A 56,808-nucleotide genomic window follows, 5' to 3' on the forward strand; every position below is an offset into this window, starting at 1 on the left:
GTAAGCTAGTAAGACCCCTTGAAGACTACAAGGTTGATAGGTCAGAGGTGTAAGTGTGGCAACATATTTAGCTGACTGATACTAATAGGTCGAGGGCTTGACCAATAAATAATTGTTATATACAATTTATGTGTAATTTTGAAAGAATAATCTTTCAGAATAATCTGGTGATGATGGCATGGAAGTAACACTCCTACCCATTCCGAACAGGAAAGTTAAGATCCATAGCGCCGAAGGTACTGCACGGGAGACTGTGTGGGAGATTAGGACGTTGCCAGGTATGAATGGCTCGATAGCTCAGTCGGTAGAGCAGAGGACTGAAAATCCTCGTGTCACTGGTTCGATTCCAGTTCGAGCCACCATGGCGCTATAGCCAAGTGGTAAGGCAGAGGTCTGCAAAACCTTTATCCCCAGTTCAAATCTGGGTGGCGCCTCCATTAAAACCTTGAATTATTTGATTCAAGGTTTTTTTTGCGCTTAAAAAATAAAAAACAAAAAAATTATCCACAAAAATAAAATTATAAACAAAGTTATCAACAATTTACTTACAAAATGTATATAAAATATATTTTTATGTGGATAATTTATAGAAAAATATTTAGATTATAAAAAAGAGACTATATAGAATGGGAATTAGTATATTGTGTTAACTATACTTTAAGAATAATATAGATAAAAAAGAACCTATACTAAATAGGCAATAAAAAATGTCTATAAATATAGGATTTATCTTAATTAAACATATCTTTTTTATATAAAATAAATGCTACTATGAAACATATTCCGAATGTTAACATCATAACTATTGAGAATGCATGAGGATTATCATCGGATAAAGGTAACATAACATTCATACCAAATATTCCACTTATAATAGTAGGAATTGCCATAAGTATAGTTACAGACGCTAATACCTTCATAACTATATTTAAGTTATTTGATATAACTGAAGCAAAGAAGTCCATTGTACTAGCCAAAATATTGCTATATATTTCTGTCATTTCTATAGCTTGCTTATTTTCAATGATAACATCTTCTAAAACATCTTTATCTTCCTCATATTTTTGCATCATTTCTAACTTTAACATTTTTTCTAATGTTATCTCATTAGCTTTTAATGAAGTTGAGAAATATACAAGAGATTTTTCTAATGAATGAAGTTGAATAAGTTCTCTATTTTTCATAGACTTATGTAATCTTTTTTCAATCATTAAACTTTTTTTATCTATTTGTCTTAAGTAAAGTAAGTAATAAGTAGATATTCTATTTAATATCTGTAATATAAATCTCGATTTTTTAAATGTAAAAAATGATTTTATTCTAGCATTAGCAAAGTCAGTTATAATTTTACTGTTTTTTAAACATATAGTAACTAACAGTTTGTTAGTATGTATTATAGCTAATGGATAAGTGTCATATGTTAAAGAATTTTCTTCCATTTCTGTGAATGGTATATCGACTATAACTAATATAGCATCATCCTCAATATCAATTCTGGATGTTTCTTCATCATCTAGTGCTGCTTTTAAGAAATCAATGGAAATTCCAGTTTTCTTTGATACAAGAATTAGTTCTTCTTCAGATGGAGCTACTATGTTTATCCAACAACCATTTTCAATATTATCAATAGGTTTTAAACTTGAATCGAATTCACTCTGACTTTTATAAATTTGAATCAATAAAATCACCTCCAAATATATTATTATACTATTATACTATTATAATAAAGATATTACGAATATACTATAATAATAAATTAAAAAGAGAAAGTAGCTATTAAAATTTGAAAATCGTATTAAAACATAGAAAACATGTAATTAAAAACCCACAATTAATAGTATTCTAATATTTATAGAGAATATAAAGGAATATAGCGTTATTTAAATATAGCTTTATATTGAAAAGCTTAGTATAATCATAATGTTATTTTAAATATTTAAAGTATGGGGGAAAATATTAATGCATAAAGAGGTAGTCATAAGAAAGAAGGCACCTGTTATAGCGATAGTATTACTTATAATTACAGCAATGTTGTATTTATATCAAGGAATAAGTGTTTTAGGTATAAAAAATATAATGCTCGTTAAGTTCTATAATATGACCATTGTATTTTTAACTTTAAGTATAATATTCTTTGAGATAATGAAATGCAGAATATCATATAAGTATTCGATCATAGCGAACAAGCTTATTATTAATAAAATTTTTCATAATAATGAAAAAAACTTAGAAAGTATAAATTTAGCTGATATCGTGTATATCGGGAAAAGTAATTACATAACTAAAGAATATATTGTAAAGAGTAAGGGCAATTATTCTTGTGGAATAATTAATACGAAGAAATATTGTTGTGTATACAAAAGAGAGAATGTTTATTATAAATTTAGCTTTAATCCAAGTGATAAACTTATAAGAAGATTAAATCTTAATATTTAATTTACAAGAAATAAATGTGTTTAATATATAAATAAAGGTACTCTGTTAGAGTACCTTTATTTATATATTTTTATTATTAAAGAAATCATTTTTTACTTCATTAAGAAGATTTTCATTTTGAATTAAATCCATTCCTGTAAATGCCAGTGCTAATGCTGCATTTTTACATTGCTTAAGTGCAAATTCTGACTGAGTAGCTTTAGCAAAATCTTTTGTTCCATATTTAATGTTAGGATCATCGGTTATGCAGATATAAGGATGTATGCAAGGAACTTTATGACTAACATCACCTAAACTTAATCCTGCATATATATCACGTGGCTTTCCAATATCTATTATTCCATTTTCTTTTAGATTGTGACTAAATAATCTATTAAGAGTTCTATTAGTTATTAATTCTTTATTTGATGGTTCATATAAAGAAGTGGTATATTCTAAATTTGTTAATTCAGAAATATATTTTGCTATAGTTCTAAGCTTATTATCAGCCCATTCAGCGGTTTTATAATCGTTACTTCTAATATAAAATTTAGATTCTGCTTCAGCAGGTAATAGTAAAGGAGTATATCCTCCTTTAGATAAAATTGAATTTATTTCTAAATCTTTAGGAAATCCTTTTTTAAGAGAATTTAATATGTTTAAATTTAATAATACTGCATCTAGTGCGGTATAAGTATTTTGATTTAAAAAAGTTAAGCCATCTTTTCCTTTATATTGTATGCTTAATGGAATTATTGCTGAAGATGTTCCACTTTCATTTGTCAATACATCAGGATGAGCAAGCATTACTACATCTATATCATCAAAAACACCTTGTCTAGTCATAACAGCTTTAGTTCCACCTAAGTATTCGCCTGGACAACCTATTACGATAACAGAGCCACCTATTTTATTTATGACACTACCTAATGCTAATGCAGCTCCTATTGATATTGTACTTAAAGCATTATGTCCTGTGAGATGTCCATAATCTTTAACAGCATCATATTCGCTTAAAAAACATATTTTAGGATAGCCATTACCTTTTCTACACATAAAAGAATTAGATATATCTAAAAAATCTTCATTAACCTTAAAATTATGCTTATTTAGTAAATTACAAATATATTTTGCAGATTTAATTTCAGTATAACTTTCTTCAGGATTATTATATAAATAAGAACTTAAATCATTAAGTTCTTTATCACAAGTTGACAGAAATGAAATTATTTCTTGCTTCATAATACAACCCTCCAAATTATTATTTGATATTATTTTTTCCAATTATAAAAAAAATATTTGTTTATTAAAATTAAAAGAAAAATATATAAGCATATTTAAGATTAAAAAAATTATATATGGAAATAATTAAGCTAAAAGATATATTAGGGGGTAAAGAATTTTGGAGAATAAAGTATGTTTTTTATGTGGCAAAAAAGAAGGTAGTGGTATAATATTAAAAGGAGAAAAAATATGTTCTAATTGTGAATGTGAACTTACAAATATTAGCGTTGTAAATCCTAAATATCATTACTTTAAAGAAAAAGTTAAAAATATTTTATTTAAAAAATAAAATTAGATTTTTACTTTATTAAGATTTATTAATAGCTATATTTAATTATATAGCTATTTTTATTTTGGAAAGATTTTAGAAAATTACATCAAAATATAATTTTCAATTTAGAGTTTATATAGAAATTAAGAAATTAATTATTATGGGGGAAATTCATTATGACAAAAGGTAAATTAATTATAATAGAGAGCGGATCAGATGCTTCAGGGAAGGCAACTCAAGCTAAGAAATTATATGAGAGATTATTAGGAGAAGGATATAATATAAGAAAAGTAACATATCCTAATTATGATAGTCCGGCTTGTATGCCAGTTAAAATGTATTTGAGTGGTGAATTTGGAAGCAAACCTGAGGATGTAAATGCATATGTAGCATCAACATTTTTTGCTATTGATAGATTTGCTTCATATAATATAGAATGGAAAGAATTTTATAATAATGGTGGAATAATTATCTCTGATAGATATACAACATCTAACATGGTACATCAAGCAGTGAAAATGGATGATAAGGAAAAGAACAAGTACTTGAATTGGTTATATGATTTAGAATTTAATTTATATAAACTTCCTATTCCAGACTGTGTAATGTTTTTAGATGTTCTACCTGAAATAAGTCAAAAATTAATGAAAGATAGAAATAATAAATTTACAGGTGAGAAAGAAAAAGACATACATGAAAATAATAAAGATTATTTAGCTAAATCTTATTATAATTCTTTAGAAATAGCAGATAGATATAATTGGAATAAAATAAAATGTAATGACGGAGATAAATTAAAGACAATAGAAGAAATTCATGAAGAAATTTATAAAAAGGTTAAAAAATATATATAGTAATTTAAATTAATATTTTATAAATTAAAAATAGAAATATTTATTTATATAATCTAAGTACATATTTATGGTAAAATGATATCAAGAATAATATGAATTAGAGGTGGATAGTAAATGAAATTAGTTATTGCTATAGTACAAGATGAAGATGCAATAGATGTGTTAGATTCATTAACAGACAATGATTTTAGAGTAACTAAACTAGCTACTACGGGTGGATTTTTAAAAGCAGGTAACACTACTTTAATGGTTGGAGTGGAAGAAGAGAAGATTGACCAAGCACTGGATGTAATTAAAGAAATATGTAAAAAAAGAAAAGAAACAGTAATAGCCCCAACACCTTTAAGTAGTAATGAGGGTGGATATGTTCAACAATGCCCTATGCAAATTACTGTAGGTGGTGCAACTATATTTGTTGTAGATGTTGATAAATTTATAAAAATATAAGGAGAATAGCATTGAGAGAAATTATTGGTCATGAAAGAATTATTAATGGATTTAATCTAAGGAAAAGAAGTAATACTTTTTCTCATGCTAATTTAATTATTGGTGATGATGGGATTGGAAAAAGTTTAGTTGCAAATTATCTTGCAAATGGTATATTAGGATTAAAGGGTGATAAGGAATTTGTAGATATTATAAATTATTACCCTTTATCTTCTTCATTTGGAGTAGATGATATAAGAAATATTATAGAGGAAGTATCTAAGAAACCTTTTGAAAGTGATAAAAAAGTTTTAATACTTCATAAGTGTGAAAAGATGACTATTCAAGCCCAAAATGCATTGTTAAAAACTATAGAAGAGCCTCCTGTGGGAGTGCATTTAATACTTCTTAGTGAATCACTGGAATTAATTTTAGATACTATAAAATCACGTTGTCAAACCTATAAGTTAACACCATTATCTAAAGAAGATATTAATAAGTATATAGAGTATAAATATTCCGAAATAAGCATAGAAAATAAAAAAGCAGCTTTAGCATATAGTCAAGGTATTCCAGGAAAAGTTGAAAAATTTATAGAAGATGATAAATTAAATGATTTAAGAAATATATTATTAGAATTATTATGTGATTTAGAAAATAATAAAGACAATTTTGTTTTAAAATATAAAGAGGTATTAGCTACTTATAAAGATAAACAAAGTGAAGTTTTAAATATATTAATTTCATATATAAGAGATATTATGTTTTTAAAGGAATTAGATTCTAATGATTTAGTTGTAAATTTTGATAAACTTAAAGAAATAAGAGACATATCAATGAGAATGTCTTATAAAAAGCTTAATTCTATGTTAGAATACATAAAAGAAGCAAGAATTAGTTTAAATAATAACACTAATTATTCAATGACCATAACAGTATTGCTTATGGGATTTGCGGAGGTATAATTGATGATAAAAGTTATTGGAGTAAGGTTTAAAAAAGCGGGAAAAATTTATTATTTTGATCCAGTAAACTTTGCTGTTAAAAAAGAAAATTATGTAATAGTTGAAACTGCTAGAGGAATAGAATTTGGCCAATGTGTCATAGGAATAAAAGAGATATCAGAAGATGAAATAGTATCACCTTTAAAAGAAGTTATAAGAATAGCTGATGAAAAAGATATTCAAAAACATAAGGATAATAAGAGCAGAGAAAATGAAGCTTTAGAAATATGTTTAAAAAAGATACAAGAACATGGACTGAAAATGAAATTAATAGATGTAGAATATACATTTGATAATCATAAAGTTATATTCTATTTTACAGCCGATGGAAGAGTGGATTTTAGAGAATTAGTTAAAGATTTAGCTACTATATTTAAAACTAGAATAGAATTAAGACAAATCGGTGTAAGAGATGAAGCTAAAATGATAGGCGGTCTAGGACCTTGTGGAAGACCAATGTGTTGTTCCACTTTTTTAGGAGACTTTGCATCCGTATCTATTAAAATGGCTAAAGAACAAAACCTTTCTTTAAATCCAACTAAAATATCAGGTATATGTGGAAGACTTATGTGTTGCTTAAATTATGAACAAAGCACTTATGAAGATATTAGAAGAAGACTTCCTAAAGTTGGATCGATAGTTGAAACTATTGATGGAAAAGGTGAAGTAATAGGTAATTTAACAGTAAAAGAAAGTGTAAAAGTGAAATTAAAACGTGGAGACGAAGAAGTAATTGATATATATAAAATAGAGGATGTTAGATTAATATCTGGAAGTTATGAAGGATCAATAGATAATTCAGATATAAAATTAGAAATTGAATCTGAAGAGGATAAAAAATTGATAAAAGAGTTGATTAAAGAAGAAAATTAGAGAAATATGGGGAAAAATTTCATAAATTGCCCATATAATAGATTATGAAATTGACACTTTTATCACAAAATACTTTTAAAACATTAAAATACATGATAAAATTGTAGATGGTTAATTATCATACAATTTTAGGAGGTGTTTTTTAATGGCATTTGTAATTAATGATTCATGTGTAAGCTGTGGAGCATGTGCTGGAGAATGTCCAGTTGATGCTATAAGCCAAGGAGATGCATACTACGTTATTGATGCAGATACTTGTATCGATTGCGGTAACTGTGCTAATGTTTGCCCAGTTGGTGCTCCAGTTCAAGAATAGTAGAAAAGATCGTCTATAGACGATCTTTTTTTTTATATAAAATCATACTCAAGGTGGTGATAATAATAAAACAGAGTTTTCTTTATAAAGTTTTAAATTATCACTAGTTAATGCATTAGAGTTTATTTTTTCAACATTATCCATAGATATTAAAAAATTTTTAGGATCATCTAAATAAAGCATAGATTTAAAAGTTTTATAATGAATGGGTATTATATATTTTGGAGAAATCAATTTACTTATTTTAGCCCCTTCACTACCATTTAAAGTGAAGTGTCCTCCTATTGGAACAAGCAAAATATCTATATTTTCTAATTTAGTAGAAATCAAATCTAAGGGGATATGTCCTAAGTCTCCTAAATGACAAATTTTCAACTTATCTAATGTAAAAGTATATATTATATTAGGTCCTCTTTTTAATCCATTATATTTATCATGAAATGAAGAAAATCCTTCTATATGAATGAAATCAAAATCAAAAACCCCAGTAGTATTAATAATTTTTACATTACTATCATTTTCTTTTAAAAATGAATGATCAAAATGATTATGACTTATTACTATAATATCAGAGTGAAGAAAATCGTTATTATATCCTATAGAATCATCAAATGGATCTATTAAGATTCTTTTACCATTATTACTTGTTATTAAAAAACAAGAGTGTCCATACCAAGTTAATTTCATAATATAAATTCCTTTTGAAAAAAATATAAATTTGTATATTAAATATGTTTAACATTTAGTAAAGTTTTATTCAGATTTTAATAAAATAAATTATAGTGTTTTAAATTATAATATAATTATAGTATAATAACTACAAAGTCAAAGTAAGTCAAAAACAAAAATATAAACTGATGTTTAGGTAGGTGAACTTATGGCAAAACTTTCAGATATAATTGAAGAATTTATAAAAGAAATGTTTAATGATAGTGGAGAGAATATGGTCCTAATACAGAGAAATGAATTAGCTGATCAATTTAGATGTGCACCATCACAAATAAACTATGTTTTAACAACTAGATTTACTTATAATAAAGGTTATTTAATTGAAAGCAAACGTGGTGGCGGTGGCCATATTATTATAAAGCAATTAGACAACGATAGTTCCAGCAGAAGAGAGGAGATAATAAATCAAAGCATAGGTAATACAATAACATATCATAATGCTGTAAATATAATAGATAACTTATTTGAATCGGATATTATTACAGAAAAAGAAAGTGAATTGATGAAAATAGCTATAAACGATAGAACTTTAATTTCAGTTGAAAATAGAAATAAAATAAGAGCAGATATTTTTAAAGCAATGATTATGGTTATTTTATCTTAAGAGGTGGGGATTATATGTTATGTGAAAAATGTCAAAAGAATGAAGCTAAAATTAATTTAGTTAAAATAGTAAATGGAGAAAAAAATGAAATTTGGTTATGTGAATCTTGTGCTAAAGATATATCAGATATACCATTTATAAATTCTTTAAATGAAATTGGTGGATTACAATTTGAAAATATATTAACTGGATTTTTAAATAATCTTGGTGATAAAAAAACAAAGCCAAAGGAACTTGTTTGTCCTAAATGTAAAATGAATTATTCTGAGTTTGAGAAGACAGGAAAATTAGGTTGTAGTGAGTGTTATAGTGTTTTTTCTGAATATATAAAACCTATTGTAAAAAGAATTCATGGGAATGTAAAACATGTTGGGAAAATTCCAAAATTTGATGGAGAGTCTTTAATTAAAAGAAAAAAGATAATAAGGTTAAAGCAAGATTTACAAAATGCTATTAAATTAGAAGAATATGAAAATGCAGCTGTATTAAGAGATGAAATTAAAGAATTAGAAGAATTTATATTTATTAATAGTAAAGATAATAAAGTGTTTTTAGTTAAGGAGGAAAAAGGTAATGAGAAACTGGATTAATGAAGAATGCAACAAAGAAGATATAGTTATAAATAGTAATATTTCTTTATCTAGAAATTTAAAAGAAAAACCTTTTTCCAATAAATTAAATGAAATAGAAGCAAGAGAAAATGCAGAATTTATTTATCAAATTGTGAAAAGTGAACTTGAAGATGAATCTTGTATTTATCATTTGTGGAATGAAGACAAAGAACTAATAAATAGTTATTTAGATAAGCAATTAATAAGTAAAGAATTAATAAAGAATAAAGATAAAACAGCATTTGTTTTAAATAGTAAAGAAACTTTAAGTATTATGATAAATGAGGATGATCACTTAAAGCTAGAATGCATAACGGCAGGATTTGATTTAGAGACTGCATTTGATAATATCACAAAACTTGATGATAAAATAGAAAAACGAGTTCATTATGCATTCGATGAAAATTTAGGGTATTTAACTACATCCCCTACTAATTTAGGAACAGGAATGAGAGCATCTGTTAATATTCATTTGCCAGCTTTAAATTTTAATGATGAAATAAGTAATTTTAGCAAAGGACTAACTCAAATAGGTATGAATATGAAAGGCATATATGAAGAAGGAAATAAATCCTATGGAAATATGTACAAAATATCTAATCAGGTTACATTAGGACTAACTGAAGAAGAGATAATTGATAACCTAAAAGGTGCAGTGTTAAATGTTATTTCAGAAGAAAAGAAATTTAGAGAAGTTTTATTAACAAAGTGTAAATATGATATAGAAGATAAAGTATTTAGAGCATATGGAATTTTAACTTCAGCTATTTTACTAAGTGAAAAAGAGTGTGCTGAATTATTATCTAGTGTGAGATTTGGAGTTGAATTATCTTTATTAGATATTCCCAAAAATAAGTTAAATAAATTATTAGTATATACTAGAGATTCATCACTTCAGAACTATTTAAAAAGAAAACTTTTAAATAAGGAGCTTAACTATGAAAGAGCTAAATTTGTAAGATCAATATTAGCTCAAACTTAAATAAGAATATAAGGGAGGGATTTTTTGAGTATGGATTTTAATAAATTTACAGAGAGAACTCAATCAATAATATTAGAAGCACAAATTGAATCACAAGAATTTAAGCATGGTTATGTAGGTACAGAACATTTATTATTGGGTTTAGTAAAAGAAAAAGGACATCAATCTAAGATATTAAATGAATTTGGTATTGATTCAGAAATAGTAAGAGATATGATAAGTAGATATTTAGGCTATGGTGAATTACAAATGCCTGAAGATGATATATTATTAACACCTAGGGCAAAAAGACTTCTTGATGAAAGCTTTATAGAGGCTAAAAAATTTAGTCATAAAAATGTTAGTCCAGAACATATGTTAATGGCATTGCTTAATCAAGAAGAAGGCATGGCCTATACCATATTAAAAAATTTAAAATTAGATTTTAAAGAAATAAAAGATAAATTATTTATATTTCTAAATGGTCAGTATGTAGATGAAAATCAAGAAATTAAATCTCCAAGATCAGAAAAAACAAAAACTCCTATGTTGGATAAATACGGAAGAGATTTAACACAGTTTGCAAGAGATGGTGTGTTAGATCCTGTTATTGGAAGAGATTTAGAAAATCAAAGAGTTTTAGAAATATTATGTAGGAGAATAAAAAATAATCCTTGCTTAATAGGCGAACCAGGAGTAGGAAAAACAGCAGTAATTGAAGGGTTAGCTCAAAGAATTGTAGAGGGTAATATTCCTGAAATATTAAGGGATAAGAGAATAGTTTCACTTGATTTAACTGCATTACTTGCAGGTGCTAAATATAGAGGTGAATTTGAAGATAGATTGAAAAAGGTAATGTCAGAAATAGAAAAAGATAAAAGCATCATAATATTTATAGATGAAATTCATACAATAATAGGTGCAGGAGCAGCTGAAGGAGCAATAGATGCTTCTAATATATTAAAGCCAGCACTTTCTAGAGGAGAGATTCAATGTATAGGTGCAACAACTATCAATGAATATAGAAAACATATAGAAAAAGATTCTGCTTTAGAAAGAAGATTTCAACCTGTTAATGTTGGTGAGCCATCAAAAGATGAAACACTAATAATATTAAGGGGATTAAGAGAAAAGTATGAAGAACATCACAATGTTAACATTACAGATAAAGCATTAGATGCCGCTGTTGAGTTATCTGATAGATATGTTACAGATAGATTTATGCCAGATAAAGCTATTGATTTGATTGATGAGGCATCAGCTAAAGTTAGAATAAAAAATTTAATTCCACCTACTAATTTAAAATCAATGGAAGATAAAATAAAAGAAACAACTAAGGAAAAAGAAGAATGTATTAGAGTTCAAGATTTTGAAAAAGCAGCAAATATGAGAGATATTGAAAATAGCTTAAAAGAAGAATTAGAAGCACTTAGAAAAGAGTGGAGTGATAAAAATTCTAATAAATCATTAAATGTAGATGAAGAAGATATAGCAGAAGTTGTATCAGCTTGGACTAAAATACCTGCTAAAAAACTTACAGAAAAAGAAAGCGAAAGATTACTAAAACTTGAAGATATATTACAAAAAAGAGTTATAGGTCAAACTGAAGCAGTTGAATCTATAGCTAAGGCGGTAAGAAGAGCTAGAGTTGGAATAAAAGATCCTAATAGACCAATTGGAACATTTATATTTTTAGGACCTACAGGTGTTGGTAAAACAGAACTTTCAAAAGCATTGGCTGAAGCTATGTTTGGAGATGAAAATAGTATAATAAGAATAGATATGTCTGAATATATGGAAAGTAATTCAGTTTCTAAATTAATAGGTTCACCTCCAGGATATGTAGGATATGATGATGGAGGTCAATTAACAGAAGCAGTCAGAAGAAAACCTTATTCAGTGGTGCTTTTAGATGAAATTGAAAAGGCTCATCAAGATGTATTTAATATATTACTTCAAATTATGGAAGATGGAAGACTTACAGATTCTCATGGAAAAGTAGTTAATTTTAAAAATACAATAGTTATAATGACTTCTAATGTGGGAGCACATCAAATAAAAAAACAAAAAGCAATTGGATTTAATACAAGTATTGATAAAAATTCAGAATATGAAAAGATGAAAGACAATGTTTTAGAAGAATTAAAGAGAAGCTTTAAACCAGAATTCTTAAATAGAATAGATGATACAATAGTATTCCATAAATTAAAAGAAGATGATCTTTTAGATATAGTTGATTTAATGTTAAAATCTATTACTAAAAGACTTGAAAATAAAAATATACACTTAAACTTTGAAAAAGATAGTAAAAAATTCTTGATTAATAAAAGAATTGATTTAAATTATGGAGCAAGACCGTTAAGAAGAATTATTACTAAAGAAGTAGAAGATAAATTAAGTGAAGAGATACTTTTAGGCAATATAAAAATTGGAGATAGAATTAAAGTAAATGAATCAAAAGATAATTTAGTTTTTACAAAGCTAGATTAATAGTTTAAAAAGTTATCTTAAAATAACTTTAATGTGTTTAGGTGCATTATTGGTATTTTTAAGATAATTTTTTATTTGCTTATATCTTAGGAAAAGTGTTGATATATGCATAAGTAAAGCTGGATTGAATAAAATAATATTTATTTGTTAATAGTATTTATTAATTGGAAATTATATGATAAAATTATAAATATAATAATTATTACAAGGGAATAATTAACTTATAGAGTTTTAAATAAGCTTATGCTAGATATAAGTTTATTTAAAGATAAGAGGTGAATTTATGACTAAACAAGAAAAAGAAATAGATTTAATAGTAATTGGTGCAGGTCCAGCAGGATTAGCTGCAGGCATTTATGGCGGTAGAGCAAAGTTAGATATGATAGTTTTAGAAGAAAGAATAATAGGTGGTCAAGTAAGAAACAGCTATACTATTGAAAATTATCCTGGATTTGAAAAAATATCAGGAGCAGATTTAGCAGATGTTTTTCAAAAACAAGTTGAATCATTAGGAGTAACTATAGACGAATTTGATTTAATAGAAAATATAGTATTATCTGATGATGAGAAGATAGTAGAAACTGAAAGTTACATATATAAACCTAAGGCTATAATAATTGCAACAGGAGCTTCACCTAAAAAACTACCAGTTTCAGAGGAAGCAAAGTATGAAGGCAAAGGTGTTCATTATTGTGCAGTTTGTGATGGTGCTATGTATGAGGGAAAAAGAGTTGGAGTGGTAGGTGGTGGAAATTCGGCTTTAGAAGAAGCGATATTTTTAACTAAATTTGCTGAAAAAGTTTTTGTGATTAGAAGACATGATTATTTTAATGGAGAAAAATCTTTAATAGAAGAAGTGTTAAATCATCCTAAAATAGAGGTTTTATTTAATGAGGATTTAGTTCATTTAAGTGGTAATAACTTTTTAGAAGAAGTAACTATTAAGAATAAAAATACAGGTGAATTAAGTAAGTTAAAACTTGATGCTATTTTTGGATATATTGGAACAGAGCCTAAAACAAATGGATTAGAGAAATATTTAAAATTAAATGATTATGGGTACATAATTACAAATGAGGATATGGAAACTAAGATAGCTGGTGTATACGCTGTCGGTGATGTACGTGAAAAGAAATATAGACAAATAACTACAGCGGTTTCAGATGGAACAATAGCTTTATTAAATGCTGAAAAATACATAGCACAAAAGGAGAAATAATAATATGATAAAAATTTATTCAACATCATGGTGCCCTGCTTGTATAAAAGCAAAGAGATATTTTGACTTAAAAGGATTAAAATATGAAGAAATAAATGTTGCAGATAAACATGAGGATAGAGAAGAAGTATTTAAAGCATCAGGTCAAAGAAGTGTACCAGTAATAGATATATCGGGAAATATAATAGTAGGATTTGATAAAAAACAAATAGATGATTATGTAAATCGTTAGAATGAGAAAAAGTTATAATTTAAAAGAATAAAGACTTGGAAAATACAATTATTTATGTATTACCAAGTCTTTTGCATATTTATTAATATAAATTTATTTATTTAGGGCTTTATCTATAGATGGTTTATCAAATCCAATGATAATAGTATCATTTATATCTAATACTGGTACGCCCATTTGTTTAGATTTTTTAACCATATCTTCTCTAGCAATCATATCTTCTTGAACATTTAGTTCTTCAAAATCAACGCTCTTTGATTTTAAATAATTTTTAACTTTAACACACCACGGACAAGAATCTGTAGTATAAACTTTTACCATAATAACACTCCTTAACTAATAATAAATATTATTTAAAATATTATAATACTTAAGAAATAATATAGCAATTACTTTATTATATTATTATTTTCTAAATTAGAGTTTAAAACTAAATTAGAAAATTCATTTTGAGAGTATGTATTGTTAAAATTGTGTTGAAAAACATGCTCTTCATTATCTCTTAATATATTTTTTGAAGGAACTATAACATTATTAAAAGAATCTTTAGTTATCATATTATCATCTCCTTAAATTATATAAATAGTTTTTGTAATGAATTCATTATTTATACAAAATAGGATTTTAAATTGATAAAAAATTTTAGTTTAAATATAATGATAAATTTAATTACCAAATTTGGATGATATAATTAATAATAGTAGTTTATTAAAATTGTTAATTATAATTTTATTTAAAAGTTATAATTAATATTAAAATTTATGTTATTATAAAATTATTAATGAATATAGTGATTGAATCTTAAAATAAGAAAGGAATTTGTATGGCTAAAATAAAATCTACATATATATGTCAACAATGTGGATATGAAGCTCCTAAATGGTTGGGAAAATGTCCATCATGTAATAACTGGAATACTTTTAATGAAGAGATAAAAGATGATAGTAAAGTAGTAACTTCATTAAAAGCTAATAACATAGTACAAAATAACCAGCCTAAAAATATAAGAGATATAAAATCTGGAGAAAAAGAAAGATATGATACAGGAATAAAAGAACTTAACAGAGTTTTAGGTGGCGGATTAGTTAAAGGTTCTTTAACTTTAATTTCAGGAGATCCTGGAATAGGAAAATCTACATTGCTGTTACAAACTGCAAATAACATAGCTATAAAATATGGCAAAGTTCTGTATGTCTCTGGAGAAGAATCAGAAGAACAAATAAAGATTAGAGGAGACAGACTAGGTGTAAATAGTGAAAATTTGTTTATAATATCTGAAACAAATTTAGATGCTATTTCAATATATATAGAACAAATTAACCCTAATTTTGTTATAATAGATTCAATTCAAACTGTATTTAAAGAAAGTGTTTCTTCAGCACCAGGTAGTGTATCTCAAGTAAAGGAATGTTCAAATACTATTATGAGAATGTGTAAAGGTAAAAATATACCATTCTTCCTAGTTGCACATGTAACTAAACAAGGTGAATTAGCAGGTCCAAGAGTTTTAGAGCATATGGTTGATACGGTTTTATATTTTGAAGGTGAAAGAACAGAAGAATATAGAATTTTAAGAACCATGAAGAATCGTTTTGGAACGACTAGTGAAATAGGCGTATTTGAAATGCAACAAGAAGGTTTGGTAGAAGTATTTGATCCATCAAAAATATTTTTAGAAGATACTAGCGCTAATCAAGAAGGTTCTGTGGTTGTTGGAGTTATGGAAGGTACTAGACCTATCTTAATAGAAATTCAGGCATTAGTAAGTGAAACTAAAGCTCCAATGCCGAGAAGAACAGCTGTTGGAATTGACAATCAAAGATTAAGTTTAATATTAGCAGTTTTAGAAAAAAAACTAAAGGTATTTTTCTATAATAAAGATGTGTATGTAAATGTAGTAGGTGGACTTAATATAGATGGAACATCTGCAGATTTAGGATTAGCATTAGCATTAATATCTAGTGCAAAATCTAAAGAGTTTAAATTGGATAAAACATTAATGGTAGGAGAAGTTGGATTAACTGGAGAAATAAGACCAATATCATCAGCTGAAAGATTAGTAAAAGAAGCTGAAAAACTCGGATTTAAGAATGTAATAATTCCTGAAAGAAATTTAGATAAAATAAAAACAGACGATATAAAAGTAATAGGCATTAGACATTTAATAGAAGCAATAAATAAGATATTTTGAGAAGAACAGGTGAGTGTATGAGATTAGAAAAGGGAATGAAAATAAAAGATACTTTAAAAATTATGTGCCCAGGCACTCAACTACGGGAAGGACTTGAAAATATCCTTAGAGCTAAAACAGGTGGACTAATTGTAATTGGAGATAATAAAGAAGTAATGGATACAGTAGATGGCGGATTTACTCTTAATTCTGATTATAGTCCATCATATGTTTATGAATTAGCTAAAATGGATGGGGCAATAGTAATTAGTGAAGATTTAAAAAAAATTGTGTGTGCTAATGCTCAGCTTATACCAGATCCTTCAATTGTAACACATGAAACTGGTACTAGGCATAGAACTGCACATAGAATAGCCAAGCAAACTAATAATATAGTTATTGCTATATCTCAAAGAAGAAATATAATAACTGTATATAAAGGTGACATAAAATATGTTTTAAGAGATAGCAGCGTAATTTTGGCTAGAGCTAATCAAGCTATTCAAACTTTAGAAAAGTATGTTTCAGTTCTAGAAAGAGTAATTAACAACTTAAATCTTTTAGAGTTTCAAGATTTAACAACTTTATTTGATGTTGTTACTGCAATTCAAAGAACTGAAATGGTTATGAGAATAGTAGAAGAAATAAACATGTATATTTTAGAGTTAGGTAATGAAGGTAGACTTATATCAATGCAGCTTAATGAACTTGTTAAGCATATTGAAAGAGATGGAATATTATTAATTAGAGATTATTGCAAAGATGAAGAAGAACATAACGAGGTATATGAGCAAATACAAAAATTAAGTGCAACTGAACTTTTAGATTTAGATTCAATTGCAAGAGTTCTAGGTCATATAGGTGATTCACTTGTAGATACACTTATATCAGCTAAAGGATATAGAATATTAAGCAAAGTTCCTAGAATACCATCAAATGTAATAGAAAATCTAATTAAAGAATTTAAAGAATTAAATAATGTTATAGAGGCTGATATCGATGAGCTTGATATTGTTGAGGGAATAGGTGAAGCAAGAGCAAAGGCAATTAAAGATGGATTAAAAAGAATAAAAGAACAAATTCTCTTAAATAAAAAGATATAAAAAATAGAAAATCGGTATTACCATATAAAAGGTAAACCGATTTTTTTATTATCTAAAAGTAAATTTTCCAAGTGTATTTATTTTATTGTATTCTTTAAGCAAAACGTCATATAAATTTATATCTAAATTATTGCATAAAGAAGTAAGATAGAAAAGATTATTACCAATCTCTTTTTCTATAATTTCACGACAATTTTCACAAAGCTCACCACTTAAGTGAGAAGCTAAGTAGGTAGATAAGTCGTCAATAGATTTATCTTCATTTAATGAATTTTGTTTAGAAGCATTAATATTTATGCAGCCGCAATTTGTGACAGATTTTGCAACTGCTCTATTAACTCTCGAACTAGATTCACTATATTTAGTAAGTATGTCTAAGATACTTTTATGTCTTAACAAAGAATCACTTACAGAGTTTTGAAAATCATCAAATATTATATCCTTCATACGCCTCAACTCCTTGATATAATTTAATTTTACTTTAAGTAATTATAAATAAAGTAATTATAAATATTTTTAGACTATTTTATCAATATGGGATTAAGATTTGGAATACATGTATATAATACAGAAGAATTATATTAATTGATAGGGGGAGTATTTAACTAAACTTAATAAATTATTCATTTTAGATATATATATAGTGTGATATAATTAATAACAGTTAATATATAGGAATGAATTAATGTGTATTGTTGTAAGAATTTAGGAAGGGGTGAGATATTTGTTAAAAAAGATTATAAAGGGAATTTTTTCAGCTATAGGTTTATTAGTTGGTTATATTGTAGGTAAATCTTTATTAGACATACCTAATATTAAGGAATTGAAATATTTATCTACATTAACAGGTTCTATAGTATTTATAACTATTATATCATTGTTATTTGGAATTATATTGTATGTTGTATCTCCAATTATTTATAAAGCTATTTTTAATTTGGTTGAATATATAGAAAAGAATATTCAAAAACTTACATTAATTGAAATTATTTGTGGAGCATTGGGAGCTATTATAGCTCTAATATTAATGAGCTTTATTGCAAAGCCAATAAATGGAATAGATGATAAGTTTGGACCTATGTTATTTATATTTTTAAATATAATATCAGCGATAATAGGTGCAGATATATTAGTTAAGAAAAAAGATGATATAATAGCATTAATTTCTAATATAAAGAAAAATACAGGTAAAGAAAAGAAAGCAAAAAGTAATCATGTAAAAGGTGTAGCAAAAGTGTTAGATACATCGGTTATAATTGATGGTAGAATATTTGATATTTGTGAAACAGGTTTTATAGAAGGTCCTTTAGTAATTCCTAATTTTGTCTTAGATGAATTAAGACATATATCAGATTCTTCAGATTCTTTAAAGAGAAATAGAGGAAGAAGAGGATTAGATATATTAAATAGGATACAAAAAGAACTTTCAATTGAAACACAAATTTGGGAAGGCGATTTTCCTAAAATAAGTGAAGTAGATAGTAAATTATTAAAACTTGCTCAAACATTAAACGGAAAAGTAATAACTAACGATTATAATTTAAATAAAGTTGCAGAATTTCAAGGAGTACCTGTGTTAAATATAAATGAATTATCAAATGCGATAAAGTCAGTAGTTTTACCAGGGGAAGAAATGCATGTAGATATGATTAAAGATGGTAAAGAATCAACCCAAGGCGTAGGATATTTAGACGATGGCACTATGATAGTTGTAGAGGGCGGTAAAAAATACATCGGTCAAACAATTACTGTTATAGTTACATCAGTTTTACAAACTGCTGCTGGAAGAATGATATTTGCCAAACCAAAAGATAACTAAGAAAAGGAGCTTTTCTATATGGTTAGTGCAATAGTAGTAGCTGGTGGAAAAGGTAAAAGAATGGGCACTGTTCAAAGTAAGCAATATCTTAATTTGAATGGTAAGCCCATTCTTTATTACACCATTAAAAGTTTTTTAGATTGTAAATTAGTAGATAATATTATATTGGTAGTGCCATCCCACGAAATGGATTATTGTGAGAAGGAGATATTAGAGAAACATTCTTTAAAAATTAATAAAATTGTTGCTGGAGGAAATGAACGTTACGATTCTGTATATAATGGATTAATTAAAGCAAAAGGGTCAGATATTGTGTTAATTCATGATGGAGTAAGACCTTTTGTATCAGAGAAACTAATAGAAAATGCTATAAAATATGCAGAAGAGTATGGTGCAGCAGCACCAGGAGTTATGCCAAAAGATACAATAAAAATTATAGATAGTAGTAGATTTTCACTTAAAACACCGAATAGAAGTGATTTAGTATCTGTGCAAACACCTCAAGCATTCAAATATGATTTAATATATGATTGTCATAAAAAAATAAAAAATGAAGATGTTAAAATTACAGATGATACTATGGTTGTAGAGTATTTTGGAAATAAGGTTTATATATATGAGGGTGAATATACAAATATAAAAATTACTACTCCTGAAGACCTTATTATTGGTGAATATTTAGCAAATAAGTAGCTTATATATAATATATTGACAGTCAAATTACAAAAAGTTATAATAAATTAAGTTGATTGTAAAAATATATATAAGCTTTGATGAAGAATAGTAAAAATCGTCTTTAAGAGAGAAAATCCTTGGCTGTAAGATTTTCAATAGATTTTGAACCAGCTTCGGAGTAATAGGTAAAAACTATCGGTTTAATACCGTTATCATTATTAGAGAACAAATTTAGGTGGTACCGCGATTATAAGTTCGCCCTAAGATATAGGGTGGACTTTTTTTATATATTTAAAGCCACTTTAAATATAAAAAAATAATATATTTGGAGGAAATTTAACTATGAAAATGTCTAACATGTTAATATCTACACTAAGAGAAGTTCCAGCAGAAGCAGAAATTGATAGCCATAAGCTTATGCTTAGATCAGGAATGATAAGAAAAATGGCATCAGGAATATATAATTATATGCCATTAGGTCTTAAAGCATTAAAAAAAGTTGAAGATATAATAAGAGAAGAAATGAATGAAGCAGGAGCTCAAGAATTTTTAGCTTCAGCTATGATTCCGGCGGAATTATGGCAATCATCAGGTAGATGGGACGCTTATGGTGCTGAAATGTTTAGAGTTAAAGATAGAAATGAAAGAGATTTTTGTTTAGGACCTACACATGAGGAAGTATTTACTGATATAGCTAAAAATGAAATTAAATCTTATAAGCAATTACCAGTTAATTTATATCAAATTCAAACAAAATATAGAGATGAACGTAGACCTAGATTTGGTGTTATGAGATCAAGAGAATTTGTCATGAAAGATGCTTATAGCTTTGATAAGGATCAACAAGGATTAGATCTTTCATATAATAAAATGTATGAAGCATATGTTAAAATTTTTAATAGATGTGGATTAGATGCAAAATGTGTTGAAGCAGATTCAGGAGCAATCGGAGGATCAAATTCAGCAGAATTTATGGTTAAGTCAGAAGTTGGAGAAGACGATATTGTTTTTTGTACTCAATGTGATTATGCAGCTAATATTGAAAAAGCAACTGCTAGATTAGAAGAAGTAGAAAAAGAAGACTTAATGGAAGTTGAAAAAGTGTCTACTCCAGATAGCAGAGGAATAGATGAAGTATCAGAATTCTTAAATATATCTCCTAAAAAAACAGTTAAAACTTTATTATATAATGTTGATGGAAAAATAGTTGCTGTATTTGTAAGAGGAGATAGAGAAGTTAATGAAGTTAAAGTAGCTAATGCTTCACATGCATCAGGAGATATAGAAATGGCTTCTCATGAAGAATATATGAATTCAACTGGTTGCGGTATTGGATTTGCTGGACCAATAGGAATGAAGGCCGATTTAATATTAGTAGATGAAGAAGTTAAAAATATGTATAACTTTGTAACGGGAGCAAATGAAACAGGATATCACATTAAAAATGTAAATTATGGACGTGACTTTGAAGGAACAGTTGGAGACTATAGAAATGTAGTAGAAGGAGAAACATGCCCAACATGTGGTGGAAAGCTTACAATTTCTAGAGGAACAGAAGTTGGTCACATCTTTAAATTAGGAACTAAGTACTCAGAAGCAATGGATGCTAAATTTATAGCTGAAAATGGAAAAGAAGCTCCATTTATAATGGGATGCTATGGAATAGGTGTTACAAGAACTATGGCATCTATAATTGAACAACATAACGATGAAAATGGAATAGTTTGGCCATTATCTGTTGCTCCATATCATATTTCAATAATTGCTGTAAATGTTAAAGATGAAGAACAAGTAAAAATAGCTAATAAACTTTATGAAGATTTAAAATCTATGGGTGTTGAAGCATTATTAGATGATAGAAATGAAAGAGCAGGAGTTAAGTTTAAAGATTCAGAAATAATGGGAATTCCTATGAGAGTGACAGTAGGAAAGAAAATTGTAGATGGAGAAGTTGAATTTAAACTTAGAACTGGTGATATGCAAGTAGTTAAAATAGAGGAGGTTTCTCGAATAGTAAGAGAAGAATTTGAGAAAAATAATCTAAAATTAAGATAACATAGGAGGCAAAAAGTTAATGAGGATATTTAATACTTTAACGAGAAAAAAAGAAGAATTTATCCCTATTACTCCAGGTGAGGTCAAAATGTATGTTTGTGGACCAACAGTATATAATTTCTTTCATATAGGAAATGGAAGAACATTTATAGTATTTGATACAATCAGAAGGTATTTAGAGTATAGAGGATATAACGTTAAATTTGTTCAAAATTTTACAGATATAGATGATAAGATGATAAAAAAAGCTAATGAAGAAGGTACAACTGTAAAAGAAATTGGAGATAAATATATAAAAGAGTATTATGAAGATGCCGACAAACTTCAAATAGAAAGAGCCACAGTTAATCCTAGAGCGACTGAATATATACAGGATATTATTGATTTTGTTGCAGAATTAATTAAAAAAGGCTATGCATATGAAGTTGAAGGAGATGTATATTTTAATACTAAAAAATTCAATGATTATGGTAAATTATCAGGTCAAAGTATAGAAGATTTACAAATGGGTGCAAGTAATAGAACTTCATCTGTGGCGGATGAAAGAAAGAAAGACCCTATGGATTTTGCTATATGGAAAGCTCAAAAACCAGGAGAACCAGCTTGGGAATGTTCTTGGGGAGTGGGAAGACCAGGATGGCATATAGAATGTTCATGTATGGCAAAAAAAATATTGGGTGATACAATAGATATTCATGCAGGTGGTATGGATTTAACATTTCCACATCATGAAAATGAAGTTGCTCAAAGTGAAGCGTTAACAGGAAAGACATTTGCGAATTATTGGATGCACTCAGCATATGTAAATGTCAATAACCAAAAGATGTCTAAGTCTTTGAATAATTTCTTTACTGCTAGAGATATATTAAAGGAATATGATTCAGATGTTGTAAGGTTTTTTATGATGTCAGCTCATTATAGATTACAAATAAACTTTAGTAAAGATTTGCTAGATTCAGCAAAAGCATCAGTAGAAAGACTTTATAATGCAATAAGTAATTTAGAAAACTTAATTGATGAAGTTTCAATAGAAAATATGAGAGAAGAAGAAGTTAAGTATCTAGATTCATTAAATAAATATAGAGAAAAGTACATTGAAAAAATGGATGATGATTTTAATACAGCAGATGCACTTACTGTTTTATTTGAATTAACCAAAGATACTAATACAAATATAAATGTAAATTCATCTAAGGAAATAGTTAATAAAGCATTAGAACTTATAAGAGAATTAGGATCACCATTAGGTTTACTTCAAAAAACAACTAAAGGTAGTTTAGAAGATGAAATAGAGTCTCTAATAGAGAAAAGACAGGATGCAAGAAAAAATAGAGATTTTGCTTTAGCTGATAAGATAAGAGACGATTTAAAAGATAGAGGAATTGTTTTAGAGGATACACCTCAAGGTGTTAGATGGAAAAAAATAAATTAAATTAGATAGGGCTGCAAATTGCAGCCCTTATTTAAAGGAGCATAAATTATGTTAGATGATTTAAAAATAAGAGAATTTAGTGAAGCAAATGTAAGAATGTTAAATCCTCTTCAATTGGCGATAATAGGAGATGGAGTGTATGAAGTATTTATAAGAACGTATATTTTATCTGAAAATGAAGGTTTAAGTGCTAATAAAATTCATAGAAAAGCAATTAGTTACGTAAAAGCTCAAGCACAATCAAGTATTATGCACAATTTAGAAGAATACTTAACAGAAGAAGAACTTAGAATATACAAGAGGGGAAGAAATGCAAAATCTGCAACAGTTCCTAAAAATGCTGATGTTAGGGATTATAGAATGGCAACTGGATTTGAAGCATTAATAGGATATTTATATCTAATAGGAAATAAGGAAAGATTAGAATTTATGTTACAGAAAAGTGTTGTAGTTTTAAATGAAAAAGAGGTGTAATTGAATGAGAGAAAACACAAAAGTAAGTAAGAAAAGAGAAAACAAGAAAGATAATAAAAGAGAAATCAATAAAAATAAAGTAGTTGATAATAATATATATGATAATGGTTTTGAGGAAAGAGAAGATATAATAATCGGAAGAAATGCTGTTTTAGAAGCTTTAAAAACTGAGAGAACTATAGAAACTCTTTACATATCTAATTCAAAATTAGAAGGATCAATAAACGCGATAATATCAAAAGCAAAGGACAAAAAGATACTAATAAAAGAAGTTGATAAAAGAAAATTAGACTCCATGTGTAATAATGCAGTTCATCAAGGTGTTATTGCAAGAGTAACTCCATATGAATATTCAGAGGTGTCAGATATTCTAGAATTAGCTGAACAAAAAGGTGAAAAACCATTTATAGTAATACTAGATGAGGTAGAAGACCCTCATAATTTAGGCTCTATTATAAGAACAGCAGAATTATTTGGAGTTCATGGAATAATAATACCTAAAAGAAGAAGTGCATCAGTAACAACAATGGTATATAAATCTTCAGTGGGAGCTATAGAACATGTAAAGGTAGCTAGAGTTACAAACTTAAATTCAGTAATAGATGAATTAAAAGAAAGAGGAATTTGGGTTTATGGAACGGATATAAGAGCTGAAGAATATAGCTATGAAACTGATTTTGGTGGTCCATGTGCCATTATAATTGGTAATGAGGGAAAAGGAATATCAAAATTGACATTAAAAAAATGTGATAAATTAATCAAAATACCTATGGTAGGCAAGATTAATTCTTTAAATGCTTCTGTAGCAGGTGGTATAATTATGTATGAAGTATTAAAAGGTCGTTTAAAGTAGAATGAATTAAGAGGTAACTATTGTGAAAATTATTTTTGTTGATGGATATAATGTTATAAATAGTTGGCCAGATTTAAAAATAAAAAAGAATTATAGTTTTGATGGTGCCAGAAGATCATTAGTGGACACAATGCATAATTATGGGGTTTATAATGACTGCAAAGTAATAATTGTTTTTGATGCTCATAAAGTATCAGGTAGTATTCAAAAAGTAGAAACAGTAAATAAGAATTTATCAATAGTTTTTACTAAGGATGGAGAAACAGCAGATAGCTATATAGAAAAAGAAGTGAATTTATTAGGACGAAAATATGAAGTTATTGTTGTTACATCTGATTGGTTAGAACAACAAACTATTTTCCAAAGAGGGGCTGTAAGAATGTCATCTTTAGAATTTTACAATGATGTTTTGGATATAGAGAATTCTATAAGAAAAAGAAAAAATAAAAGTAAAATTTCTGAAAAAAACATACTTAGTGATAACATTGATTTGGAAATATTGAAAAAATTAGAAAAAATAAGAAGAAGTGAGTAAATTTAATTGACTAAGATATTTTTACTGAGTTATAATTGTTTACATAGGATGTATAGTGATTATAATGAGAAAGTTGAGAGTGAATATTGGGTGAGTTTTTAGAGTTTAAAGATAAATTAGATGAAGAAGTTGTATTGGAAGCTAAAAATGGAAATATTAGAGCTCAAGAGTATTTAATTTCTAAATATGAAAATTTTGTTAAGGCAAAAGCAAAATCTTATTTCTTAATAGGGGCAGATAGAGAAGATATATATCAAGAAGGCATGATAGGATTATATAAAGCGATAAGAGACTTTAAAGCTGATAAATTAACTTCATTTAGGGCTTTTGCAGAGTTATGTGTAACAAGACAAATTATAACTGCAATTAAAACTGCAACTAGACAAAAACACATTCCTTTAAATACTTATGTTTCATTAAATAAACCTATTTACGAAGAAGAATCAGAAAGAACATTATTAGATGTTTTATCTGGAATAAAAATTTCAGATCCTGAGGAGCTTTTGATAAATAAGGAACATATGGATGATATAGAGACTGCAATTGCTAAAGTTTTGTCTGATTTAGAGTTAGAAGTGCTTATGTCATACTTAGATGGAAAGTCTTATCAAGAGATTGCTTGTGACTTAGATAGGCATTCAAAATCAATTGATAATGCATTACAAAGAGTAAAGAGAAAGCTTGAAAAATGCCTAGGTATAAAGTAAGTAAATTATATTGACAAACAAAACGAATAATAGTAAACTTTATAATTGGTATATCAAGAAAATGTCAAGATATGAGTGCTCACGTAGCTCAGTAGGTAGAGCGTCGCCTTGGTAAGGCGGAGGTCGTCGGTTCAATCCCGATCGTGAGCTCCAATTATAAAATAAAAAACACTAGGCAAAGTTTATTAAAGGATAAGAGGAGGAATTTAGAATGTCAAAAGAAAAATTTGAGAGAAGTAAACCACACGTAAATATTGGAACAATCGGTCACGTAGACCACGGTAAGACAACATTAACAGCTGCAATCACAACTGTATTAGCAAACAGAGGATTTGCAGAAGCTTTTAACTATGCAGAAATAGATAAAGCTCCAGAAGAAAAAGAAAGAGGAATCACAATCAATACTTCACACGTTGAGTATGAAACAGAAAACAGACATTATGCTCACGTTGACTGTCCAGGACATGCTGACTATGTTAAGAACATGATCACAGGAGCAGCACAAATGGATGGAGCTATCTTAGTTTGTTCAGCAGCAGATGGTCCAATGCCACAAACAAGAGAACATATCCTACTAGCATCGAGAGTTGGAGTTGACTACATTGTAGTATTCTTAAACAAAGCAGATATGGTAGATGACGAAGAATTATTAGAATTAGTTGAAATGGAAGTTAGAGAATTATTAAGCGAATACAACTTCCCAGGAGATGATATTCCAGTAATAAAAGGATCTGCATTAAAAGCATTAGAAAACCCAACAGATGAAGCAGCAATTGCTCCAATCTTAGAATTAATGGAAGCAGTAGATAGCTACATTCCAACACCAGAAAGAGCAACAGATAAACCATTCATCATGCCAGTAGAAGATGTATTCACAATCACTGGTAGAGGAACAGTTGCAACTGGTAGAGTTGAAACTGGAGTACTTCACGTAGGAGACGAAGTTGAAATCGTAGGATTAAGTGAAGAAAAGAAGAAAGTTGTTGTAACTGGAATCGAAATGTTCAGAAAGTTATTAGACGAAGCGCAAGCAGGAGATAATATCGGAGCATTATTAAGAGGTGTTCAAAGAACTGATATCGAAAGAGGTCAAGTTTTAGCATTACCTAATTCAGTACACCCACACACTAAGTTCGTAGGTCAAGTATACGTACTTAAAAAAGAAGAAGGTGGAAGACATACTCCATTCTTTGATGGATATAGACCACAATTCTACTTCAGAACAACAGACGTTACAGGATCAATAAAATTACCAGACGGAATGGAAATGGTAATGCCTGGAGATCATATTGACATGAACGTTGAATTAATCAATCCAGTAGCTATGGATGAAGGATTAAGATTTGCGATCAGAGAAGGCGGAAGAACTGTAGGTTCAGGAGTTGTTACTAAGATTAACGCTTAATTTTAATAATATATTAAAAAGGAATAAAATGGACTGGGTGCTGAACCTGGTCCTTTCAAAGGAAGTTGACATTTTACATATTGTATGATATTGTGTAAAAAGTAACGCTTAAATAAGAGATTGAATCTTTTGAACTATTATATATAAAAATTGGAGGTGCAGTTATGAGAACTAAAATAACTTTAGCATGCACAGAGTGTAAACAAAGAAATTACGATTCTATGAAAAACAAAAAGAACAACCCAGATAGATTAGAAATGAACAAATATTGCAGATTTTGCAAAAAGCACACACTTCATAGAGAAACAAAATAGAAGTAATAAAGTGTGACATATACTTAATTACGTTTAAGGAAGTGAAGTTATGTCAGTAAAAGATATTGCAAAAACTAAAGATGCTCCTAAAAATGGCGGCTTACTTAGTTTTTTTAGAGAGGTTAAGGCCGAACTTAAAATAATAACTTGGCCTTCAAAGGATGAGACAAAAAAAGCATTTGTTGCAGTAGGTGTATTCGCCATAATATATATAATATTAGTTGGTGGATTAGATTTTATTTTCAAGAACCTCTTTGAAATGATTTTTAATTTTAAGTAAAGGGAGGTTTGGGTGATCTTTTATTCACCTATACAAGTATGAGTGATATAGCAAGATGGTATGTAGTGCATACATACTCAGGATACGAAAATAAGGTTAAAGCAAACCTAGAAAAAGCAATTGAAAACAGAAGTCTTGAATCACTAATTTATGACATGCAAGTGCCTATGGAAGAAGTGATTGAAGAAAAAGATGGCAAACAAAAAGTCTCATTAAAAAAGAAATTTCCTGGTTATGTATTGATAAAAATGCTGATGACTGATGAATCTTGGTATGTTGTAAGAAACACAAGAGGAGTCACAGGATTTGTAGGACCAGGATCAAAGCCTGTTCCTCTTTCTGACGAAGAAGTGGAAACAATGGGAGTTTTAGAAATGCCTGTTGAGATTGACTTGGAAGTAGGGGAAAGTATAAGAATTATCTCAGGACCTTTAATGGATTCAGTAGCAAAAATACAAGAGATAGTTTTAGAAAAGAAAAAGATAAAGGCTTTAGTAGATATGTTTGGCAGGGAAACACTTGCTGAACTAGACTTTAATCAAGTTGAAAAATTAGTTTAATTTAAATATAAGCTAATTTTAAATAAGTGGGAGGACAAAAAAGTCCGTATATACCACAGTGTAGGAGGAATAACGAAAATGGCTAAAAAAGTAACTGGAATGATTAAACTTCAACTTCAAGCAGGTAAGGCAACACCAGCACCACCTGTTGGTCCAGCTTTAGGTCAACATGGTGTAAACATAATGGGATTCTGTAAGGAGTTTAACGCAAAAACAGCAAATCAAGCTGGGTTAATAATACCAGTAGTTATAACTGTTTACCAAGATAGATCTTTTAGTTTCATATTAAAGACTCCTCCAGCTGCTGTTCTAATCAAGAAAGAATTAGGATTAGAAAGTGGATCAGGAGTACCTAACAGAACAAAAGTAGGAAGTTTAACTAAAGAACAAGTTAAAAAGATTGCTGAAACTAAAATGCCAGACTTAAATGCTGCTAGCATCGAAACAGCTATGAAAATGATCGAAGGTACAGCAAGAAGTATGGGCGTAACAATTCAAGAGTAATTCGTAAAAATAAGTGGGAGGTAAAAACCGCTAATACCACAGAGGAGGCTTATAATGGGAAAGAAATATATTGAAAGTTCAAAGTTAATAGATAAAAGTGCTTTATACAACTCAACTGAAGCATTAGATTTAACTGTAAAAACTGCAAAAGCAAACTTTGATGAAACAATTGAACTACATGTAAGACTTGGAGTAGATCCAAGACATGCAGATCAACAAGTTAGAGGAGCAGTTGTATTACCTAATGGAACTGGTAAAACAGTTAGAGTTCTTGTTTTTGCTAAGGGAGATAAGGCTACTGAAGCTCAAGAAGCTGGAGCAGATTTCGTTGGAGCTGAAGATTTAGTTCAAAAGATCCAATCAGAAAACTGGTTTGATTATGATGTAGTTGTTGCAACTCCAGATATGATGGGTGTAGTTGGTAGAATTGGTAGAGTATTAGGACCTAAGGGATTAATGCCTAATCCAAAATCAGGTACAGTAACATTTGACGTTGCTAAAGCAATTGCTGAAATTAAAGCTGGTAAAGTAGAATATAGAGTTGATAAAACTTCTATAGTTCATTGCCCAATTGGAAAGAAATCTTTTGGAACTGAAAAGTTAAAAGAAAACTTTACAACATTAATGGAAGCTTTAGTTAAAGCTAAGCCAGCAGCTGCTAAGGGACAATACTTAAAATCAATTACTGTTTCTAGCACAATGGGACCAGGAGCAAAAATTAATCCAACAAAAGCTTTAGATTAATATTGACATAATGAATTAAATGTGATATATTTTAATTCGTTGTGAAAGTTAAAAATATATTTTCCATAGACAGTAGGTGCGAGAGCATAAAGTTTAAACTACCTACCGAGGTATATAATAAGTAAGTTTATTATAGATCTTCTCTGTCTATGGGAAGATCTTTTTTAATAGAATTAAGCAGTTTAAAACTGTGAGGAGGTGGATCATAGCATGAACAAGAACAGACAACTTAAAGAAGCAAAAGTTGCTGAAATTAAAGAAAAGTTAGAAAAAGCAAAAGCAGTTGTGTTCGCTAAGTATCAAGGCTTAACAGTTGAAGAAGATACAGCTCTTAGAAAAAATTTAAGAGAAGCTGGCGTAGAATACAAAGTATATAAAAATACTTTAGTAAGTATAGCAGCTAAAGAATTAGGTTTAGACGGTGCTGTTGAATACTTAGAAGGACCAGTAGCTATTGCATTTGGATATGAAGATGTTACTGTAGGAGCTAGAGTCCTAAATGATTTTGCAAAAGATCATAAGAAGTTAGAATTAAAAGCTGGTATTGTAGAAGGAGAAATCTACGATGCAGATAAAATCAAACAACTTGCTACAATTCCTTCAAAAGAAGTTCTTATTGCAAAACTTCTTGGAAGTATCAAGTCTCCACTATCAAACTTTGCATACTTATTAAGTGCAATTAAAGATAGTAAGGAATCAGAATCAGCTGAATAATGCTGAATAAAAAACAATTATAAATTTTATGAAAAAATTTCGGAGGTGCTATTTAAAATGACAAGAGAAGATATCATTCAAGCTATAAAAGAAATGAGCGTTTTAGAATTAAATGAATTAGTAAAAGCTTGCGAAGAAGAATTTGGAGTAAGCGCAGCTGCTCCAGTTGCTGTAGCAGGAGCTGTAGCAGGTGGTGCTGGAGAAGAAAAAACTGAATTTGATGTAATACTAGCTAGCGCTGGTGCAAACAAAATCAAAGTTATAAAAGCAGTTAGAGAAATCACTGGATTAGGATTAAAAGAAGCTAAAGAAATAGTTGATGGAGCTCCTAAGACATTAAAAGAAGCTGTATCTAAAGAAGAAGCAGAAGACATGAAAGCTAAATTAGCTGAAGTTGGAGCAGAAGTAGAAGTTAAATAATTTAATTTCTTATATATAAAAAAGGTGCTTATATAGCACCTTTTTTAAACTCATTTTATAAAGCTATATAAAATGTTGATTTATATAGTAAATATTTTATATAGCTTTATAGCTATTGAAGTGTTAATATATCTAAATTTTTCCTAAAAAAATTACGTCATTAATATATTGACAAGGAAATTTTTATATGATAGTATCATATAATGTACTTAACCATGATAGTGGGTAAGTGTATATATGTGGGAAAAATAAGTATAATCTGACCAAAAATGGTTATACTGAAAGAAGACGCTATCCGAAAGCATAAGTCCTTAGAGGAAGTATGTTTTTTGGTTATTTTACTTTATACAAGGGGTGAAAGTTGATGGTACATCCTGTCCAAGTTGGAAAAAGAACGAGAATGAGTTTTGGTAAAGTCAAAGACGTTACAGAAATGCCAAATCTAATTGAAGTGCAATTAGATTCATATCAGTGGTTTTTAAGAGAAGGACTGCACGAAGTTTTTGGTGATATCAATCCTATTACAAATTTTACAGGAAATTTAGTGCTAGAATTTGTAGATTATAAGCTTGATATGGATAATATTAAGTATTCTGTTGAAGAGTGTAAAGAAAGAGATGCAACTTATGCAGCACCGTTAAAAGTTTCAGTAAGATTACAAAACAATGAAACTGGTGAAATTAAAGAACAAGAAGTGTTTATGGGAGACTTCCCATTAATGACTGAACAAGGTACTTTTATAATTAATGGTGCAGAAAGAGTTATTGTAAGCCAATTAGTTAGATCACCAGGGGTATATTACAATTATTCAATTGATAAAACTGGTAAGAAATTATATTCAGCTACAGTAATTCCAAACAGAGGTGCTTGGTTAGAGTATGAAACAGACTCTAATGATATTATTTATGTAAGAATTGATAAAACAAGGAAACTTCCAATAACAATTTTAGCAAGAGCTATGGGATTTGGAAGCGATCAAGAATTATTAGACTTCTTTGGTGAAGATGAAAGATTCAGAGCAAGTATTGAAAAAGATAATACTAAGACTAGAGAAGAAGGATTACTTGAAATATATAAAAGATTAAGACCAGGTGAGCCACCAACGGTAGATAGTGCAATATCATTAATAGACTCATTATTTTTTGATGCTAAAAGATATGATTTATCTAGAGTTGGAAGATATAAGTTCAATAAAAAGCTTGCATTAAATTTAAGAATTGCTAATCAAATAGCAGCAATGGATGTAATTAATCCATCTACTGGAGAAATTATGGTTGAAAAAGGCCAAAAAATCAGTAGATTATTATCAGAAGACATTCAAAATGCAGGAATAAAATCAGTAGACATATTAGTTGATGATAAACTTGTTAGAGTTATTAGCAATAATTTTGTAGATATAACGAAACAAGTACCTTTTGACGTAAGTGATTTACAAATAAAGGAATTGGTACATTATCCAACTTTAAGAGAAATATTAGATAATTATTCTGATGAAGCAACTATAAAAGAAGAAATTAAGAAAAATTTAAGTAGACTTATTCCAAAACATATCATAAAAGATGATATATTTGCAACTATTAGTTATGAACTAGGATTGCCTTATGGAATAGGTTATGTTGACGATATAGATCATTTGGGAAATAGAAGATTAAGATCAGTAGGAGAATTATTACAAAATCAATTTAGAATTGGTTTATCTAGAATGGAAAGAGTAGTTAAAGAAAGAATGACTATTCAGGACCAAGAATCAATAACTCCTCAAATGTTAATTAATATAAGACCAGTAGCAGCGGCTATTAAAGAATTCTTTGGTAGTTCACAATTATCTCAATTCATGGATCAAACAAATCCATTATCAGAATTAACACATAAGAGAAGATTATCAGCTTTAGGACCAGGAGGTCTTTCAAGAGAAAGAGCTGGTTTCGAAGTTAGAGACGTTCATCATTCTCATTATGGTAGAATGTGTCCAATAGAAACACCAGAAGGTCCAAATATAGGGCTTATAAACTCATTAGCTACTTTTGCTAGAGTTAATGAATATGGATTTATAGAAACACCATATAGAATTATAGATAAAGAAAATGCTAGAGCAACTGATGAAATAAGATATTTTACAGCTGATGAAGAAGATCAATGCTTAATTGCTCAAGCAAAAGAGCCATTAGATGAAAATGGTTATTTTGTAGACAAAAAAGTAACTGTTAGATACTTAGAAGATGTATTAGTAGTTCCAGCAACAGATGTTGACTTAATGGATGTATCTGCAAGACAAATTGTATCAGTGGCAACAGCTATGATACCTTTCCTTGAAAATGATGATGCATCAAGAGCACTTATGGGATCTAACATGCAACGTCAAGCGGTTCCATTATTAAAACCTCAAGCACCAATTGTTGGTACTGGAATAGAATTTAAAGCAGCGGTAGATTCTGGAGTTCTTCCAAAGGCTAAAAATGCTGGTATTGTTACATTCGTATCTGCTAATGAAATTAGAGTGAAGAGAGATTCAGATGGAGGAACTGATAACTATAGATTACTTAAGTTTAAGAGAAGTAACCAAAGTAGTTGTATAAATCAAAGACCTATAGTAACTAAAGGTGAAATAGTATTTAAGAACCAAGTTCTTGCAGATGGTCCTTCAACTGATTTAGGAGAAATAGCATTAGGTAAGAACATAAGAATGGGATTTATAACTTGGGAAGGTTATAATTACGAAGATGCTATGCTTATTTCAGAAGAACTAGTAAGAGAAGATGTATTCACATCTATGCATATTGAAGAATATGAATGTGAAGCAAGAGACACTAAACTAGGACCAGAAGAAATAACTAGAGATATACCTAATGTAAGCGAAGATGCACTTAAAGATATAGATGATAGAGGTATCATCAGAATCGGTGCTGAAGTAAGATCAGGAGATATCTTAGTTGGTAAAGTTACACCTAAGGGAGAAACTGAACTTACAGCAGAAGAAAGATTATTAAGAGCAATATTTGGAGAAAAAGCAAGAGAAGTTAGAGATACTTCTTTAAGAGTTCCTCATGGAGAAGCTGGAATAATCGTTGATATCAAAGTATTTACAAGAGAAAATGGAGATGAATTAAATCCAGGAGTAAATGAACTTGTAAGATGCTATATAGTTCAAAAGAGAAAAATATCAGTAGGGGATAAGATGGCTGGACGTCATGGTAATAAAGGGGTTATTTCAAGAATATTACCTGAAGAAGATATGCCATTCTTACCAGACGGTAGACCATTACAAATATGCTTAAATCCACTAGGCGTACCTTCACGTATGAACATCGGTCAAGTACTTGAAGTGCATTTAGGTTGGGCTGCTAGCAAATTAGGTTGGCATATAGCAACACCTGTATTTGATGGAGCTACTGAAAGTGAAATTGAAGAATGTTTGGAAAAAGCAGGGTATAATGCAAATGGAAAAACTGTACTATATGATGGTAGAACAGGAGAACCATTTGATAACTTAGTAACAGTAGGTATAATGTATATCTTAAAACTTGCCCATCTAGTTGATGATAAGATTCATGCTAGATCAACAGGTCCATATTCTTTAGTTACACAACAACCACTAGGGGGTAAAGCTCAATTCGGTGGTCAAAGATTTGGAGAAATGGAAGTTTGGGCTCTTGAAGCCTATGGAGCAGCTCATACATTACAAGAAATATTAACTGTTAAATCAGATGATGTTGTAGGTAGAGTAAAAACATATGAAGCTATTGTTAAGGGTGAAAATATACCTGAACCAGGAGTGCCAGAATCATTTAAAGTACTTATAAAAGAACTTCAAGCATTATGCTTAGATGTTAAAGTTTTAAATGAAAATCATCAAGAAGTTAGTTTAAAAGAATATGCTGATGAAGAAATGGCGGATTTAGAAGTTAATATAGAAGGTTCAGAAGAAAGCACTCCAGTAGTAGAGAGCAACACTGAAGAAGTTGAAGACGGATATAGAGAAGATCTTGATGAAATTGAATATGATGAAAATTTTGAAATAGAAACACTTGAAACTGATCTAGAATTAGATGATTTTAATGATGAACATTAATTTTGAAGGGAGGATTTACCCTTGTTTGAGTTAAATAATTTTGATGCCATACAAATTGGTTTAGCATCTCCAGAACAAATAAGAGAGTGGTCAAGAGGAGAAGTAAAAAAACCTGAAACTATTAATTACAGAACATTAAAGCCAGAAAAAGATGGTCTTTTCTGTGAAAGAATATTTGGACCTATGAAAGACTGGGAATGTCATTGTGGAAAATATAAGAGAGTAAGATATAAAGGTATAGTTTGTGACAGATGTGGAGTTGAAGTTACAAAGGCTAAAGTAAGAAGAGAAAGAATGGGGCACATAGAACTGGCTGCTCCAGTTTCTCACATTTGGTACTTTAAGGGAATTCCATCAAGAATGGGATTATTAATGGATATGTCACCAAGAGCTTTAGAAAAAGTTTTATATTTTGCATCTTATATAGTAATAGATCCAAAAGAAACACCATTATTAAAGAAACAATTGCTTAATGAAAAAGAATATAGAGAAGCAATAGATAAATATGGTGATGATAGCTTTGTTGCCGGAATGGGTGCTGAAGCAATTCAAGAATTACTTGGAGAAATAGACTTAGTAGCTGGTGCTAAAGAACTTAAAGAAGACTTAAAGCAAAGCACAGGTCAAAAAAGAGTAAGAATTATAAGAAGATTAGAAGTTGTAGAATCTTTTGCTAAGTCAGGAAATGATCCTAAATGGATGATTATAAATGTAATTCCTGTAATTCCACCAGATTTAAGACCTATGGTTCAATTAGATGGAGGAAGATTTGCAACATCTGATTTAAATGATTTATATAGAAGAGTTATTAACAGAAACAATAGATTAAAGAAATTATTAGATTTAGGAGCACCAGATATCATTGTAAGAAATGAAAAAAGAATGCTTCAAGAAGCAGTAGATGCTCTTATTGATAATGGTAGAAGAGGTAGACCGGTAACGGGTCCAGGAAATAGACCTTTAAAATCTCTTTCAGATATGTTAAAGGGTAAACAAGGTAGATTTAGACAAAACTTACTTGGTAAGAGAGTTGACTATTCTGGTAGATCAGTTATCGTTGTTGGACCAGAATTAAAAATGTATCAATGTGGACTTCCAAAAGAAATGGCTTTAGAGTTATTTAAACCATTTGTTATGAAGAAATTAGTTCAAGATGGAATTGCACATAATATAAAGAGTGCTAAGAGGATGGTAGAAAGAGTTTTACCACAAGTATGGGATGTGTTAGAAGAAGTTATTACTGATCATCCAGTATTACTTAATCGTGCTCCTACACTACATAGATTAGGAATTCAAGCGTTCCAACCTGTATTAGTAGAAGGAAGAGCAATTAAATTACATCCATTAGCATGTACAGCGTATAATGCTGACTTTGATGGAGACCAAATGGCTGTCCATGTACCGCTATCAGTAGAAGCTCAAGCAGAAGCAAGATTCTTAATGTTAGCAGCAGGAAATATTTTAAAACCATCTGATGGTAAACCAGTTTGTGTACCAACACAAGATATGGTTCTTGGTTCTTACTACTTAACCATGGATAGAACTGGCGCTAAGGGAGAAGGCATGACTTTCTCTAATAAAGATGAGGCTGTTATGGCTTATGAATCTAAATATATAGATATTCATGCACAAATCAATGTTAGAGTATACAAAGAAATAGATGGAGTAGTAAAATCAGGAATAATAAAAACTACAGTAGGAAAACTTATATTTAATGAATCAATTCCTCAAGATTTAGGATTTGTTAATAGAGAAAATGAAAAAGAAAAATTTGATTTAGAAATAGATTTCCTAGTAACTAAGAAATCATTAGGAAAAGTAATAGATCAAAGTTATATGCTACATGGTCCTACGAAAACATCAATAATGCTTGATAATATTAAAGCATTAGGATATCATTATTCATCAATTGGTGCCGTAACAGTTGCAGCATCAGATATGATAGTACCTCAAGTTAAATACGATTTACTACATGAAGCAGATGAAACAATAGATAAAATCGAAAAGATGTATAAAAGAGGATTTATATCTGAAGATGAAAGATATGAAAGAGTTATAGAAAAATGGACTAAGACAACAGAAGAAGTTGCCGATGCATTAATGGATAGTTTGGATAAATTTAATCCAATCTACATGATGGCAGATTCAGGAGCCAGAGGATCTAAATCTCAAATCAAGCAATTAGCTGGTATGAGAGGACTTATGGCAAGTCCATCAGGAAAAATCCTTGAATTACCAATCAGAGCATCATTTAGAGAAGGTCTTGATGTATTAGAATACTTTATATCTACTCATGGAGCTAGAAAAGGTAATGCTGATACAGCGTTAAAAACAGCCGATTCAGGTTATTTAACAAGAAGACTTGTTGATGTTTGTCAAGATGTAATTGTAAGGGAAGAAGACTGTGGAACAGATGACGGAATATACGTATCTGAAATAAAAGAAGGTTCTGAAGTAATCGAAGAATTAAAAGAAAGATTAATTGGTAGATATACTGCAGAAGATATAGTTGATCCTAATAGTGGAGACGTAATAGTAGCTAAAAATGAATATATGAATCCAGTAATAGCTGATAAAGTTGTTTATGCTGGAATCAAAAAAGTTAAGATAAGATCTGCATTCACGTGTGATTGTAAAGTTGGTGTGTGTGCCAAGTGTTATGGAATGAATATGGCTACAGCTAAGAAGATTGATATAGGAGAAGCTGTTGGTATAATAGCAGCTCAATCAATTGGAGAACCAGGAACACAGCTTACAATGAGAACATTCCATACAGGTGGAGTTGCAGGATCAGATATTACTCAAGGTTTACCTAGAGTTGAAGAATTATTTGAAGCTAGAAAACCAAAGGGGCTTGCTATAGTAAGTGAAATAAATGGTAATGTAAGAATTGAAGAAACTAAGAAAAAGAGAGCTGTATTTGTTATGGATGCAGATGGAGAAGAACGTAGCTATGATATCCCATTTGGATCAAGATTAAAAGTATCTGATGGAGATTATATTGAAGCTGGAGATGAGATAACAGAAGGATCAGTAAATCCTCATGATATTATGAACATTAAAGGTGTAGATGGAGCTAGAAGATATTTACTTTCAGAAGTTCAAAAAGTATATAGACTACAAGGGGTTGATATTAATGATAAGCACCTTGAAGTAGTTGTAAAACAAATGACTAGAAAAGTAAAAGTTCTTGAATCTGGTGATACTGAGTTATTACCTGGAACAATGATAGATATTTTTGATTTCCAAGAAGCAAATGCTAAAGTTAGAGAATTTGGTGGAGAAGAGGCTAAAGGCGAACAATCTTTACTAGGTATTACTAAAGCAGCATTAGCTACAGATAGTTTCTTATCAGCAGCTTCATTCCAAGAAACTACTAGAGTTCTTACAGAAGCAGCTATAAAAGGAAAAGTTGATCCATTAATAGGATTAAAGGAAAATGTAATCATAGGTAAATTGATACCAGCTGGAACAGGTATGATGAGATACAGAGGGTTAAATTTAAACACAAAAAATGAAAAAATAGAAGAAAATGAGATAGAAATAGTTGAATAATTAATTTTATTGACATGCGTATATTAAAATGATAAAATACAGTTTGTGTGGCTGTTAAAAGCCACACAAACATATTTGTGAATAATACATCATGAAGGCAAATTTAGTTTGTCTTCATGAGTTTTTATCAAAATGTATATTTATGTAAAACTTGTATTTAAGTATAAGCTATAATGAATGTTATAGTGATATATTAATTATTAAGTAAATGATTAGCTTTAATTAAAGTTAATTACATTTATATAATTTAGTGTTTATCTTAATTTAATATAGATAAATAAATTTCGGGAGGTGAAAAAATGCCAACTATTAGCCAATTAGTAAGAAAAGGCAGAAAGTCAACAGCAGTAAAATCAACTGCACCAGCACTTAAAGAATGCCCTCAAAAAAGAGGAGTATGTACTGTAGTAAAAACTACAACTCCAAAGAAGCCTAACTCAGCGTTAAGAAAAATTGCAAGAGTAAGACTTACAAACGGATTTGAAGTAACTGCATACATTGGTGGTGTAGGCCATAACTTACAAGAACATAGTGTTGTTCTTATAAGAGGTGGTAGAGTTAAGGACCTTCCTGGTGTAAGATACCATATTGTAAGAGGTGCGTTAGACTGCGCAGGCGTAGCTAACAGAATGCAAGGAAGATCAAAATACGGTGCTAAGAAACCTAAGCAAAAATAAGGTTAACTTAGTTTAGTGCTAATCTTCGCATTTACATAGATTTGTAATTTTAGTTTATATAGATGTATGAGGAGAACACTTTACGGTATAAAAAAATACCGAGTACCGATGAACTTAAATTTAAATTGTTAAGGAGGGAAGAAAAGTGCCAAGAAAAGGACATATAGCAAAAAGAGATGTATTACCAGATCCAGTATACAATTCAAAAGTTGTTACAAAATTCATAAACAGCATAATGGAAGATGGTAAAAAAGGTGTAGCTCAAAAAATCTGTTACGAAGCATTTGAATTAATCGCTCAAAGAAGTGGTAAGGAAGCTTTAGAAGTTTTTGAAGAAGCTATGAACAATGTAATGCCATTACTAGAAGTTAAAGCCAGAAGAATAGGTGGTGCAACATACCAAGTTCCTATGGAAGTTAGAACAGAAAGAAGACAGACTTTAGGAATAAGATGGATGTTAATAGCCGCTAGAAAAAGAGGCGAAAAGTTAATGTGCGAAAGAGTTGCAGGAGAATTATTAGATGCATCTAATAATACTGGAGCAGCTGTTAAAAAGAGAGAAGATACTCATAAAATGGCAGAAGCTAATAAAGCATTTGCTCATTACAGATACTAATATATATATAAACTGTTTTGGCTTACGCCAAGACAGTTTTGTCAAATTTAAACTTACTATTTGAGAGGAGGACAATTAATGGCTAGAAAATATCCTTTAGATAAATTTCGTAATTTCGGTATAATGGCTCATATTGATGCGGGTAAAACAACAACAACTGAGCGTATATTATTTTATACAGGAATAAATCACAAAATAGGTGAAACTCATGATGGAGCTTCTACAATGGACTGGATGGTTCAAGAACAAGAAAGAGGTATAACAATTACTTCTGCAGCTACAACATGTGCGTGGAAAGAACATGAACTTAATATAATTGATACTCCTGGACACGTAGACTTCACAGTAGAAGTTGAAAGATCGTTAAGAGTACTTGATGGTGCTGTTACAGTTTTAGACGCAAAGAGTGGGGTTGAACCTCAAACTGAAACTGTTTGGAGACAGGCGGATAAATATGGTGTTCCAAGAATGATTTATGTTAATAAGATGGATGCAACAGGTGCAGATTTCTTTAGATGTATAAGCACTGTAAGAGATAGATTAAAAGGAAATGCAGTTCCAATACAAATTCCAATAGGGAACGAAGAAAACTTCCAAGGTATGATTGATCTTATAAGAAACGTTGCTATCATATTCCACGATGATCTTGGAAAAGATATGAGAGAAGAAGCTATACCAGCTGAATATGCTGAAAAAGCTGAAGAATATAGAGCAGCAATGATCGAAGCAATTGCTGAAGCTGATGAAGAATTAATGATGAAATACTTAGATGGAGAAGAAATCACTGAGGAAGAATTAAAAGCTGGCTTAAGAAAAGCTACTATAGCTAATGAAATTTACCCTTGTATATGTGGTTCTTCATATAAGAATAAAGGTGTTCAACAAATGATAGATGGTGTTGTTGATTACTTACCATCACCATTAGATATTCCAGCTGTAAAAGGTACTAACTTAGATGGAGAAGAGGCTGAAAGAAGTGCTTCTGATGGAGAACCATTATCAGCGCTAGCATTCAAAATCGCTACAGATCCATTCGTAGGAAAGTTAGCATATACAAGAATTTATTCTGGTATAATGGAAAGTGGTTCATACGTTCTTAACTCAACTAAGGGTAAGAAAGAAAGAATTGGTAGACTTGTTAAGATGCACTCTAACTCAAGACAAGAAGTTGAATCATTAGAAGCAGGGGAATTAGGAGCAGTAATCGGACTAAAGAACACAAGTACTGGTGACACTTTATGTTCAGAAAAAGAACCTATAATCCTTGAATCAATGGAATTCCCAGAACCAGTTATTTCTGTAGCTATCGAACCAAAAACTAAGGCAGCTCAAGAAAAAATGGGAATGGCTTTAGCTAAATTAGCTGAAGAAGATCCAACTTTCAAGACTTGGACTAATGAAGAAACAGGTCAAACAATTATCGCTGGTATGGGTGAATTACACTTAGATATCATCGTTGATAGACTTAAGAGAGAATTCAAAGTTGAATGTAACGTTGGAGCTCCACAAGTTGCTTATAAAGAAACAATTAGAAAAGCTGTTAAAGCAGAAGCTAAATATGCTAAACAATCAGGTGGTAAAGGTCAATACGGTCATGCTGTAATTGAAATGGAACCAACTGAGGGAGAATACGTATTTGAAAATGCAATTGTTGGAGGAGCTATTCCTAGAGAATATATCCCAGCTGTTGACAATGGTATTCAAGAAGCATCTTTAAATGGTATAATTGCTGGATACAATGTTATTAACTTTAAAGTTAGATTAGTACACGGTTCATACCATGAAGTTGACTCATCAGAAATGGCATTTAAGATTGCAGGATCTATGGCATTTAAAAATGCTATGTCTAAAGCAGATCCAGTACTTCTTGAACCAATGATGAAAGTTGAAATAACAGTTCCTGAAGAATACATGGGAGATGTTATTGGAGACGTTAATTCAAGAAGAGGTAGAATGGAAGGAATGGAAGCTGTTAATGGTGCTCAAGTTATTAGAGCGTTCGTACCATTATCAGAAATGTTCGGATATGCTACATCTTTAAGATCAAGAACTCAAGGTAGAGGGGTTTACTCAATGGTATTCGATCACTACGAAGAAGTTCCAAAGAGTATTCAAGAACAAGTTGCTGGAAACAAATCTAAATAATATAGATTATATTTTGGAATCTAATATAAGATTTTAAATCATTTCATAATAAGGGAGGAATTTTACAATGTCAAAAGAAAAATTTGAGAGAAGTAAACCACACGTAAATATTGGAACAATCGGTCACGTAGACCATGGTAAGACAACATTAACAGCTGCAATCACAACTGTATTAGCAAACAGAGGATTTGCAGAAGCTTTTAACTATGCAGAAATAGATAAAGCTCCAGAAGAAAAAGAAAGAGGAATCACAATCAATACTTCACACGTTGAGTATGAAACAGAAAACAGACATTATGCTCACGTTGACTGTCCAGGACATGCTGACTATGTTAAGAACATGATCACAGGAGCAGCACAAATGGATGGAGCTATCTTAGTTTGTTCAGCAGCAGATGGTCCAATGCCACAAACAAGAGAACATATCCTACTAGCATCGAGAGTTGGAGTTGACTACATTGTAGTATTCTTAAACAAAGCAGATATGGTAGATGACGAAGAATTATTAGAATTAGTTGAAATGGAAGTTAGAGAATTATTAAGCGAATACAACTTCCCAGGAGATGATATTCCAGTAATAAAAGGATCTGCATTAAAAGCATTAGAAAACCCAACAGATGAAGCAGCAATTGCTCCAATCTTAGAATTAATGGAAGCAGTAGATAGCTACATTCCAACACCAGAAAGAGCAACAGATAAACCATTCATCATGCCAGTAGAAGATGTATTCACAATCACTGGTAGAGGAACAGTTGCAACTGGTAGAGTTGAAACTGGAGTACTTCACGTAGGAGACGAAGTTGAAATCGTAGGATTAAGTGAAGAAAAGAAGAAAGTTGTTGTAACTGGAATCGAAATGTTCAGAAAGTTATTAGACGAAGCGCAAGCAGGAGATAATATCGGAGCATTATTAAGAGGTGTTCAAAGAACTGATATCGAAAGAGGTCAAGTTTTAGCATTACCTAATTCAGTACACCCACACACTAAGTTCGTAGGTCAAGTATACGTACTTAAAAAAGAAGAAGGTGGAAGACATACTCCATTCTTTGATGGATATAGACCACAATTCTACTTCAGAACAACAGACGTTACAGGATCAATAAAATTACCAGACGGAATGGAAATGGTAATGCCTGGAGACCACATTGACATGAACGTTGAATTAATCAATCCAGTAGCTATGGATGAAGGATTAAGATTTGCGATCAGAGAAGGCGGAAGAACTGTAGGTTCAGGAGTTGTTACTAAGATTAACGCTTAATTTTAATAATTATTATAAATTCTAATTAGAATAATGAATAAGGTAGAGAAAAGACGTTTTCTCTACCTTATTTTTATATTTAAAGATAAAAAATAAAAAAACTAATATAAGTAATATAATACAGTAAATAAATAAAATAAATATATTGAAATTTATAAGAAATACTATTAGAATAATAAAAGAAACGAAAACGAAAAAAGCAAAAATATTAAATGAGTAAAAACTTGAAGAAAAGTATAAAAAAAACTTGAAAAATATTTTTAATGATAGTATAATGAAGAAGTTGCATAGCATACAGCGATGAATCAAGAGGTTGCCGGACTTCCGGGTAATTCTTGATGAGTAGTTTGGATCTAGAATCCGACGACAGGGATTGTATAATTTTGTGGCGAGTGATGAAACACCCGGTGCAGTTTATAGAATAACCGCTGTTGTGCGTTAGAAGTAAAGCGTACATGAAAAGGAGGGAAACCATAATGTCAAAGCAAAAAATAAGAATCAGATTAAAAGCTTTTGATCATACAATATTAGATCAATCAGCTGAGAAAATTGTAGAAACTGCAAAAACATCAGGAGCTAAAGTAGTAGGACCAGTTCCACTACCAACTGAAAAAGATGTTGTTACAATATTAAGAGCGGTTCACAAATATAAAGATTCAAGAGAACAATTCGAAATAAGAACTCATAAGAGATTAATCGACATAGTTAATCCATCACCTAAGACTGTTGATGCATTAATGAGATTAAATCTTCCAGCAGGTGTGGATATAGAAATTAAATTATAAGCTGGAAAATAAAAAAATGAACTATTATGATTGGAAACAGTCCGCTAATTAGTTTGGGAGGTGTAAATACATGAAAAAAGCTATAATAGGTAAGAAAATAGGGATGACTCAAATCTTCAATGAAGCAGGAAAAGTTATTCCAGTTACAGTAGTAGAAGCTGGTCCATGTGTTGTTGTTCAAAAGAAAACTGTAGAAAAAGACGGTTATGAAGCAATACAAGTTGGTTTTGGTGATATAAGAGAAAAATTAGTTAACAAGCCAGCTAAAGGACATTTTGAAAAAGCAGGAGTTGTTTTAAAGAGAACTTTAAAAGAATTCAGACTTGAAGATGTAAGCCAATATGAAGTTGGTCAAGAAATCAAAGCTGATGTATTTGAAATTGGAGACAAAATTGACGTATCAGGAGTTTCTAAAGGTAAGGGATTCCAAGGTGTTATCAAAAGATGGAACCAACAAAGAGGTCCTATGACTCATGGTTCTAAGTTTAAAAGAGCACCAGGTTCAATGGGAGCTTCATCAGACCCATCTAGAACATTCAAAAATAAGAGAATGCCTGGACATATGGGTTCTGTTAATACAACAGTAATGAACTTAGAAATAGTTAAAGTAATAGCTGAAAAGAACTTATTATTAATAAAGGGTGGAATCCCAGGACCTAACAAAGGTACAGTAGTAATAAGAAACGCAGTTAAAGCTTAATTTCTGAAGGAAAGGAGGAGACATAATGCCTACAGTAGGGTTATTTAATCAAGAAGGAAAACAAGTTGGAGATATCCAATTAAATGCAAACGTATTTGAAGTGGAAGTAAATAAACACGCATTACATCAAGTAGTAGTTGCTTTATTAGCTAATAAGAGACAAGGAACTCAATCAGCTAAGACTAGAACTGAGGTAAGAGGAGGCGGAATCAAGCCTTGGAGACAAAAAGGTACTGGTAGAGCAAGACAAGGTTCTATTAGAGCACCTCAATGGATCAAAGGTGGTATTGTATTCGCACCAAAGCCAAGAGATTACAGAGTTTCAATTCCAAAGAGCATGAGAAGAGTTGCTATGAAGTCAGCATTAACTAGCAAAGTTAACGATGGACAAATGGTAGTTTTAGAATCATTATCTTTTGAAGCTCCAAAGACTAAGCAATTTATAGAAATGTTAAATGCATTCAATGCAAAGAAAACATTAATAATAACTGCTGAATCAAACGAAGCTGTATATAAATCAGCAAGAAATATTCAAGGGGTTAGTGTTATCCCAGTAAACAACATCAACGTATATGATTTATTAAAATTTGAAAAATTAATCATAACTAAAGATGCTGTATCAAAAATTGAGGAGGTGTACGCATAATGAAATTAACAAGCCATGATATAATAAGAAAGCCTGTTATCACTGAAAAGAGTATGGCTGCTATGGCAGAAAAAAAGTACACTTTCATGGTTCACGTAAATGCTAATAAGTCTCAAGTAAAGAGAGCTGTGGAAGAAGTTTTTGATGTTAAAGTTAAAGACGTTAACACTATAAACGGTTTAGGAAAAACTAAAAGAATGGGCGTACATGTAGGAAAGAGATCTGACTACAAGAAAGCTATTGTTACATTAACTGAAGAAAGCAAAGCTATAGAATTCTTCGACGGATTACAATAGTATATTAAGGCCATTATTGGTGAAATGCCAGAAAAGCTGAAAAAAGGAGGGAATTGTAATGGCAGTTAAAAAGTTTAACCCGATTACACCATCAAGAAGACAAATGACTATGCCTACATTTGAAGAAATAACTTCACAACAACCGGAAAAGTCACTTCTTGTATCATTAAAGAGTAAAGCAGGTAGAAATGCTCAAGGTAAGATTACTGTAAGACACCGTGGCGGCGGAGTTAAGAGAAAATACAGAATCATAGACTTTAAAAGAAATAAAGATTCAATTCCAGCAAAGGTTGCAACTATAGAATATGATCCAAATAGATCAGCTTATATTGCACTTGTTGTTTACACAGATGGAGAAAAAAGATACATACTTGCTCCAGCAGGATTAAATGTTGGTGATGTTATAGTATCAGGTCCAGATGCAGATATCAAAGCAGGTAATGCTCTTCCATTAAAGAACATACCAGTTGGTACAGTTATTCATAATATCGAATTACAAAAAGGTAAAGGTGGTCAATTAGTTAGAGCGGCTGGTAATTCAGCACAATTAATGGCTAAAGAAGGAAACTACGCAACTTTAAGATTACCTTCAGGTGAAATGAGATATGTAAGAATAGAATGTAGAGCAACAATCGGAACAGTGTCTAACCCAACAAACGATATAGTTAATATCGGTAAAGCTGGTAGAAAAAGACATATGGGATGGAGACCTACAGTTAGAGGTTCTGTTATGAATCCTAACGATCACCCTCACGGTGGTGGTGAAGGTAAAGCACCAGTTGGTAGACCAAGTCCAGTTACTCCATGGGGTAAACCAGCACTTGGATACAAAACAAGAAAGAATAAGAAATATTCTGATAGATTTATTATCAAGGGTAGAAACGCTAAGTAGTTTGAAGAGAAATTTTTATTCTCTTCTAGCTTATTGTTACTAAGGTTTATGAAGGGAGGCAATATTAGTGAGTAGATCAACAAAAAAAGCACCTTTTGTGCATGAAGGACTTTTAAAGAAGATAGAAGAAATGAATGCAAGTGGAGATAAGAAAGTTGTTAAGACTTGGTCAAGAAGTTCAACAATCTATCCACAAATGATAGGTCATACAATTGCAGTTCATGACGGAAGAAAACATGTTCCAGTTTATTTATCAGAAGATATGGTTGGACACAAGTTAGGCGAGTTCGTATTAACTAGAACTTATAGAGGTCATGTGGCAGATAAAACATCAAAAAGAAAGTAGCCTGGAAAGGAGGAACATAAATGGAAGCTAGAGCTATAGCTAAATATATTAGAATGTCTCCAATGAAAGTTAGAGTAATTCTTGATTTAATAAGAGGAAAACAAGTTAAAGAAGCTTTTGCTATTTTAGAATATACTCCAAGAGAAGCAGCAGTAGTAATTAAAAAAGTTTTAAAATCAGCTGTTGCAAATGCAGAAAATAATTTAGAATTAAATGCTGACAACTTATATGTTTCAGAAGCTTTTGTTGGTGAAGGTCCAATACTTAAGAGATTCAGACCAATGGATCACGGTAAGGCATTCAGAATCAACAAAAGAACTAGTCATGTAACAGTAGTTGTAAAAGAAAGAGCTTAAAGAAGGAGGGAAAGTTAAGTGGGTCAAAAAGTACATCCTCACGGTCTTAGAGTAGGCGTTATCAAGGGATGGGATGCAAAGTGGTATGCTAATAAAAAGGACTTTGCTGACAATCTTATAGAAGATAACCAAATTAGAAAATTTGTTAAAAAAGAACTTTTCTCAGCTGGGATTTCTAAAATAGAAATCGAAAGAGCTGCTAAAAGAGTTAAATTAAATATATATACTGCTAAACCTGGTGTCGTAATAGGAAAAGGTGGATCAGGAATTGAAAGTTTAAAAAAGAAATTAACTAATTATATTAGTGGAAAAAATATACTAATAAATATAGTTGAAGTTAAAAGTGTAGAAGCTGAAGCACAATTAATGGCTGAAAACATAGCTGCACAATTAGAAAAGAGAATTTCATTCAGAAGAGCTATGAAGCAAACAATGCAAAGAGCTATGAGACATGGAATAAAAGGTGTAAAAACTTCTTGTTCAGGTAGATTAGGTGGAGCTGAAATAGCAAGAACTGAACACTATCATGAAGGAACAATCCCACTACAAACATTAAGAGCTGATATCGATTATGGATTTGCTGAAGCAAATACAACATATGGAAAAATCGGAGTTAAAGTTTGGGTTTATAATGGTGAAGTTCTTCCAACAAAGAAAGTAGAAAAGGAAGAAGCTAACGCGTAAGAAAGGAGGAATAGATCATGTTAATGCCTAAAAGAGTAAAGCATCGTAAGGTACAACGTGGTAGAATGAAAGGTAGAGCTACAAGAGGTAACTTCTTAGCTTATGGAGATTTTGGTCTTCAAGCTACAACTTGTGGATGGATAACAAGCAATCAAATCGAAGCTGCCAGAATTGCTATCAACAGATATATAAAAAGAGGAGGAAAACTTTGGATAAAGATTTTCCCAGATAAACCAGTAACAGAAAAACCAGCTGAAACAAGAATGGGATCAGGTAAAGGATCACCAGAATATTGGGTAGCTGTTGTTAAACCTGATAGAGTAGTTTTTGAACTATCTGGAGTTACTGAAGATGTGGCAAGAGAAGCAATGAGACTTGCATCACATAAACTTCCTGTAAAAACTAAGTTTGTTACAAGAAGAGATTTTGAGGAAATGGGTGGTGAAAAATAATGAAGGCTAGAGAATTAAAAGAATTAAGATCAAGCAATCCTCAAGATTTAACATTAAAGTTAGGAGATCTTAAAGCAGAGTTATTCAATTTAAGATTTCAATTAGCTACAGGACAATTAGAAAATCCTATGAGAATTAGAGAAGTAAAGAAATCTATAGCCCAAATAAAGACCATCTTAAGAGAAGACGAAATGAGGGCATTAGAACAGTAAATCTGGAAGGAGGGTAAGCCCGAATGGAAAGAACGTTAAGAAAGAAAAGAACTGGTAGAGTTGTTTCAGATAAAATGGATAAAACAGTAGTAGTAGCTGTCGAAACTAAGGTTAGACATCCACTATACGGAAAAACAGTTAACAAGACTACAAAGTTTAAGGTTCATGATGAAAATAATGAAGCTAAAATTAATGATAGAGTATTAATAATGGAAACTAGACCTTTATCTAAAGATAAAAGATGGAGACTTGTTGAAATAGTAGAAAAAGCTAAATAGGCTTTAATACTGAAAGGAGGGTAATTGTATGATACAACCACAAACTTTACTTAAAGTTGCAGATAATTCAGGTGCAAAAGAAATTATGTGCATAAGAGTACTAGGTGGATCAAAAAGAAAATTTGGTAATATAAGTGACGTTATTGTAGCTAGCGTTAAAAGTGCAACACCAGGCGGAGTTGTTAAAAAAGGCGAGGTTGTTAAGGCTGTTATAGTTAGATCAGCAAAAGGATTAAGAAGAGCGGACGGTTCATATATTAAATTTGATGAAAATGCTGCAGTTATCATTAAAGACGATAAACAACCAAGAGGTACTCGTATCTTTGGACCTGTTGCTAGGGAGCTAAGAGATAAAGAATTTAACAAGATTCTATCATTAGCACCAGAAGTTCTATAAGAGGAGGTGTCTTACTTGAAGGTACATGTAAGAAAAAGCGATACAGTTGTAGTTATATCTGGTAAAGATAAAGGAAAAACTGGTGAAGTTTTAAAAGTATATCCAAAGACAGGAAAAGTTCTTGTTCAAGGAGTTAACATAGTTAAAAAGCATCAAAAAGCTAATAAGAGCCAAGTTGAAAGTGCTATAATCGAAAGAGAAGCAGCTATTAACAGTTCTAAGGTTATGTTATATTGTAACAAATGTAAAAATGCTACAAGAATAGCTAACAAAATATTAGATGATGGTACTAAAGTTAGAGTATGTAAGAAATGTTCAGAAACATTCTAAATTCTGAAAGGAGGTAACTATAAATGACAAGACTTCAAGAAAAATATTCAAAAGAAGTAATCCCAGCGATGATTGAAAAGTTCGGATATAAGAACGTTATGGAAATTCCAAAGCTAGAAAAGATCGTAATTAACATGGGTGTTGGAGAAGCTAAGGAAAATCAAAAAGTTTTAGAATCAGCAGTTAGTGATTTAAGTTTAATAGCTGGTCAAAAGCCAATATTAACAAGAGCTAAAAAATCAGTTGCTAACTTTAAAATAAGAGAAAATATGGCTTTAGGATGTAAAGTTACATTAAGAAAAGCAAAGATGTATGAATTTGCTGATAAATTAATGAGTATAGCATTACCTAGAGTAAGAGATTTCAGAGGAGTTTCAGCTAAAGCATTTGATGGTAGAGGAAACTATTCTTTAGGAATAAAAGAACAATTAATATTCCCAGAAATAGAATATGATAAGATTGATAAAGTTAGAGGGATGGATATAATCTTCGTTACAACAGCAAATACAGACGAAGAAGCAAGAGAATTACTTAGATTTCTTGGAATGCCATTCGCTCAATAATAAGGAGGGAAACATATTGGCACGTAAAGCTATTATTGAAAAGTGGAGTAAAACTCCTAAATACAAAACTAGAGCTTATACAAGATGTAGAATATGTGGAAGACCACATGCTGTATTAAGAAAATACGGAGTATGTCGTATTTGTTTTAGAGAACTTGCTTATAAAGGCGAAATTCCTGGTTGCAGAAAAGCAAGCTGGTAATAGACATGATGTAATGAAAGGAGGCACAAAAAATGGTTATGACAGATCCAATAGCAGATCTACTTACACGTGTAAGAAATGCTAATGCTGTAAAACACGAAGTTGTAGAAGTACCTTCTTCAAATGTAAAGAAGGCAATTACAAATATATTATTACAAGAGGGTTATATTAAGAATATTGAAGAATATAACGACGGAGTAGTACCAATGTTAAGAATTAGTCTTAAATATGGTGCGAATAATGAAAGAGTTATAACTGGTATTAAGAGAATTTCTAAACCAGGATTAAGAGTATATTGTAAAAAAGATGAAGTACCAAAGGTTCTTAATGGATTAGGAGTTGCAGTAATTTCAACTTCTAAAGGACTAGTGGTTGATAGAGAAGCTAGAAAAGATGGTTTAGGTGGAGAAGTTCTTTGCTACGTTTGGTAGTATTTAAATTTTGAAAATAAACACGAGATAGTTTCACATATAGAATTTAGAAATAATACAGGAGGTGTACTTATGTCAAGAGTTGGTAGATTACCAATAGCTGTTCCTGCTGGCATAACTGTAACTGTAACACCAGACAACGTTGTTACAGTTAAAGGTCCAAAAGGTGAATTAGTTAAAACTATGCATAAAGACATAAATATAGCAGTTGAAAACAATGAAGTAATTGTTACTAGACCAAGTGATCAAAAAGTTCATAGAGCTCTTCATGGTTTAACAAGAGCGTTAATTAATAACATGGTAATCGGAGTTAATGAAGGTTACCAAAAGACTTTAGAATTAGTTGGTGTTGGTTATAGAGCTCAATTACAAGGCAAGAAACTTGTAATGAACCTTGGATATTCACATCCAGTTGAAATCGAACCTATTGATGGAATCACATTTGAAACTCCTGCTGCAACTAAAGTAATTGTTAAAGGTATCGACAAAGAAAAAGTTGGTGCTGCTGCAGCTGATATAAGAAAATGGAGATTACCAGAACCATATAAGGGTAAGGGTATCAAGTTCGAAAACGAAGTGATCAGACGTAAAGAAGGTAAGACTGGTAAGAAATAATAGGAAGGAGTGAGCTGTATGTTCAAAAAGGTAGACAAAAAAGCAAGCAGAACTAAGCGTCACCTTAGAGTTCGTAAGAAAGTTTTTGGTACTCCTGACAGACCAAGACTTTCAGTTTTCAGAAGTGAAAAGAATATATACGCACAAATTATAGATGACGTAAATGCTGTTACAATAGTAGCTGCTTCAAGTTTAGATAAAGAATTTTCAACTAATGGTGGAAATAAAGAAGGTGCTAAACTTGTAGGTGCAGCTGTAGCTAAGAAAGCTATAGAAAAAGGAATTACTGAAGTAGTATTCGACAGAGGTGGATATGTATACCACGGAAGAGTTCAAGAATTAGCAGAAGGCGCTAGAGAAGCAGGCTTAAAATTCTAATATACAAGGAGGGAAATACATGAGAATCGATCCTAGTACACTAGACCTTAAAGAAAAGGTTGTTGATATAAACAGAGTTACTAAGGTTGTTAAAGGTGGTAGAAACTTCAGATTCAGCGCTCTAGTTGTTGTTGGAGACGAAAACGGACACGTTGGCGTTGGAATGGGTAAATCTATCGAAATTCCTGAAGCAATCAAAAAAGGAATAGAAGATGCTAAGAAAAACTTAGTAGAAGTTGCAATGTTAGGAACTACTGTTCCTCATCAAATCAACGGAAAATTTGGAACAGGTAATGTTCTAATAATGCCAGCTAAACAAGGTACAGGAGTTATTGCTGGAGGTCCAGCAAGATCTGTATTAGAATTAGCAGGTTTAAAAGATGTAAGAGCTAAATCATTAGGTTCAAATAATCCTAAAAACATGGTTAAAGCTACAATAAACGGATTAGCAAGCTTAAGAACAGCTGAAGATATAGCTAAATTAAGAGGAAAATCTGTAGAAGAAATATTAGGTTAGGAGGTATTGCAATGGCTAAACTAAAAATTACTTTAGTAAAGAGTTTAATAGGTAGAAAAAAAGAACATATCGCTACTGCAAATGCTCTTGGTCTTAGAAAGATTCGTGCTACAGTAGAACATGAGGGAACACCTCAAATTAAAGGTATGTTAAAGAAAATTGATTACCTATTAAAGGTAGAAGAAATATAAGAAAATAAGGAGGTGTGCTTAAGATGAAACTTCATGAATTACAACCAGCAGCTGGAAGTAAGAAGGCTCCAAAAAGAGTTGGTAGAGGTACAGGTTCTGGTTTAGGAAGAAATGCTGGTAAAGGTGAAAAGGGTCAAAATGCAAGATCAGGCGGTGGAGTAAGACCGGGTTTTGAAGGAGGTCAAATGCCTTTATATAGAAGACTTCCAAAGAGAGGTTTTACAAATATATTTGCTAAAAAATACGTTAGTATTAATGTTGATAGATTAAATATATTTGAAAATGGTACTGAGATAACTCCAGAAGTATTACTTGAAAGAAGAGTTGTAAGTAAGGTATTAGACGGAGTAAAAATACTTGGTAACGGAAATTTAGAAAAATCTTTAACAGTAAAAGGATGTAAGTTCTCAAAGTCTGCAATAGAAAAGATCGAAGCAGCTGGAGGAAAAGTTGAGGTGATTTAAAGTGCTTCAAACTTTACGTAACGCATTTAAGGTTTCTGAACTAAGGAAGAAATTTTTTTGGATAATCTTATTGGTTGCAGTTTTCAGGATGGGAAGTCATATTCCTGTTCCTGGAATCAATGCTGATTATCTAAAAAGCATATCCCAATCAGGCGGTTTATTAAGCTTTTATGATTTATTATCAGGAGGAGCTTTTAGTAGATTCAGTATATTTGCATTAGGCGTTATGCCTTATATTAATGCATCAATCATAATGCAATTATTAACTGTTGCCATCCCTCAATTAGAACAACTTTCTAAAGAGGGTGAAGATGGAAGAAAGAAAATTCAGAATGCTACTCGTTATGTATCACTTGGAATATCATTTATTCTAGCTTTTGGAATATATGCAACTATTTCTAATAGTGGAGCTACAGCAGGAATAAAGACTAGTGAAATGTTAGTTATAATATTTGCATTAGTTGTAGGATCAACTTTCTGTATGTGGTTAGGTGATCAATTAACTGTTAATGGAATTGGAAATGGAACTTCAATATTAATTTTTGTTAATATAGTTTCAAGAATTCCAATGACTATGGGTTCAATTGCTGCTTCTAAACAAGCAGGAAATGTGAGCATAATAGAGATCGCATTATTTGCAGCATTCTTTGTTGCATTGTTAGCTATTGTACTTTATTTCTCATTAGCTGAGAGAAGAATACCAGTTCAATATGCTGGTAAAGCTGTTGGCGGAAGTAAAATGATGAGAAATCAAACAAGTCACATACCATTAAGTATTATAGGGTCAGCAGTTATTGCAATAATATTTGCAATGTCTGTTATGGATTTCCCTAGAACAATAGCTACTTTTGTTCCGAATAAAAGTTGGGCAATGTGGATTTTAACTAATAAAACATGTGTTTTTAATTCTGAAAGTTGGATGTATGTAGTGTTATACGCTATACTTACATTATTCTTCACATGGTTCTATACACAAATAACGTTTAAGCCAGATGAAATGGCTGAAAACTTGCATAAATCTACAGGATTTATACCAGGTGTAAGACCAGGAGAAGCTACAACAAGATATTTTGAAAGAATTCTTAATAGAGTTTCAGTAATAGGTGGAACATTAGCAGCTATTTTAGCAGTAACACCAACTATAGTTCAAAATTATACAGAATTTAAAAATATATCTTTCTCAGGAACGGCACTTTTAATCATTATAGGTGTAGCATTAGATTTCAACAGACAAGTTGAATCACAAATGACAATGCGTCACTATAAAGGATTTCTAAAATAGATTAAGTAAAATGGAGATGAAGCCCGTGAAGATAGTATTACTAGGTCCTCCAGGAGCAGGAAAAGGAACACAGGCAAAATCAATTAGCAATAGATATTCAATACCCCATATTTCTACTGGAGACATTTTTAGAAAAAATATTTCTGAAAATACTCCACTTGGTATGGAAGCAAAAAGCTATATGGATAAAGGTTTATTGGTTCCAGACGAAGTAACAATTAATATGGTTAAGGATAGATTACAACAAGAAGATTGTTTATCAGGATATCTATTAGATGGTTTCCCAAGAACTGTAGCACAAGCTGAAGCTCTTAATGAGTTCCTTGAAAATAGAAACGAACAATTAGATACAGCATTATTAATTGATGTACCTAGTGAGTTTATATTAGAAAGAATGACAGGCAGAAGAGTTTGTACATCATGTGGAGGAAGTTTTCATATTAAATTTAACCCACCAAAAATTGATGGAAAATGTAACTTGTGTGGAAGTGATATCGTACAAAGAAAAGACGATACAGTTGAAACTGTAAAGGAAAGAATCGATGTATATGATAAACAAACACAACCACTAATTGAATTTTACAAGAGTAAAAATTTACTTTCAATGGTAGATGGTACAAAAGCTATTGATCAAGTATTTGAAGATATTTGCAAATTATTAGGAGAGCAATAAAACATGATTATTATCAAAAATGATGATGAAATTGCTTTAATGAGAAAAGCAGGTAGAATAGTAGCTGAAACATTATTACTATTGGAAGAAAAAATAAAGCCTGGTATAACTACTGCAGAATTAGACAGGGTAGCAGAAGAATTTATAACTAAGCATGGAGCGAAACCTTCCTTTAAAGGATTATACGGTTTTCCTTCGTCACTATGTATTTCTGTGAATGAGCAAGTAGTTCATGGAATACCAGGAAATTATAAAATAAAAGATGGTGACATAGTTAGTATTGACTGTGGAGCTTTCATTGATGGTTTCCATGGAGATGCAGCAAGGACCTTTCCAATTGGAGAAGTTACAAATGATGCTAAGAGATTAATAGATGTAACAAAAGAAAGTTTCTTTCGAGGTATAAAATATGCCAAAGAAGGAAATAGATTAGGTAATATATCACACGAAATACAAAACTACATTGAGGCAGCAGGTTTCTCAGTAGTAAGAGACTTCGTAGGTCATGGGATTGGAAGGAAACTTCATGAAGATCCCGAAGTGCCTAACTTTGGAAGAGAAGGCAAAGGAACTAAATTACTTAATGGAATGGTATTAGCCATAGAACCTATGGTTAATATGGGAAACTGTAAAGTTAAAACTTTAAGTAATGGATGGACAGTTGTAACGGCAGATGCTACTTTATCTGCACATTATGAAAATACGGTTGCAATTTTGCCAGATGGACCAGAGATATTAACACTTATTAAGTAGAAACAGAGTGTTGCTTAGTTATAAATTTGCATGATACCATTTAGTTAAGTGCTAATTTATTACTAAGGTAATCATCGAGGTGAAAATTTTGCAAAGCAATGACTTGATTGGGAAAATAGTACTTTCAAAAGCAGGAAGAGATATAGAACATTTATATGTTATTGTTAGGCAACTAGATGACAAGTATGTTTTGTTATCTAATGGAAATACAAAAACAGTAAATAAGCCTAAGAAGAAAAAACTTAAGCATTTAAATATATTAGAAAAAGTAGATGAACAACTTAAATCATCTATACAAGTATGCGATAAAAGTACTGATTTAAAAATTAAGAGATTTCTAAAACTTAGAAGCATTGTTAAGGAGGGTTGATTACCTTATGTCAAAAGATGATGTTATAGAAATGCAAGGTACAGTACTAGAATCTTTACCAAATGCCATGTTCCAAGTTGAACTTGAAAGTGGCCATAAAATTCTAGCACATATATCAGGAAAATTAAGAATGAACTTCATTAGAATTCTACCAGGCGATAAGGTTACAGTGGAGCTTTCTCCATATGACTTAACTAGAGGAAGAATTACATGGAGAGCAAAATAAGATAGAGATAATTAACTTTATATCTATCATCAGAAATATGAGGAGGGTTAGCTATGAAAGTAAGACCATCAGTTAAGCCTATTTGCGAAAAGTGCAAAGTAATAAAAAGAAAAGGAAGAGTAATGGTTATCTGTGAAAATCCTAAGCACAAGCAAAAACAAGGTTAATGATCAATTTTACAATAAACTTACATTATAAGGTTAAATAATATTGACATTTTCTTAAAAGTCAAATATGATTATATAGTCGTTTAATTAATTGCAATAGATTTTTAGGAGCGGCTGCAATAGAGAAGTCTATTGGCCTAAAATTTTTATATAATTTTTAAATCAAACTTTTATGCATTTCAATTATCAGGAGGTGTAATTTTTAATGGCAAGAATAGCAGGTGTT

71 protein-coding genes, 3 tRNA genes, 2 rRNA genes and 2 other annotated features (1 of these 78 only partly in view) are annotated in these 56,808 nt (G+C 30.4%); of the genes, 70 read left to right on the plus strand and 6 right to left on the minus strand.

The annotated features are described in order from the left end of the window. The 4 genes from NG901_RS11920 to NG901_RS11935 all read left to right on the plus strand — a co-directional run. Positions 1–105 (plus strand): 23S ribosomal RNA (locus NG901_RS11920); the annotation flags it as partial. A 58-nt stretch (positions 106–163) separates the two neighbouring features. Further along, positions 164–280: ribosomal RNA gene (gene rrf / locus NG901_RS11925) — 5S ribosomal RNA — on the plus strand. 6 nt (positions 281–286) lie between these two features. Next, positions 287–362: transfer RNA gene (locus NG901_RS11930), tRNA-Phe, on the plus strand. A 1-nt stretch (position 363) separates the two neighbouring features. Next, positions 364–437: transfer RNA gene (locus NG901_RS11935), tRNA-Cys, on the plus strand. A 294-nt stretch (positions 438–731) separates the two neighbouring features. Here the strand turns inward: NG901_RS11935 and NG901_RS11940 are convergent. Beyond that, on the minus strand, positions 732–1,679 hold the full coding sequence (locus NG901_RS11940; RefSeq protein ID WP_252214895.1) for a magnesium transporter CorA family protein: 948 nt from the start codon (positions 1,677–1,679) through the stop codon (positions 732–734). Between the two features lie 280 nt (positions 1,680–1,959). On the opposite strand from NG901_RS11940, the gene NG901_RS11945 reads away from it, so the two are divergent. Beyond that, complete coding sequence (locus NG901_RS11945) at positions 1,960–2,436, plus strand: DUF6106 family protein (RefSeq protein ID WP_252214897.1); 477 nt, start codon at positions 1,960–1,962, stop codon at positions 2,434–2,436. A 60-nt stretch (positions 2,437–2,496) separates the two neighbouring features. Here the strand turns inward: NG901_RS11945 and NG901_RS11950 are convergent, their stop codons facing one another. Further along, complete coding sequence (locus NG901_RS11950; RefSeq protein ID WP_252214899.1) at positions 2,497–3,657, minus strand: zinc-binding metallopeptidase family protein; 1,161 nt, start codon at positions 3,655–3,657, stop codon at positions 2,497–2,499. Positions 3,658–3,817: 160 nt separating this feature from the next. Here NG901_RS11950 and NG901_RS11955 point away from each other — a divergent pair, with 160 nt between their 5' ends. The 6 genes from NG901_RS11955 to fdxA all read left to right on the plus strand — a co-directional run bounded on the left by NG901_RS11955 (position 3,818) and on the right by fdxA (position 7,443). Beyond that, positions 3,818–3,988 carry a sigma factor G inhibitor Gin gene (locus tag NG901_RS11955; protein ID WP_252214901.1) on the plus strand — a complete coding sequence of 57 codons (171 nt, stop codon included), beginning with the start codon at positions 3,818–3,820 and terminating at the stop codon, positions 3,986–3,988. A 158-nt stretch (positions 3,989–4,146) separates the two neighbouring features. Then, a complete protein-coding gene (locus tag NG901_RS11960; RefSeq protein ID WP_252214906.1) occupies positions 4,147–4,824 on the plus strand; it encodes a dTMP kinase in 678 nt (225 codons plus the stop codon). Between the two features lie 114 nt (positions 4,825–4,938). After that, positions 4,939–5,271, plus strand: coding sequence for a cyclic-di-AMP receptor (locus tag NG901_RS11965; protein WP_252214909.1), 333 nt, complete (start codon positions 4,939–4,941; stop codon positions 5,269–5,271). A gap of 11 nt (positions 5,272–5,282) precedes the next feature. Further along, positions 5,283–6,215, plus strand: coding sequence for a DNA polymerase III subunit delta' (locus tag NG901_RS11970; RefSeq protein WP_252214912.1), 933 nt, complete (start codon positions 5,283–5,285; stop codon positions 6,213–6,215). 3 nt (positions 6,216–6,218) lie between these two features. Continuing rightward, complete coding sequence (locus NG901_RS11975; RefSeq protein WP_252214915.1) at positions 6,219–7,127, plus strand: PSP1 domain-containing protein; 909 nt, start codon at positions 6,219–6,221, stop codon at positions 7,125–7,127. Between the two features lie 145 nt (positions 7,128–7,272). Further along, positions 7,273–7,443 carry a 4Fe-4S ferredoxin gene (gene fdxA, locus NG901_RS11980; RefSeq protein WP_003369634.1) on the plus strand — a complete coding sequence of 57 codons (171 nt, stop codon included), beginning with the start codon at positions 7,273–7,275 and terminating at the stop codon, positions 7,441–7,443. 48 nt (positions 7,444–7,491) lie between these two features. Here fdxA and NG901_RS11985 read toward each other — a convergent pair whose 3' ends face one another. Beyond that, positions 7,492–8,130: an MBL fold metallo-hydrolase gene (locus tag NG901_RS11985; RefSeq protein WP_252214918.1), complete on the minus strand. Its 639-nt coding sequence runs from the start codon at positions 8,128–8,130 to the stop codon at positions 7,492–7,494. 190 nt (positions 8,131–8,320) lie between these two features. On the opposite strand from NG901_RS11985, the gene NG901_RS11990 reads away from it, so the two are divergent. From NG901_RS11990 to NG901_RS12015, 6 genes are all read left to right on the plus strand, one after another. Beyond that, positions 8,321–8,776 (plus strand): CtsR family transcriptional regulator, encoded by a 456-nt coding sequence (locus NG901_RS11990; protein ID WP_252214920.1) that lies wholly within the window; start codon positions 8,321–8,323, stop codon positions 8,774–8,776. 14 nt (positions 8,777–8,790) lie between these two features. Beyond that, on the plus strand, positions 8,791–9,366 hold the full coding sequence (locus NG901_RS11995; protein WP_252214922.1) for a UvrB/UvrC motif-containing protein: 576 nt from the start codon (positions 8,791–8,793) through the stop codon (positions 9,364–9,366). Then, entirely contained in the window at positions 9,350–10,369 is a 1,020-nt protein-coding gene (locus NG901_RS12000) for a protein arginine kinase (protein WP_252214925.1), read from the plus strand. The genes NG901_RS11995 and NG901_RS12000 overlap by 17 nt, the downstream gene beginning before the upstream one ends. Before the next feature lie 30 nt (positions 10,370–10,399). Further along, positions 10,400–12,838, plus strand: a complete 2,439-nt coding sequence (locus NG901_RS12005) for an ATP-dependent Clp protease ATP-binding subunit (protein WP_252214927.1) — start codon at positions 10,400–10,402, stop codon at positions 12,836–12,838. Positions 12,839–13,121: 283 nt separating this feature from the next. Beyond that, positions 13,122–14,057: an NAD(P)/FAD-dependent oxidoreductase gene (locus tag NG901_RS12010; protein ID WP_252214929.1), complete on the plus strand. Its 936-nt coding sequence runs from the start codon at positions 13,122–13,124 to the stop codon at positions 14,055–14,057. 4 nt (positions 14,058–14,061) lie between these two features. Beyond that, positions 14,062–14,289: a glutaredoxin domain-containing protein gene (locus NG901_RS12015; protein ID WP_252214931.1), complete on the plus strand. Its 228-nt coding sequence runs from the start codon at positions 14,062–14,064 to the stop codon at positions 14,287–14,289. Positions 14,290–14,382: 93 nt separating this feature from the next. Here the strand turns inward: NG901_RS12015 and NG901_RS12020 are convergent, their stop codons facing one another. Together NG901_RS12020 and NG901_RS12025 are read right to left on the minus strand one after the other, a co-directional pair. Next, complete coding sequence (locus NG901_RS12020; RefSeq protein WP_252214934.1) at positions 14,383–14,610, minus strand: glutaredoxin family protein; 228 nt, start codon at positions 14,608–14,610, stop codon at positions 14,383–14,385. A 68-nt stretch (positions 14,611–14,678) separates the two neighbouring features. Beyond that, on the minus strand, positions 14,679–14,846 hold the full coding sequence (locus NG901_RS12025; RefSeq protein WP_252214937.1) for a hypothetical protein: 168 nt from the start codon (positions 14,844–14,846) through the stop codon (positions 14,679–14,681). 266 nt (positions 14,847–15,112) lie between these two features. On the opposite strand from NG901_RS12025, the gene radA reads away from it, so the two are divergent. Beyond that, positions 15,113–16,480 (plus strand): DNA repair protein RadA, encoded by a 1,368-nt coding sequence (gene radA, locus NG901_RS12030; protein ID WP_252214940.1) that lies wholly within the window; start codon positions 15,113–15,115, stop codon positions 16,478–16,480. 17 nt (positions 16,481–16,497) lie between these two features. After that, on the plus strand, positions 16,498–17,562 hold the full coding sequence (gene disA, locus NG901_RS12035) for a DNA integrity scanning diadenylate cyclase DisA (protein ID WP_252214943.1): 1,065 nt from the start codon (positions 16,498–16,500) through the stop codon (positions 17,560–17,562). Between the two features lie 48 nt (positions 17,563–17,610). Here disA and NG901_RS12040 read toward each other — a convergent pair whose 3' ends face one another. Further along, the gene (locus NG901_RS12040; RefSeq protein WP_252214945.1) at positions 17,611–18,009 is read right to left on the minus strand and encodes a nucleoside triphosphate pyrophosphohydrolase family protein; all 399 of its coding nucleotides are present in this window, start codon (positions 18,007–18,009) and stop codon (positions 17,611–17,613) included. A gap of 277 nt (positions 18,010–18,286) precedes the next feature. On the opposite strand from NG901_RS12040, the gene NG901_RS12045 reads away from it, so the two are divergent. The 51 genes from NG901_RS12045 to rpsM all read left to right on the plus strand — a co-directional run. Beyond that, the gene (locus tag NG901_RS12045) at positions 18,287–19,381 is read left to right on the plus strand and encodes a PIN/TRAM domain-containing protein (protein WP_252214947.1); all 1,095 of its coding nucleotides are present in this window, start codon (positions 18,287–18,289) and stop codon (positions 19,379–19,381) included. 18 nt (positions 19,382–19,399) lie between these two features. Continuing rightward, positions 19,400–20,074, plus strand: coding sequence for a 2-C-methyl-D-erythritol 4-phosphate cytidylyltransferase (ispD, locus tag NG901_RS12050; RefSeq protein WP_252214949.1), 675 nt, complete (start codon positions 19,400–19,402; stop codon positions 20,072–20,074). Positions 20,075–20,142: 68 nt separating this feature from the next. Further along, positions 20,143–20,322, plus strand: a binding site (T-box leader). A gap of 76 nt (positions 20,323–20,398) precedes the next feature. Next, entirely contained in the window at positions 20,399–22,111 is a 1,713-nt protein-coding gene (locus NG901_RS12055; protein ID WP_252214952.1) for a proline--tRNA ligase, read from the plus strand. A 19-nt stretch (positions 22,112–22,130) separates the two neighbouring features. Further along, positions 22,131–23,543, plus strand: a complete 1,413-nt coding sequence (cysS, locus tag NG901_RS12060) for a cysteine--tRNA ligase (protein ID WP_252214954.1) — start codon at positions 22,131–22,133, stop codon at positions 23,541–23,543. Between the two features lie 48 nt (positions 23,544–23,591). Continuing rightward, positions 23,592–24,017, plus strand: a complete 426-nt coding sequence (locus tag NG901_RS12065; protein ID WP_252214956.1) for a Mini-ribonuclease 3 — start codon at positions 23,592–23,594, stop codon at positions 24,015–24,017. Positions 24,018–24,021: 4 nt separating this feature from the next. Then, the gene (rlmB, locus tag NG901_RS12070; protein ID WP_252214959.1) at positions 24,022–24,870 is read left to right on the plus strand and encodes a 23S rRNA (guanosine(2251)-2'-O)-methyltransferase RlmB; all 849 of its coding nucleotides are present in this window, start codon (positions 24,022–24,024) and stop codon (positions 24,868–24,870) included. Between the two features lie 22 nt (positions 24,871–24,892). Next, positions 24,893–25,405 (plus strand): NYN domain-containing protein, encoded by a 513-nt coding sequence (locus NG901_RS12075; RefSeq protein WP_252214963.1) that lies wholly within the window; start codon positions 24,893–24,895, stop codon positions 25,403–25,405. Positions 25,406–25,491: 86 nt separating this feature from the next. Beyond that, positions 25,492–26,112 (plus strand): RNA polymerase sporulation sigma factor SigH, encoded by a 621-nt coding sequence (gene sigH, locus NG901_RS12080; protein WP_252214966.1) that lies wholly within the window; start codon positions 25,492–25,494, stop codon positions 26,110–26,112. Between the two features lie 77 nt (positions 26,113–26,189). Continuing rightward, a tRNA-Thr gene (locus tag NG901_RS12085) sits at positions 26,190–26,265 on the plus strand. A gap of 58 nt (positions 26,266–26,323) precedes the next feature. Further along, positions 26,324–27,517: an elongation factor Tu gene (gene tuf / locus NG901_RS12090; protein ID WP_252214976.1), complete on the plus strand. Its 1,194-nt coding sequence runs from the start codon at positions 26,324–26,326 to the stop codon at positions 27,515–27,517. Positions 27,518–27,681: 164 nt separating this feature from the next. Further along, positions 27,682–27,831, plus strand: coding sequence for a 50S ribosomal protein L33 (rpmG, locus tag NG901_RS12095; protein ID WP_012449883.1), 150 nt, complete (start codon positions 27,682–27,684; stop codon positions 27,829–27,831). 49 nt (positions 27,832–27,880) lie between these two features. Next, a complete protein-coding gene (gene secE / locus NG901_RS12100) occupies positions 27,881–28,111 on the plus strand; it encodes a preprotein translocase subunit SecE (RefSeq protein ID WP_252214979.1) in 231 nt (76 codons plus the stop codon). A 38-nt stretch (positions 28,112–28,149) separates the two neighbouring features. Continuing rightward, positions 28,150–28,671 (plus strand): transcription termination/antitermination protein NusG, encoded by a 522-nt coding sequence (gene nusG, locus NG901_RS12105; protein WP_252215344.1) that lies wholly within the window; start codon positions 28,150–28,152, stop codon positions 28,669–28,671. 78 nt (positions 28,672–28,749) lie between these two features. Next, the gene (gene rplK / locus NG901_RS12110; RefSeq protein ID WP_003371022.1) at positions 28,750–29,175 is read left to right on the plus strand and encodes a 50S ribosomal protein L11; all 426 of its coding nucleotides are present in this window, start codon (positions 28,750–28,752) and stop codon (positions 29,173–29,175) included. A 54-nt stretch (positions 29,176–29,229) separates the two neighbouring features. Then, on the plus strand, positions 29,230–29,919 hold the full coding sequence (gene rplA / locus NG901_RS12115; RefSeq protein ID WP_012423549.1) for a 50S ribosomal protein L1: 690 nt from the start codon (positions 29,230–29,232) through the stop codon (positions 29,917–29,919). Between the two features lie 45 nt (positions 29,920–29,964). After that, positions 29,965–30,094: a sequence feature (ribosomal protein L10 leader region), on the plus strand. A 35-nt stretch (positions 30,095–30,129) separates the two neighbouring features. Continuing rightward, on the plus strand, positions 30,130–30,633 hold the full coding sequence (rplJ, locus tag NG901_RS12120) for a 50S ribosomal protein L10 (protein WP_252214982.1): 504 nt from the start codon (positions 30,130–30,132) through the stop codon (positions 30,631–30,633). A 57-nt stretch (positions 30,634–30,690) separates the two neighbouring features. Beyond that, positions 30,691–31,053: a 50S ribosomal protein L7/L12 gene (gene rplL / locus NG901_RS12125; RefSeq protein ID WP_252214985.1), complete on the plus strand. Its 363-nt coding sequence runs from the start codon at positions 30,691–30,693 to the stop codon at positions 31,051–31,053. A gap of 364 nt (positions 31,054–31,417) precedes the next feature. Continuing rightward, positions 31,418–35,122 carry a DNA-directed RNA polymerase subunit beta gene (gene rpoB, locus NG901_RS12130; RefSeq protein ID WP_252214988.1) on the plus strand — a complete coding sequence of 1,235 codons (3,705 nt, stop codon included), beginning with the start codon at positions 31,418–31,420 and terminating at the stop codon, positions 35,120–35,122. Between the two features lie 21 nt (positions 35,123–35,143). After that, positions 35,144–38,677, plus strand: coding sequence for a DNA-directed RNA polymerase subunit beta' (gene rpoC / locus NG901_RS12135; protein ID WP_252214991.1), 3,534 nt, complete (start codon positions 35,144–35,146; stop codon positions 38,675–38,677). A 299-nt stretch (positions 38,678–38,976) separates the two neighbouring features. After that, positions 38,977–39,354 carry a 30S ribosomal protein S12 gene (gene rpsL / locus NG901_RS12140; protein WP_003369958.1) on the plus strand — a complete coding sequence of 126 codons (378 nt, stop codon included), beginning with the start codon at positions 38,977–38,979 and terminating at the stop codon, positions 39,352–39,354. Between the two features lie 145 nt (positions 39,355–39,499). Then, positions 39,500–39,970 carry a 30S ribosomal protein S7 gene (gene rpsG / locus NG901_RS12145; protein ID WP_003372509.1) on the plus strand — a complete coding sequence of 157 codons (471 nt, stop codon included), beginning with the start codon at positions 39,500–39,502 and terminating at the stop codon, positions 39,968–39,970. Between the two features lie 78 nt (positions 39,971–40,048). Next, positions 40,049–42,115 carry an elongation factor G gene (gene fusA, locus NG901_RS12150; RefSeq protein WP_252214994.1) on the plus strand — a complete coding sequence of 689 codons (2,067 nt, stop codon included), beginning with the start codon at positions 40,049–40,051 and terminating at the stop codon, positions 42,113–42,115. 67 nt (positions 42,116–42,182) lie between these two features. Beyond that, positions 42,183–43,376, plus strand: coding sequence for an elongation factor Tu (gene tuf / locus NG901_RS12155; protein ID WP_252214976.1), 1,194 nt, complete (start codon positions 42,183–42,185; stop codon positions 43,374–43,376). Positions 43,377–43,852: 476 nt separating this feature from the next. Beyond that, positions 43,853–44,161: a 30S ribosomal protein S10 gene (gene rpsJ, locus NG901_RS12160; protein ID WP_002582605.1), complete on the plus strand. Its 309-nt coding sequence runs from the start codon at positions 43,853–43,855 to the stop codon at positions 44,159–44,161. Between the two features lie 70 nt (positions 44,162–44,231). Further along, positions 44,232–44,861 (plus strand): 50S ribosomal protein L3, encoded by a 630-nt coding sequence (gene rplC, locus NG901_RS12165; RefSeq protein ID WP_252214997.1) that lies wholly within the window; start codon positions 44,232–44,234, stop codon positions 44,859–44,861. A 25-nt stretch (positions 44,862–44,886) separates the two neighbouring features. Continuing rightward, positions 44,887–45,507 carry a 50S ribosomal protein L4 gene (rplD, locus tag NG901_RS12170; protein WP_252215000.1) on the plus strand — a complete coding sequence of 207 codons (621 nt, stop codon included), beginning with the start codon at positions 44,887–44,889 and terminating at the stop codon, positions 45,505–45,507. Then, positions 45,507–45,803: a 50S ribosomal protein L23 gene (gene rplW, locus NG901_RS12175; RefSeq protein WP_012423941.1), complete on the plus strand. Its 297-nt coding sequence runs from the start codon at positions 45,507–45,509 to the stop codon at positions 45,801–45,803. The genes rplD and rplW overlap by 1 nt, the downstream gene beginning before the upstream one ends. Positions 45,804–45,861: 58 nt before the next feature. Beyond that, positions 45,862–46,695, plus strand: coding sequence for a 50S ribosomal protein L2 (rplB, locus tag NG901_RS12180; RefSeq protein ID WP_252215003.1), 834 nt, complete (start codon positions 45,862–45,864; stop codon positions 46,693–46,695). A gap of 67 nt (positions 46,696–46,762) precedes the next feature. Then, positions 46,763–47,041, plus strand: a complete 279-nt coding sequence (rpsS, locus tag NG901_RS12185; RefSeq protein WP_003373804.1) for a 30S ribosomal protein S19 — start codon at positions 46,763–46,765, stop codon at positions 47,039–47,041. Between the two features lie 20 nt (positions 47,042–47,061). After that, positions 47,062–47,397, plus strand: a complete 336-nt coding sequence (gene rplV / locus NG901_RS12190; RefSeq protein WP_252215007.1) for a 50S ribosomal protein L22 — start codon at positions 47,062–47,064, stop codon at positions 47,395–47,397. 18 nt (positions 47,398–47,415) lie between these two features. Beyond that, the gene (gene rpsC, locus NG901_RS12195; protein ID WP_252215010.1) at positions 47,416–48,081 is read left to right on the plus strand and encodes a 30S ribosomal protein S3; all 666 of its coding nucleotides are present in this window, start codon (positions 47,416–47,418) and stop codon (positions 48,079–48,081) included. Between the two features lie 17 nt (positions 48,082–48,098). Next, positions 48,099–48,533 (plus strand): 50S ribosomal protein L16, encoded by a 435-nt coding sequence (gene rplP, locus NG901_RS12200; RefSeq protein ID WP_252215013.1) that lies wholly within the window; start codon positions 48,099–48,101, stop codon positions 48,531–48,533. Next, a complete protein-coding gene (gene rpmC, locus NG901_RS12205) occupies positions 48,533–48,745 on the plus strand; it encodes a 50S ribosomal protein L29 (RefSeq protein WP_012423239.1) in 213 nt (70 codons plus the stop codon). The genes rplP and rpmC overlap by 1 nt, the downstream gene beginning before the upstream one ends. A gap of 23 nt (positions 48,746–48,768) precedes the next feature. Next, entirely contained in the window at positions 48,769–49,023 is a 255-nt protein-coding gene (gene rpsQ / locus NG901_RS12210; RefSeq protein WP_252215016.1) for a 30S ribosomal protein S17, read from the plus strand. 28 nt (positions 49,024–49,051) lie between these two features. Then, a complete protein-coding gene (gene rplN, locus NG901_RS12215) occupies positions 49,052–49,420 on the plus strand; it encodes a 50S ribosomal protein L14 (protein ID WP_003373072.1) in 369 nt (122 codons plus the stop codon). Positions 49,421–49,435: 15 nt separating this feature from the next. After that, on the plus strand, positions 49,436–49,750 hold the full coding sequence (gene rplX / locus NG901_RS12220; protein WP_252215018.1) for a 50S ribosomal protein L24: 315 nt from the start codon (positions 49,436–49,438) through the stop codon (positions 49,748–49,750). 23 nt (positions 49,751–49,773) lie between these two features. Next, positions 49,774–50,313 (plus strand): 50S ribosomal protein L5, encoded by a 540-nt coding sequence (gene rplE, locus NG901_RS12225; RefSeq protein ID WP_003374539.1) that lies wholly within the window; start codon positions 49,774–49,776, stop codon positions 50,311–50,313. Positions 50,314–50,329: 16 nt separating this feature from the next. Continuing rightward, complete coding sequence (locus tag NG901_RS12230; protein ID WP_003372253.1) at positions 50,330–50,515, plus strand: type Z 30S ribosomal protein S14; 186 nt, start codon at positions 50,330–50,332, stop codon at positions 50,513–50,515. Positions 50,516–50,547: 32 nt separating this feature from the next. Next, a complete protein-coding gene (rpsH, locus tag NG901_RS12235; RefSeq protein ID WP_003372441.1) occupies positions 50,548–50,946 on the plus strand; it encodes a 30S ribosomal protein S8 in 399 nt (132 codons plus the stop codon). Positions 50,947–51,018: 72 nt separating this feature from the next. After that, positions 51,019–51,561, plus strand: a complete 543-nt coding sequence (rplF, locus tag NG901_RS12240; protein ID WP_252215020.1) for a 50S ribosomal protein L6 — start codon at positions 51,019–51,021, stop codon at positions 51,559–51,561. Between the two features lie 18 nt (positions 51,562–51,579). Beyond that, positions 51,580–51,939, plus strand: a complete 360-nt coding sequence (gene rplR, locus NG901_RS12245) for a 50S ribosomal protein L18 (RefSeq protein WP_003369785.1) — start codon at positions 51,580–51,582, stop codon at positions 51,937–51,939. 19 nt (positions 51,940–51,958) lie between these two features. Continuing rightward, entirely contained in the window at positions 51,959–52,456 is a 498-nt protein-coding gene (gene rpsE / locus NG901_RS12250) for a 30S ribosomal protein S5 (RefSeq protein WP_003373238.1), read from the plus strand. Between the two features lie 11 nt (positions 52,457–52,467). Continuing rightward, on the plus strand, positions 52,468–52,647 hold the full coding sequence (gene rpmD, locus NG901_RS12255; RefSeq protein WP_003372301.1) for a 50S ribosomal protein L30: 180 nt from the start codon (positions 52,468–52,470) through the stop codon (positions 52,645–52,647). A 23-nt stretch (positions 52,648–52,670) separates the two neighbouring features. Next, positions 52,671–53,111: a 50S ribosomal protein L15 gene (rplO, locus tag NG901_RS12260; protein ID WP_252215022.1), complete on the plus strand. Its 441-nt coding sequence runs from the start codon at positions 52,671–52,673 to the stop codon at positions 53,109–53,111. A gap of 1 nt (position 53,112) precedes the next feature. Then, entirely contained in the window at positions 53,113–54,393 is a 1,281-nt protein-coding gene (secY, locus tag NG901_RS12265; RefSeq protein ID WP_252215024.1) for a preprotein translocase subunit SecY, read from the plus strand. Between the two features lie 25 nt (positions 54,394–54,418). After that, complete coding sequence (locus tag NG901_RS12270; RefSeq protein WP_252215026.1) at positions 54,419–55,066, plus strand: adenylate kinase; 648 nt, start codon at positions 54,419–54,421, stop codon at positions 55,064–55,066. A 3-nt stretch (positions 55,067–55,069) separates the two neighbouring features. Further along, a complete protein-coding gene (gene map, locus NG901_RS12275; protein WP_252215028.1) occupies positions 55,070–55,819 on the plus strand; it encodes a type I methionyl aminopeptidase in 750 nt (249 codons plus the stop codon). Between the two features lie 88 nt (positions 55,820–55,907). Then, positions 55,908–56,189 (plus strand): KOW domain-containing RNA-binding protein, encoded by a 282-nt coding sequence (locus tag NG901_RS12280; protein WP_252215031.1) that lies wholly within the window; start codon positions 55,908–55,910, stop codon positions 56,187–56,189. A 7-nt stretch (positions 56,190–56,196) separates the two neighbouring features. Further along, a complete protein-coding gene (gene infA, locus NG901_RS12285; protein WP_002582630.1) occupies positions 56,197–56,415 on the plus strand; it encodes a translation initiation factor IF-1 in 219 nt (72 codons plus the stop codon). A gap of 53 nt (positions 56,416–56,468) precedes the next feature. After that, positions 56,469–56,582 (plus strand): 50S ribosomal protein L36, encoded by a 114-nt coding sequence (rpmJ, locus tag NG901_RS12290; RefSeq protein ID WP_003373491.1) that lies wholly within the window; start codon positions 56,469–56,471, stop codon positions 56,580–56,582. A gap of 205 nt (positions 56,583–56,787) precedes the next feature. Further along, positions 56,788–56,808 carry the start of a 30S ribosomal protein S13 gene (gene rpsM / locus NG901_RS12295; RefSeq protein WP_003372942.1) on the plus strand. 348 nt of this gene lie beyond the right edge of the window, so only the first 21 of its 369 coding nucleotides appear in the window; its start codon is at positions 56,788–56,790; its stop codon lies off the right edge, out of view.

The sequence above is a fragment of the Clostridium sp. CMCC3677 genome (assembly GCF_023845585.1).
GTDB classification, from domain to species: Bacteria; Bacillota; Clostridia; order Clostridiales; family Clostridiaceae; genus Clostridium; species Clostridium aquiflavi.

What these genes read in the sequence shown, in the direction of transcription:
- infA (WP_002582630.1), top strand. Translation starts at nt 56,197, where the DNA reads ATGTCAAAAGATGATGTTATAGAAATGCAAGGTACAGTACTAGAATCT.
- NG901_RS12020 (WP_252214934.1), bottom strand. Translation starts at nt 14,610, where the DNA reads ATGGTAAAAGTTTATACTACAGATTCTTGTCCGTGGTGTGTTAAAGTT.
- radA (WP_252214940.1), top strand. Translation starts at nt 15,113, where the DNA reads ATGGCTAAAATAAAATCTACATATATATGTCAACAATGTGGATATGAA.
- rplP (WP_252215013.1), top strand. Translation starts at nt 48,099, where the DNA reads ATGTTAATGCCTAAAAGAGTAAAGCATCGTAAGGTACAACGTGGTAGA.
- NG901_RS11975 (WP_252214915.1), top strand. Translation starts at nt 6,219, where the DNA reads ATGATAAAAGTTATTGGAGTAAGGTTTAAAAAAGCGGGAAAAATTTAT.
- rplO (WP_252215022.1), top strand. Translation starts at nt 52,671, where the DNA reads ATGAAACTTCATGAATTACAACCAGCAGCTGGAAGTAAGAAGGCTCCA.
- rplE (WP_003374539.1), top strand. Translation starts at nt 49,774, where the DNA reads ATGACAAGACTTCAAGAAAAATATTCAAAAGAAGTAATCCCAGCGATG.
- ispD (WP_252214949.1), top strand. Translation starts at nt 19,400, where the DNA reads ATGGTTAGTGCAATAGTAGTAGCTGGTGGAAAAGGTAAAAGAATGGGC.
- NG901_RS12055 (WP_252214952.1), top strand. Translation starts at nt 20,399, where the DNA reads ATGAAAATGTCTAACATGTTAATATCTACACTAAGAGAAGTTCCAGCA.
- NG901_RS11995 (WP_252214922.1), top strand. Translation starts at nt 8,791, where the DNA reads ATGTTATGTGAAAAATGTCAAAAGAATGAAGCTAAAATTAATTTAGTT.
- NG901_RS11985 (WP_252214918.1), bottom strand. Translation starts at nt 8,130, where the DNA reads ATGAAATTAACTTGGTATGGACACTCTTGTTTTTTAATAACAAGTAAT.
- NG901_RS11960 (WP_252214906.1), top strand. Translation starts at nt 4,147, where the DNA reads ATGACAAAAGGTAAATTAATTATAATAGAGAGCGGATCAGATGCTTCA.
- NG901_RS11945 (WP_252214897.1), top strand. Translation starts at nt 1,960, where the DNA reads ATGCATAAAGAGGTAGTCATAAGAAAGAAGGCACCTGTTATAGCGATA.
- rpsJ (WP_002582605.1), top strand. Translation starts at nt 43,853, where the DNA reads ATGTCAAAGCAAAAAATAAGAATCAGATTAAAAGCTTTTGATCATACA.
- NG901_RS12025 (WP_252214937.1), bottom strand. Translation starts at nt 14,846, where the DNA reads ATGATAACTAAAGATTCTTTTAATAATGTTATAGTTCCTTCAAAAAAT.
- NG901_RS12015 (WP_252214931.1), top strand. Translation starts at nt 14,062, where the DNA reads ATGATAAAAATTTATTCAACATCATGGTGCCCTGCTTGTATAAAAGCA.
- nusG (WP_252215344.1), top strand. Translation starts at nt 28,150, where the DNA reads ATGAGTGATATAGCAAGATGGTATGTAGTGCATACATACTCAGGATAC.
- rplW (WP_012423941.1), top strand. Translation starts at nt 45,507, where the DNA reads ATGAAATTAACAAGCCATGATATAATAAGAAAGCCTGTTATCACTGAA.
- tuf (WP_252214976.1), top strand. Translation starts at nt 42,183, where the DNA reads ATGTCAAAAGAAAAATTTGAGAGAAGTAAACCACACGTAAATATTGGA.
- NG901_RS11990 (WP_252214920.1), top strand. Translation starts at nt 8,321, where the DNA reads ATGGCAAAACTTTCAGATATAATTGAAGAATTTATAAAAGAAATGTTT.
- rpoB (WP_252214988.1), top strand. Translation starts at nt 31,418, where the DNA reads ATGGTACATCCTGTCCAAGTTGGAAAAAGAACGAGAATGAGTTTTGGT.
- rplC (WP_252214997.1), top strand. Translation starts at nt 44,232, where the DNA reads ATGAAAAAAGCTATAATAGGTAAGAAAATAGGGATGACTCAAATCTTC.
- rplV (WP_252215007.1), top strand. Translation starts at nt 47,062, where the DNA reads ATGGAAGCTAGAGCTATAGCTAAATATATTAGAATGTCTCCAATGAAA.
- rpsQ (WP_252215016.1), top strand. Translation starts at nt 48,769, where the DNA reads ATGGAAAGAACGTTAAGAAAGAAAAGAACTGGTAGAGTTGTTTCAGAT.
- secE (WP_252214979.1), top strand. Translation starts at nt 27,881, where the DNA reads ATGTCAGTAAAAGATATTGCAAAAACTAAAGATGCTCCTAAAAATGGC.
- rpmJ (WP_003373491.1), top strand. Translation starts at nt 56,469, where the DNA reads ATGAAAGTAAGACCATCAGTTAAGCCTATTTGCGAAAAGTGCAAAGTA.
- tuf (WP_252214976.1), top strand. Translation starts at nt 26,324, where the DNA reads ATGTCAAAAGAAAAATTTGAGAGAAGTAAACCACACGTAAATATTGGA.
- rpsL (WP_003369958.1), top strand. Translation starts at nt 38,977, where the DNA reads ATGCCAACTATTAGCCAATTAGTAAGAAAAGGCAGAAAGTCAACAGCA.
- rplR (WP_003369785.1), top strand. Translation starts at nt 51,580, where the DNA reads ATGTTCAAAAAGGTAGACAAAAAAGCAAGCAGAACTAAGCGTCACCTT.
- cysS (WP_252214954.1), top strand. Translation starts at nt 22,131, where the DNA reads ATGAGGATATTTAATACTTTAACGAGAAAAAAAGAAGAATTTATCCCT.
- rplA (WP_012423549.1), top strand. Translation starts at nt 29,230, where the DNA reads ATGGGAAAGAAATATATTGAAAGTTCAAAGTTAATAGATAAAAGTGCT.
- NG901_RS12010 (WP_252214929.1), top strand. Translation starts at nt 13,122, where the DNA reads ATGACTAAACAAGAAAAAGAAATAGATTTAATAGTAATTGGTGCAGGT.
- rplF (WP_252215020.1), top strand. Translation starts at nt 51,019, where the DNA reads ATGTCAAGAGTTGGTAGATTACCAATAGCTGTTCCTGCTGGCATAACT.
- rpmD (WP_003372301.1), top strand. Translation starts at nt 52,468, where the DNA reads ATGGCTAAACTAAAAATTACTTTAGTAAAGAGTTTAATAGGTAGAAAA.
- rplN (WP_003373072.1), top strand. Translation starts at nt 49,052, where the DNA reads ATGATACAACCACAAACTTTACTTAAAGTTGCAGATAATTCAGGTGCA.
- rlmB (WP_252214959.1), top strand. Translation starts at nt 24,022, where the DNA reads ATGAGAGAAAACACAAAAGTAAGTAAGAAAAGAGAAAACAAGAAAGAT.
- rplL (WP_252214985.1), top strand. Translation starts at nt 30,691, where the DNA reads ATGACAAGAGAAGATATCATTCAAGCTATAAAAGAAATGAGCGTTTTA.
- rpmG (WP_012449883.1), top strand. Translation starts at nt 27,682, where the DNA reads ATGAGAACTAAAATAACTTTAGCATGCACAGAGTGTAAACAAAGAAAT.
- rplD (WP_252215000.1), top strand. Translation starts at nt 44,887, where the DNA reads ATGCCTACAGTAGGGTTATTTAATCAAGAAGGAAAACAAGTTGGAGAT.
- fdxA (WP_003369634.1), top strand. Translation starts at nt 7,273, where the DNA reads ATGGCATTTGTAATTAATGATTCATGTGTAAGCTGTGGAGCATGTGCT.
- rpsE (WP_003373238.1), top strand. Translation starts at nt 51,959, where the DNA reads ATGAGAATCGATCCTAGTACACTAGACCTTAAAGAAAAGGTTGTTGAT.
- rpmC (WP_012423239.1), top strand. Translation starts at nt 48,533, where the DNA reads ATGAAGGCTAGAGAATTAAAAGAATTAAGATCAAGCAATCCTCAAGAT.
- NG901_RS11950 (WP_252214899.1), bottom strand. Translation starts at nt 3,657, where the DNA reads ATGAAGCAAGAAATAATTTCATTTCTGTCAACTTGTGATAAAGAACTT.
- NG901_RS11965 (WP_252214909.1), top strand. Translation starts at nt 4,939, where the DNA reads ATGAAATTAGTTATTGCTATAGTACAAGATGAAGATGCAATAGATGTG.
- disA (WP_252214943.1), top strand. Translation starts at nt 16,498, where the DNA reads ATGAGATTAGAAAAGGGAATGAAAATAAAAGATACTTTAAAAATTATG.
- rplK (WP_003371022.1), top strand. Translation starts at nt 28,750, where the DNA reads ATGGCTAAAAAAGTAACTGGAATGATTAAACTTCAACTTCAAGCAGGT.
- rpsH (WP_003372441.1), top strand. Translation starts at nt 50,548, where the DNA reads ATGGTTATGACAGATCCAATAGCAGATCTACTTACACGTGTAAGAAAT.
- NG901_RS12000 (WP_252214925.1), top strand. Translation starts at nt 9,350, where the DNA reads ATGAGAAACTGGATTAATGAAGAATGCAACAAAGAAGATATAGTTATA.
- NG901_RS12040 (WP_252214945.1), bottom strand. Translation starts at nt 18,009, where the DNA reads ATGAAGGATATAATATTTGATGATTTTCAAAACTCTGTAAGTGATTCT.
- rplB (WP_252215003.1), top strand. Translation starts at nt 45,862, where the DNA reads ATGGCAGTTAAAAAGTTTAACCCGATTACACCATCAAGAAGACAAATG.
- rplJ (WP_252214982.1), top strand. Translation starts at nt 30,130, where the DNA reads ATGAACAAGAACAGACAACTTAAAGAAGCAAAAGTTGCTGAAATTAAA.
- fusA (WP_252214994.1), top strand. Translation starts at nt 40,049, where the DNA reads ATGGCTAGAAAATATCCTTTAGATAAATTTCGTAATTTCGGTATAATG.
- map (WP_252215028.1), top strand. Translation starts at nt 55,070, where the DNA reads ATGATTATTATCAAAAATGATGATGAAATTGCTTTAATGAGAAAAGCA.
- NG901_RS12065 (WP_252214956.1), top strand. Translation starts at nt 23,592, where the DNA reads ATGTTAGATGATTTAAAAATAAGAGAATTTAGTGAAGCAAATGTAAGA.
- NG901_RS12005 (WP_252214927.1), top strand. Translation starts at nt 10,400, where the DNA reads ATGGATTTTAATAAATTTACAGAGAGAACTCAATCAATAATATTAGAA.